Genomic DNA, 56,064 nt, shown 5'->3' with positions numbered 1-56,064 from the left:
AGCGGTCTTTCGGCGCGGTCTGCGACCAACTGTCGAAAGCGGCATCGGCGGCGCGCACGGCGGTGTCGACCTGGCCTTCGCTGGCTTCGTTGATCTGCACCAGCACCCGGCCCAGTGCAGGGTTGAATACCGGTTGCGCGGGACCTTCACCGGCCACCAGATGGCCATTGATCAGCAGTTTGGTTTGCATCGTATTTGTCCTCATGTTCGATCCGCGTGTGTTCCGTGGGGGCATGCAGGTCTGCCGACAGTTAATTGATGGGACGCAGCCTCTGTGGGCGTGAGCTTGCTCACGAAGGCTGACTTTAAGCCCCTACTTCTATTACGGAGTATCGGCTACTGCAGACGTACCGGCCTCTTCGTGAGCAAGCTCATTCCCACAGGACCGGCAGGGTGTCCTGAAAAGGGGTGTCATTTACTTAACCCCGCTACCAGCCGCGCTCTCACCGCCGCGGGTCAAGTAATACGCGCCCAGAATCGGCAGCATCGTCACGATCATCACCAGCATCGCGACGACGTTGGTCACCGGCACATCCCTAGGCCGACTGAGCTGGTTGAGCAGCCAGATCGGCAAGGTGCGTTCATGGCCTGCGGTAAAGGTGGTGACGATGATTTCGTCGAACGACAACGCGAATGCCAGCATCCCACCCGCCAGTAATGCCGAGCCGAGGTTGGGCATGATGATGTAGCGAAAGGTCTGCCAGCCGTCGGCTCCCAGGTCCATCGACGCCTCGATCAGAGTGTGGGACGTGCGGCGCAGGCGGGCGATGACGTTGTTGTAGACGATCACCACACAGAAGGTCGCGTGGCCGACGATGATGGTGAACATCCCCGGCTCGATCCCCAGCGTCTTGAACGCCGACAACAGCGCCAGCCCGGTGATGATGCCAGGCAGGGCGATGGGCAGAATCAGCATCAGCGAAATGCCGTCCTTGCCGAAGAAATCGCGCCGATACAAGGCTGCCGACGCCAGCGTACCGAGTACCAGCGCGATCAGCGTGGCGACACAGGCGATCTGCAGCGACAGCTTGATCGACTCCAGCACGTCAGGCCGCGCGAACGCCACGCTGAACCACTTCAAGGTGAAACCCTGAGGCGGAAAACTGAACGCCGCGTCTTCGGTGTTGAAGGCGTAGACAAAGATGATCAGGATCGGGAAGTGCAGGAACACCAGACCGCCCCAGGCCGCAAGCTTCAGGCCCCAGGACGCATGTTCGCCTTGTTTCGGGACAGGCTTAGAGCGCATCGAAAGCCCCCAGTCGTTTGACGATAGACAGGTAAATAGCGATCAGCACAATGGGCACCAGCGTGAACGCCGCGGCCATGGGCATGTTGCCGATGGCGCCTTGCTGGGCGTAGACCATGCTGCCGATGAAGTAGCCGGGCGGGCCGATCAGTTGCGGCACGATGAAGTCGCCCAGGGTCAATGAAAAGGTAAAGATCGAACCCGCTGCGATACCGGGTACCGACAGCGGCAGAATCACCTGCATGAACGTCTGCCGGGGCTTGGCGCCCAGGTCCGCCGAGGCTTGCAGCAACGACGGCGGCAGGCGCTCCAGCGAGGCCTGGATCGGCAGAATCATGAACGGCAGCCAGATGTAGACGAAGACCATGAAGCGCCCCAGATGCGACGTCGACAACGTGCTGCCGCCTACGCCGGGAATGCCCAGAATCAGCTGCAGCACCGGCGCCAGTCCCAGGTGCTGAACGAACCATTGCGCAACGCCGCCCTTGGCCAGCAGCAGCGTCCAGGCGTAGGCCTTGACGATGTAACTGGCCCACATCGGCATCATCACCGCGATATAGAAGAACGCCTTGGTCTTGCCGGTGGTGTAGCGCGCCATGTAGTAGGCGACGGGAAAGGCGACGATCGCGCTGGCGATGGACACCGCGATGGCCATGGTCAGGGTGCGTTGAATCACGTCGAAGTTCGACGGACTGAACAGCGCGCCGAAGTTGGCCAGGGTCAGGTCAGGGGTCACCGCCATGCTGAAATCGTCGAAGGTGTAGAACCCTTGCCACAGCAGGCCCAGCAGCGAGCCGAGATAGATCGCCCCGAACCACAGCAGCGGCGGGATCAGCAGCAGCGACAGGTAAAGATTGGGCCGCCGATAAAGCAGATTGGCGAAGCGGCGCAGAGGCGATTGCCGGTGCATCGGTGCGTAATGGGCGAGTGTCTGGCTCATCTCAATGGGCCTCGCTCGCGGCGCTTTCTGTTGCAACGTCATGTAATGGAATCATCGCCTCACGCGCCCAGCGTGCGCAGATGCGCTGGCCGGTCTGGTGCTGGGCGCTGGTGTCCAGCCATTGCGTATTGGCCTGGCTCACGCTGAGGGTCTGGCCGGTGTCCAGCTTCAGCTCGTAGCGAGTGGCGCTGCCTTGGTACTGGATGTCGTAGAGCAGGCCGCTGACTTCGATTTCGTGACTGGCCACCGGGCCTTCGGCGAAGCGGATGTGCTCGGGGCGAATGGAGAACGCCCTTGCATTGCCGCTCAACTGGTGCGCCAGTTCGCCACGCAGCACATTGGAGGTGCCGACGAATTCGGCAACGAAGCTGGTCGCAGGTTTCATGTACAGATTGCGTGGGGTATCAACCTGCTCGATGCGGCCCTTGTTGAATACCGCGACCCGATCCGACATCGACAGCGCTTCGGTCTGATCGTGGGTCACGAAGATGAAGGTGATGCCCAGTTGGCGCTGCAGCTTTTTCAACTCGCTCTGCATCTGTTCGCGCAGCTTGAGGTCGAGAGCGCCGAGAGGCTCGTCGAGCAGCAAGACGCGAGGGCGGTTGACCAATGCACGTGCCAAGGCCACGCGCTGGCGCTGCCCGCCGGACAACTGCACCGGCTTGCGATGGCCGTAGCCGCCCAGGGCCACCATGCTCAGGGCTTCTTCTGCGCGGGCCAGACGTTCGCTCTTGACCACGCCCTTGACCTTCAGACCATAAGCGACGTTGTCGCGTACGTTCATGTGCGGGAACAGAGCGTAGTCCTGAAACACAGTATTGACGTCGCGCTGGTACGGCGGCGTGCCCGCCGCTTCTTCGCCATGAATGCGAATCGAACCGGCGCTGGGTTGTTCGAAGCCTGCGATCAGACGCAGGCAGGTGGTCTTGCCCGAACCCGAGGGGCCGAGCATGGAAAAGAACTCGCCGTCCTTGATATCAATGGAGACCCGATCGACGGCCATCACTTCGCCGAAATGACGGGAAACGTGGGTGAACTGAACTGCAAGGGTCATGGATGAAACCTCAGTAGAAAGCGAACGCCGTCGCAGCGGGGCGCCGGGTGTATCAAATGCGTACATCTGAAGGATGATCATTCCCACGCAGAGCGTGGGGACGATCATGCAATGTCACCGCCGGCAAGCCAGACTGTTACAGAACGGAGGAATGCGTCCTCCTGTATGAGCGCGCTTGCCCGCGAATGCGGTCTGTCTGTGACATTGATGGTGCATGACTCACCGCCATCACGGGCAAGCGCGCTCCTACAGGTTATGCGGGGTGCCCGGGACTAACGCCCGCCCATGATCGCGATGTAATCCTGAGTCCACCGGCTGTACGGCACATACTTGCCGCCCTCGGCCTGCGGGGTTTTCCAGAAGGCGATCTTGTCGAACAGGTCGAAGCCGTTGGTGCCGCAACCCTCTGCGCCCAGCAGATCACTGGCCTTGCATGCCGCTGGCACCACTGGCAGGGAACCGAACCAGGCGGCGACGTCGCCCTGGACTTTTGGCTGCAGCGACCAGTCCATCCACTTGTAAGCGCAGTTCGGGTGCTTGGCGTCGGCATGCAGCATGGTGGTGTCGGCCCAGCCGGTAGCGCCTTCCTGCGGGATCGTCGAGGCGACTGGCTGTTTGTCGGCGACCAGGCCGTTGACCATATAGCCCCATGAACTCGACGCCGCCACGCCTTCGTTTTTCACATCGCTCATCTGCACCGTCGCGTCATGCCAGTAGCGGTGCACAAGCGGGTGTTGCGCGCGCAGCAGATCGAGCACGGCCTTGTACTGGGTTTCGGTCAGTTGATACGGGTCTTCGATTTTCAGTTCCGGCTTGGCGGTCTTCAGGTAAAGCGCAGCGTCGGCGATGTAGATCGGCCCGTCATAGGCCTGCACGCGGCCTTTGTTCGGCTTGCCATCCGGCAGGTCCTGCGGCTCGAACACCACGCTCCAACTCACCGGCGGAGTCTTGAACACGTTGGTGTTGTACATCAGCACGTTAGGGCCCCACTGGTAGGGCGTGCCATAGGTCTGCTTGTTGACGGTGTACCACGGGCCGTCCTTCAGCCGTGGATCGAGGCTCTTCCAGTTGGGAATCAGATCGGTGTTGATCGGCTGCACCCGCTTGCCTGCGACCAGTCGCAGCGAGGCGTCGCCTGACGCTGTCACCAGGTCGTAACCGCCCTTGGTCATCAGGCTGACCATCTCGTCGGAGGTCGCTGCAGTCTTGACATTGACCTTGCAACCGGTCTCCTTCTCGAAGCCAGTGACCCAATCATAAGCCTTGTCGCTTTCGCCCCGTTCGATGTAGCCCGGCCACGCCACGATATCCAGCTGGCCCTCGCCGTCGCCGACGGCCTTGAGCGTTTCGGCCGCCTGCACGGTGCCACTGGCGAACAACGCGGTGATTACGGCGCTCAGGAGCGCGGTCTTCTGCACTGACATGGGGTTCCCTCGTTATTGATGTTTTTGGGCAGGGGTGGAACCAGGTTGCGAGCCGCAAGCTGCAAGTGGCGGTCGTTCGTGCCATTTACTTGTCGCTGGAGGATCGCGTGGTGGAGCTGTTCTTATTGTTTTTCTCTTGAAGCTTGCAGCTTGAAACTCGTCGTTGTTTTTTTAAGCCGTGCTGCTACAGGAAAGTGATTTCGCTGTTAGCCCCAGAGCCTAGTGCCACATTCAGCTGTCGACAAATTCTAAATACCGAACGCAGCATTCGATTAAGCAGCAGTCGATTAAATGGACCCGGGTGAACGTGCTGTAGCCCGGCCCGGCGGCACCTGCGGCTATCCCCGTCTGCGCTGCAACATCTGGAGCAAACCTGCAAACCGGCTGCCCTCGGCTCACACACCGTAAATCGCTGCCCAGATGTATCTGGCCAGCCAACTCAAGATCGAGGGGGCTCAAGGCAGAACTGGAAGCGCATGTGCGCCAAGTGCAGTAATAAGAGCCCTCATATTTTCTTGTCGGCGTCCGGTTTGCGGGCAGTGGCGATCTCGCAAACGCCTCCGCTGGCAAGCCGGTCTGCTACAGGGCGATGTTCGCCGCAGAACGCTGGATTATCAGTACAACATTCCCCGTCGGAGTGGTGGCCTACCCTGGCCTCTACGGTTCGCGCAGTGCTTCAAATTCCCGCTGATCAAGCGAACGGCCCATTCGCAGATAATCTGTCAGATATTTCTGAAAAATCTGTGCGTTATCGCATTTTTTACGTCGGAAACAGTCCCCTTAATGGGTAAGTCACTAAGCTATACTCCGCTCGCGTTGGGCCGTCTTTCGGTCCGCTTCTTGAACCCGGTGTCGCCGGTGTTGAACTCTTGAGGGCTGACTGTGAAGAACTGGACGTTGCGTCAACGTATCTTGGCGAGCTTCGCTGTAATCATCGCCATCATGCTGCTGATGGTTGCCATGGCTTTCAATCGCCTGCTGGTCATCGAAAAGAGCGGTGATGAAGTTCGCCTCGACGCACTGCCGGCCATTTTTTACAGCAGCACCGTACGTGGCGCCTGGGTTGAAAGTTATGTGCGTACTCAGCAATTGCTCGCCGAAGGCGTCGGGCGCAGCCTGACCAACGCCGAGGAAGATCAGTACAAAGAATTCGAAGACAAGCTGCAGGCGCAGATCGACAATTATCAGAAGAGCATTTTCGAAGAGTCCGATCGCAAGGATTTCACCGAGTTTCTGCAACTCAGGGAACGGTACGGTCTGGTCCTCAACAGCATTTTGAGTGCGTATCAGGGCGATAACTTTGCCTTGGCTCAGCGCATTTTTGCCGAGCAGCTGACGCCACTGTGGTATGAAGCCCGAAAGGTGCTCAATGCTCTGAGCACCACGAACAAAGCCGTTGCCGATCATGCCGCCGACGACATCCTGGCGGCGGTTACCAGCGCCAAGATCACCTTGTTACTGTCGCTGATCATCGCCGTGCTGGCAGCCGCCGCCTGCGGGCTGCTGCTGATGCGCACGATCCTGGCACCGATGAATCGCATCGTGCGGATTCTCGAAACCATGCGCACCGGCGACCTGAGCAGCCGCCTGGCACTGGATCGCAACGACGAATTCGGCTCGGTTCAGACCGGCTTCAACGACATGGTCACCGAACTCGCGGCGCTGGTTTCCCAGGCGCAGCGTTCGTCGGTGCAGGTCACAACCTCGGTGACCGAGATTGCCGCCACGTCCAAACAGCAACAGGCCACTGCTACCGAGACCGCTGCCACTACCACCGAAATCGGCGCGACCTCGCGGGAGATCGCTGCCACTTCTCGTGATCTGGTGCGCACCATGACCGAGGTGACCTCCGCTGCAGACCAGGCTTCGGTGCTCGCCGGCTCCGGTCAGCAGGGCTTGGCGCGCATGGAAGAAACCATGCATTCGGTGATGGGCGCTGCCGATCTGGTCAACTCCAAACTGGCGATCCTCAATGAGAAAGCCGGCAACATCAATCAGGTGGTCGTGACCATCGTCAAGGTCGCCGATCAGACCAACCTGTTGTCGCTGAACGCCGCCATCGAGGCTGAAAAGGCCGGTGAATACGGTCGTGGTTTTGCCGTGGTCGCCACCGAAGTGCGTCGTCTGGCGGATCAGACTGCCGTGGCCACCTATGACATCGAGCAGATGGTTCGCGAGATCCAGTCCGCGGTGTCGGCCGGGGTGATGGGGATGGACAAGTTCTCCGAGGAAGTGCGTCGCGGCATGTTCGAGGTGACCCAGGTCGGCGAGCAGCTTTCGCAGATCATTCATCAGGTCCAGGCGCTGGCGCCGCGGGTGTTGATGGTCAACGAAGGCATGCAGGCTCAGGCCACCGGCGCCGAACAGATCAATCAGGCGCTGGTGCAGTTGGGTGATGCCAGCAGCCAGACCGTCGAATCCCTGCGTCAGGCCAGCTTTGCCATCGACGAGTTGAGCCAGGTGGCGGTGGGACTGCGCGGCGGCGTTTCGCGTTTCAAGGTCTGAGTCAGGCCCATGATCGAGCCCTCAGCCAAACGTCGTGCCGCCACGCTGCCGAACAAAAAGCTATTCCTGCTGTTTCGCATCGGGGCGGAGCGCTATGCGCTGGAGGCGACCGAGGTCGCCGAAGTGCTGCCTCGGCTGGTACTCAAACCCATCGCCCGCACCCCGCACTGGGTCGCTGGCGTGTTCGCCCACCGCGGTGTGGTGGTGCCGGTCATCGATCTGAGTGCGTTGACCTTCGGCGAACCTGCGCAGCCTCGCACCAGTACGCGTCTGGTGCTGGTGCATTACCGACCGGATGCCGAGCGCGCATCGCAGTGGCTGGGGCTCATTCTGGAGCAGGCCACCGACACCCTGCGATGCGCGGCGGACGAGTTCAAGGAATACGGCCTGGACAACCGCCAGGCGCCGTACCTGGGGCCGGTGCGCGAAGATGAGCTGGGTTTGCTGCAATGGATTCACGTGCAGGACCTGCTCAACGACGCGGTCCGCGAGCTTCTGTTCCCGGCGCAACCTTTGAGCCTTGGACAGTTTGAGGCAGCGCCATGAGCAAGGACGCGCGCTTCTTCGCCTTTCTCAAAAACCGTATCGGCCTCGACGTCGCATCGGTGGGCGAGGCGATCATCGAGCGCGCGGTGCGCCAGCGTTGCATGATCACCAAGGCGGCGGATCACGACGGCTACTGGCAGTTGTTGCAGAGTTTGGCCGAAGAACAGCAGGCGCTGATTGAAGCGGTGATCGTGCCCGAGACCTGGTTCTTCCGTTACCCGGAATCCTTCGTCACCCTCGGTAAACTCGCGACGGCGCGTCTGACGCAACTCAATGGCGCGCGGCCGCTGCGCATCCTCAGCCTGCCGTGCTCCACCGGTGAAGAGCCTTATTCGATTGCCATGGCGCTGTTTGACGCGGGCTTGCAAGCGCAGCAATTCAAGATAGAGGCGGTGGACATCAGCCCGCTGTCGCTGCAGCGCGCGCGTCGGGGGGTGTATGGCAAAAACTCGTTTCGTGGCGATCAGCTTGGCTTTCGCGAGCGCTATTTCAGCCAGGTCGAAGACGGCTATCGCCTGGAAGACCGGGTTCGCGAGCGTGTGGGGTTTCAGACGGGGAACCTGCTCGACCCGACCTTGCCCGTGGCGCAGTCGGCTTATGACTTCGTGTTCTGCCGCAACCTGCTGATCTATTTCGACGTCGACACCCAGCGGTGTGGTTTCGAAGCCCTCAAGCGCATGACCCACGACGACGGCGTGCTGTTCATCGGCCCGGCCGAGGGCAGTCTGTTGGGGCGCATGGGCATGGCGTCCATCGGCATTGCACAGTCGTTCGCCTTTCGTCATCGGGCAGTGCAGGAGGGTGCGTTCCCCGCGGTACTGCCAGCTCCACCCTCGCTTTCCCCATTGCCGGCTGTACCGCTGTCGGTCAGCGCCAGGCCTGCTGCTTCGCTTCGCCGGCCTGTCAGTGCGCCGGTTAAAAGCAACATGCGTTCGTTCGCCCCGATGCCGCCGATCATGCGCAGCCCGGCTCCGGCTGTCACCGCGACAGGCGAGGCCGCGACGCTGCTGGACAGCATTCGAAAACTGGCCAATGAAGGCAAAAGCGCCGAGGCCAAAATCGCCTGCGAGCAGTACCTGAAACGTTACGAGCCAGTGGCCTCGGTGTTCTACTGGCTGGGTCTGCTGAGCGAAGTCGGTGGCGACGTCCTGGGCGCTCAGGGCTCCTACCGCAAGGCGCTGTACTTGCAACCGCAGCACCCCGAAGCACTGGCCCAACTGGCGGCCTTGCTGGCTGCACAGGGCGACAGTGCTGGCGCTCGCCGCTTGCAGGAGCGTGCTGCCCGTGGTGTGAATAAAGAAGGACGTAATCGATGACCGGCGTACACAGTGAATTGGTCAGCAGCGACGCCCAGGCCATCGACGATTGCTGGAACCGTATCGGCATTCATGGCGACCGGTCCTGCCCGCTGCTGGTCGAGCACATCCATTGCCGCAACTGTTCGGTGTACTCGGCAGCAGCCACGCGATTGTTGGACCGCTATGCGTTGGCGCAGGAACAGCGCATGTCGATGCCCAGCGAAGAACTGGCCAGCGACGTCGAGACCCGCTCCATCGTGATTTTCCGCCTGGGCGAGGAATGGCTCGGCCTGCCAACCCGCTGTTTGGTCGAAGTTTCCCCGGTGCAGACCATTCATTCTTTGCCTCATCAGCGCTCCAGAGCGTTATTGGGTGTCGCCAACGTGCGCGGCGCGCTGGTGGCGTGCCTGTCGTTCGTCGAACTGCTGGGACTGGACAGTTCAATGGCGCCCGCTAACAGCGCGAGGGTCATGCCGCGCATGCTGATCGTTTCCGCCGAGGATGGCCCGGTGGTGGTGCCGGTCGATGAAGTCAACGGTATTCACGCCATCGAAGTGCGCCTGCTGGACGCCGCTTCAGCCCCGGCACAAAACACCAACGCGCGCTTCACCCGAGGCGTGGTGCAGTGGAAAAACCGCAGCCTGCGCCTGCTGGATGAAGAACAACTGTTGTCCGCAGTGAACCGGAGCCTGACATGACGCCCGATCAAATGCGCGACGCCTCGCTGTTTGAGTTGTTCACCCTGGAAGCCGAAGCGCAGACCCAGGTCTTGAGTGCCGGCCTGCTGGCCCTCGAACGCAACCCGACCCAGGCCGATCAGCTGGAAGCCTGCATGCGCGCCGCCCACTCGCTCAAGGGCGCGGCGCGGATCGTCGGGGTCAATGCCGGGGTGAGCGTTTCCCACGTCATGGAAGACTGTCTTGTCGAAGCGCAGGAAGGCCGGCTGCGCCTGCTGCCCGAACACATCGACGCGCTGCTGATGGGCACCGACATGCTCATGCGCATCGCCACGCCGGGGCCGAACAGCGTGACCCAGGGCGAGGTGGACGGTTACGTTGCGCTGATGAACGACCTCGTCAACCCCGGCGCGCGCCCGGCCGCTCGCGCGCCGAACCTTGCGCCGTCGATGGAAGACCTGCTGCTGGCCAACGCGCAATCGCTGGTGGAGTCGGTGCAGTCCGCCCACGCACCGCTGATCACCGATTCGCCTGCACCCGAGCAACCTGCGGCCGTCGATCCGCCGACACCGGCTCCTGCTCAGTCGGCCCCGCTCGCCGCTGAAACCGAAGATGACGCCTCGGCCATAACCGGGCGCCGGGTCGAGCGGCGTGGGACCGAAGGTGGCGAACGGGTGCTGCGCGTCACCGCCGAGCGTCTGAACAATCTGTTGGACCTGTCGAGTAAATCTCTGGTCGAGACACAGCGTCTGAAGCCTTATCTGACCGAGATGCAGCGGGTCAAACGCTCCCAGAGCGGGGCGAGCCGGGCGTTGGACAACCTTGAAGCCCTGCTCGACGCCAACGTCGACCCGGACGCGCAAAAGGCGTTGGAAGAAGCCCGCCGCCTGCTCAGTGAAGCGCAGCATCTGTTGATTCAGCAGACCTCGGATCTGGACGAGTTCGGCTGGCAGGCGAGTCAGCGTGCGCAACTGCTCTACGACACTGCACTGGCCTGCCGCATGCGCCCGTTCGCCGACGTGCTGGCTGGGCAGGCGCGGATGGTGCGGGACCTCGGACGATCACTGGGCAAACAGGTACGCCTGGAAATCGAAGGCGAGAAAACCCAGGTCGATCGCGACGTACTGGAAAAACTCGAGGCGCCGTTGACGCACTTGTTGCGCAATGCGGTGGATCACGGCATCGAATCGCCCGAACAACGCCTGGCCAGCGGCAAACCTGTCGAGGGCCTGATTCAGCTCAAGGCCTCACACCAGGCCGGGTTGCTGGTGGTGGAACTGGTCGACGACGGCGCCGGCGTTGACCTTGAGCGACTACGCCGTAGCATCATCGATCGCAAGCTCTCGCCGGAAGAAACTGCCGCGCAGTTGAGCGAGGAGGAACTGCTGAGCTTTCTGTTCCTACCCGGTTTCAGCATGCGCGACAAAGTCACTGAAGTGTCCGGTCGTGGCGTTGGACTGGATGTGGTGCAGCACATGGTCAGGCAGCTGCGTGGCGGCGTCGAACTGGATCAACGTGCGGGGCAGGGCAGCCGCTTCCATCTGCAAGTCCCGCTGACGCTGTCGGTGGTGCGCAGTCTGGTGGTGGAGGTGGGCGGTGAAGCCTATGCGTTCCCGCTGGCCCATATCGAGCGCATGCGTGACGTGCAAGTCGACGAGATCGTGCAACTGGAAGGCCGTCAGCATTTCTGGCACGAGGAGCGGCACGTCGGCCTGGTCGCGGCCAGCCAGTTGCTTAACCGCCCTCCCAGCCAGGGCGCCGCCGACGTGCTCAAAGTGGTGGTGATTCGCGAGCGCGACGCAGTGTATGGCGTGGCGGTGGAACGTTTCATTGGCGAGCGCACGCTGGTGGTGCTGCCCCTGGACCCGCGTCTGGGCAAGGTTCAGGATATTTCCGCCGGGGCGCTGCTGGACGATGGCTCAGCCGTGCTGATCATCGACGTCGAAGACATGCTGAGGTCGGTGGAAAAACTGCTCAACACCGGACGCCTGGAGCGGATCGACCGGCGTAATCGCCAGGCCGACACCCAGCTTCGCAAGCGCGTACTGGTGGTCGACGACTCGCTGACCGTCCGCGAGCTTGAACGAAAGTTGTTGCTCGGTCGGGGCTATGAGGTGACGGTGGCGGTGGACGGGATGGACGGCTGGAACGCATTGCGCTCCGAGGACTTCGATTTACTGATCACCGACATCGACATGCCGCGCATGGATGGCATCGAACTGGTGACGTTGGTGCGTCGTGACAGCCGGTTGCAGTCATTGCCCGTCATGGTGGTGTCCTATAAGGATCGCGAAGAAGATCGGCGCCGGGGACTTGATGCCGGTGCCGACTATTATCTGGCCAAGGCCAGTTTCCATGACGATGCGTTGCTCGACGCGGTGGTCGAATTGATAGGAGATGCGCCAGGATGAAGATCGCCATCGTCAACGACATGCCCATGGCTGTCGAAGCGCTGCGTCGTGCTCTGGCTTTCGAGCCTGCGCACCAGGTGGTGTGGGTGGCCGGTGACGGCGCCGAGGCCGTGCAGCGATGTGCCGAACTCACGCCGGACCTTATCTTGATGGATCTGATCATGCCGGTGATGGACGGCGTGGAGGCGACCCGACATATCATGGCGGCCACCCCGTGCGCCATCGTGATTGTGACCGTTGACCGCGAACAGAACGTCCACCGTGTGTTCGAGGCAATGGGCCATGGTGCGCTGGACGTCGTCGACACTCCGGCCATTGGTGCAGGCAACCCCAAAGAGGCTGCCGCGCCCTTGTTGCGCAAGATTCTTAATATAGGCTGGCTCATTGGCCAGCGTGACAGCCAGGAGCGCCCGACCCCGGCTCCGTTGGGCATGGCCTTGCAACGCAAGGGACTGGTCGCCATCGGTTCGTCCGCGGGCGGCCCGGCGGCGTTGGAAGTGCTGCTCAAGGGCCTGCCGAAGGATTTTCCGGCGGCCATCGTACTCGTGCAGCATGTCGATCAGGTGTTCGCTGCCGGTATGGCGCAATGGTTGAGCAGTTCTTCGGGGCTGCAGGTGCGGTTGGCTCGCGACGGTGAGCCGCCGGAACGCGGCACCGTCCTGCTGGCGGGCACCAATCACCATATTCGCCTGTTGAAAAACGGCACGCTGGCGTATACGGCGGAGCCTGTGAACGAGATATACAGGCCGTCCATCGACGTGTTCTTCGAGAGTGTGGCCAGCTATTGGAGCGGTGATGCAGTAGGCGTTCTGTTGACCGGTATGGGCCGTGATGGCGCTCAAGGGCTCAAGCTGATGCGTCAGCGGGGCTTTCTGACCATCGCTCAGGACCAGCAAAGCTCTGCCGTGTATGGCATGCCCAAAGCGGCCGCTGCCATCGATGCCGCCATCGAGATTCGCCCGCTGGACACGATCGCGCCGCGTTTGAAAGAGGCGTTTACACAATGACCTATCCAGGTGAATTCACAGCCCAGCTGTGATCAGGAGACCCTGAATGCAAGATTTGCGGCTGGACAAAATAAACGCCACGGACGAAAACGCTGCCATGGTGTTGCTGGTCGATGATCAGGCGATGATCGGCGAGGCAGTCCGGCGGGGGCTGGCAAACGAGGAAAACATCGACTTTCATTTCTGCGCCGACCCGCGTCAGGCCATCGCGCTGGCGATCAATATCAAGCCGACCGTGATCCTGCAGGATCTGGTCATGCCTGGTCTGGACGGTCTGACGCTGGTGCGTGAGTACCGCAACAATCCGGTGACCCGCGACATCCCGATCATCGTGCTGTCGACCAAGGAAGACCCGCTGATCAAGAGCGCGGCGTTCGCCGCCGGTGCCAACGATTACCTGGTCAAGCTGCCGGACAACATCGAACTGGTAGCGCGTATTCGCTACCACTCGCGTTCCTACATGACCCTGCTGCAGCGCGACGAGGCCTATCGCGCCCTGCGCGTCAGCCAGCAGCAATTGCTGGACACCAATCTGGTGCTGCAGCGGTTGATGAACTCCGACGGCCTGACCGGGCTGTCGAACCGTCGGCACTTCGATGAGTACCTGGAGCTTGAATGGCGCCGGGCGATTCGTGAGCAGACGCAGATGTCGCTGATGATGATCGACGTCGACTATTTCAAGGCCTACAACGACAACTTCGGTCACCTTGAGGGCGACGAAGCGCTGCGTGAGGTGGCCAAAGCCATACGCTCCAGTTGCAGCCGTCCTTCCGACCTGCCGGCGCGTTACGGCGGTGAAGAGTTCGCCCTGGTGTTGCCCAACACCTCGCCGGGCGGCGCAAGGCTGCTGGCAGAGAAATTGCGCCAGACCATCGCCGGCATGAACATTGCGCACATCGCGCCCAAGGAAGGCTCCAGCCTTACCGTCAGCATCGGTCTGGCAACCCTGGTGCCCGCGGTGGGCAGCCACAGCCGCCAGTTGATCCAGAGGGCGGACGAGGGGCTGTATGCCGCCAAGCACAATGGGCGCAATCAGGTGGTGGTGGGGTAATTCGGCTGGTGCGATCTGACCCCTGCCCAATGGGCTGCCATCCCCGTAGCGGCTCAGGTATACTCGTCGGCTTTGTAAATTTCGCCTGCGAGTGCTGCCCACCATGGAAATCAACCCGATCCTAAACAGCATCAAGGACCTGTCCGAGCGCTCCGAAGCCATTCGGGGGTATCTTTGACTACGATCACAAAAGTGATCGTCTGACCGAAGTCAACCGCGAACTCGAAGATCCTGCCGTCTGGAACAACCCGTCATATGCCCAGGAACTGGGCCGCGAGCGTTCGTTGCTGGCACAGATTGTCGAAACCCTCGACGAAATGAGCTCCGGTCTGGCCGATGCCAAAGACCTGCTGGACATGGCTGTCGAAGAAGATGACGAAGGCGCTGTCGCCGATGTCGTTACCGAAATCGACCGCCTGCGCGAGTCTCTGGAAAAGCTCGAATTCCGCCGCATGTTCAGCGGCGACATGGACGCCAACAACGCCTACCTCGACATCCAGGCCGGCTCCGGCGGCACCGAGGCTCAGGACTGGGCCAACATCCTGCTGCGCATGTACCTGCGCTGGGCCGACAAACGCGGTTTCGACGCCACCATCATGGAACTGTCCGCCGGTGAAGTCGCTGGTATCAAGGGCGCGACCGTGCACATCAAGGGCGAATACGCCTTTGGCTGGCTGCGTACCGAGATCGGCGTGCACCGTCTGGTGCGCAAGAGCCCGTTCGACTCCGGCAACCGCCGTCACACCTCGTTCTCGGCTGTGTTCGTGTCGCCGGAAATCGATGACAACATCGAAATCGACATCAACCCGGCAGACCTGCGTATCGACACCTATCGTTCATCCGGTGCCGGTGGTCAGCACGTCAACACCACTGATTCGGCGGTCCGTATCACTCACGTACCGACCAACACCGTGGTCAGCTGCCAGAACGAACGTTCCCAGCACGCGAACAAGGACACCGCCATGAAAATGCTGCGGGCCAGGTTATACGAGCAGGAAGTTCAGAAACGCAACGCGGCGTCCCAGGCGCTGGAAGACACCAAGTCCGATATCGGCTGGGGCCACCAGATTCGTTCGTACGTGCTCGATGCCTCGCGCATCAAGGACCTGCGTACCAGCGTCGAACGCAGCGACTGCGACAAGGTGCTCGACGGCGACCTCGACGAATACCTGATCGCCAGCCTCAAGCAGGGGCTGTAACGAGACACCACCGTTGCGGGCCTGCGCGATACAGCGTACGTGGCCCGCGATCCCTCGCCGCACACTACGGGTGGCCAGGGGCAACGAAACCGTGATGGAAAATCTAAAGACATGAGCGACCAACAACTCGACCCGCAAGCCCAGCAACAGGAAGAAAACACCCTGATCGCCCTGCGCAAGGAAAAGCTTGCTGCCGAGCGCGCCAAGGGCAACGCCTTCCCCAACGACTTCCGCCGCGAAAACTACTGCAACGACCTGCAGAAGCAGTACGCGGACAAGACCAAGGAAGAACTGGCTGAGGCGGCGATTCCGGTCAAGGTTGCAGGTCGCATCATGCTCAACCGTGGCTCGTTCATGGTGATCCAGGACATGACCGGTCGCATTCAGGTCTACGTCAACCGCAAGACCCTGTCCGAAGAAACCCTGGCCGCGGTCAAGACCTGGGACATGGGTGACATCATCGCCACCGAAGGTACTCTGGCCCGTTCCGGCAAGGGTGACCTGTACGTCGAGATGACCAGCGTGCGTCTGCTGACCAAGTCGCTGCGCCCTCTGCCAGACAAACACCACGGCCTGACCGACACCGAACAACGCTATCGTCAGCGCTACGTGGACCTGATCGTCAACGAAGACGTGCGCGACACCTTCCGCGTGCGTTCGCAGGTCATCGCCCACATTCGCAGTTTCCTGATGAAACGCGACTTCCTCGAAGTCGAAACGCCGATGCTGCAGACCATTCCTGGCGGCGCGGCGGCCAAGCCGTTCGAAACCCACCACAACGCCCTGGACCTGCCCATGTTCCTGCGTATCGCGCCGGAGCTGTACCTCAAGCGGCTGGTGGTCGGCGGGTTTGAAAAAGTCTTCGAGATCAACCGCAACTTCCGTAACGAAGGCGTCTCGACTCGTCATAACCCTGAATTCACCATGTTGGAGTTCTACCAGGCGTACGCCGACTACGAAGACAACATGGACCTGACCGAAGAGCTGTTCCGCGAACTGGCTCAGTTGGTGCTGGGCAGCACCGACGTGCCATACGGCGACAAGGTGTTCCACTTCGGCGAGCCGTTCGTGCGTCTGTCGGTGTTCGATTCGATCCTCAAGTACAACCCGGAGCTGACTCCCGACGACTTGAACGACATCGACAAGGCTCGCGCCATCGCCAGGAAAGCCGGTGCCAAGGTGTTGGGCTTCGAAGGTCTGGGCAAACTGCAGGTGATGATTTTCGAAGAACTGGTCGAGCATAAGCTGGAGCAGCCGCACTTCATCACTCAGTACCCGTTCGAAGTGTCGCCGCTGGCCCGTCGCAATGATGAAAATCCGAACGTCACCGACCGCTTCGAACTGTTCATCGGTGGTCGTGAAATCGCTAACGCCTACTCCGAGCTGAACGACGCGGAAGACCAGGCCGAGCGTTTCATGGCCCAGGTAGCCGACAAGGACGCAGGTGACGACGAAGCCATGCATTACGACGCCGACTTCGTTCGCGCCCTGGAATATGGGATGCCGCCGACAGCGGGCGAGGGCATCGGTATCGACCGTCTGGTGATGCTGCTGACCAACTCGCCGTCGATCCGCGACGTGATCCTGTTCCCGCACATGCGGCCGCAAGCCTAAGCGTTACCCAAAAAGCCGCCTGAGCAGGGCGGCTTTTTTTTGTCTGGTCAGTGGCTGCCCGGTTGGCTGAACTGATGCTATTTCGGGCAAGCGCTCCTACAAATATCCGCGATTGAGGAGCGTGCTTGCCCACGATAATGTCGGCGAAGACATCCGCATGTAAGCTGATATAACCCCGGATTCAAATGGTTCAAGAAAAGGAAACCCTGTCGTGACTCGCATGATCGCTCAAAAGGGAGCCGCCGGCCTGGCCACCGCCGTCGCAGAGAGTGTTCAGTACCAGGGCCGCAAGGCCAGTCGGCAGGGCAGCGAACAGCGTCGCCAGCAAATCCTCGATGCTGCCATGCGTATCCTCGTTCGCGACGGCGTGCGGGCGGTGCGGCATCGCGCGGTGGCGGCCGAAGCGCAGGTGCCGTTGTCGGCTACTACTTACTACTTCAAGGACATCGACGACCTGCTCACCGATGCCTTCGCGCAATACGTCGAACGCAGCGCCGCCTATATGGCCAAACGGTGGACCAACACCGAAGACCTGCTGCGCGAAATGGTCGCGCGCAACGACGGCAGTGTCGGGGCCCGTGCGCGGCTGGCCGACGAGATCGCGCGCATGACCATGGAATACGTGCGTCACCAGTTGCTGACGCGCCGCGATCAGCTGATTGCCGAGCATGCATTCCGTCTCGAAGCGCTGATCAACCCGCGTCTGGCGCCTCTGGTTACCGCGCACCAGCAAATTCTTTTGCAGGGAAGTGCCCAGTTTCTCGAGGTCATGGGCTCGACCCAACCGCAGGTGGATGCACAAGTGTTGACGGGGATTATCGGGCGGATGGAATATCAGGGGCTGCTTGAAGGACCGCGCCCCGACGCAGACAAGGAAATGCTCGCTATTCTTACTCGTCAAATGCATCTGGTGCTGGGCACTGCCAAGCCACTGGCTGAGAACGTTTGATTTCAGGAATCACCTTCAGGAGAAGCGATGAAAGTCTGGAGCGTCTTGCTCGCCTTGTCGTTCGCGTTGTTGAGCGGATGTCTGGTGACTTTCAAGGACCCGATTCCAACCAGCGACACCGCGCCGCCGAAACTGCTCGGCACCTGGACCAGCAAGAACGCCTGGGGCGAGCCGCTGGAACTGGAAATCAGCCGTGCGGGCGCATCTGACCAGTACAAGGCGGTCAGCTATCGCAAGGGTGATCGCAAGAACCGTGACGAGTACACCTTTACCGTGTCCCGGCATGGCAGCCGCTGGTACGTCTCGGCCGCGCTGCCGGAGAAGTACGGCGCCAATTACGTGATCGGCGGATTCGACCTGATCGACAACGAAAACGCCGCCGATGAGCTGGTGATCTACGACCTGGATCTTGAGCGCATGCAACAGCTGGTGGACCAAAAGACTTTCGAAGGGCAGCCGATTGAAACCGAGAAGGGCGACGGCGTGCTGATCACCACTTCCATGGACAAGGTGTTTGCCTATCTGGACGACACCGCCAATTCCGACGTCTTCCTCAAGGCGGCGCAATATCAGCGTATGACCAAATAGCGCAACGGATCAAACAAAGGGGTACTGGGTGGACGAATACCAGCAGACCATTCGCACGCTGTCCGACCGCATCGTGTTGGCGCAGACGCCGATCCGCGTACTCGACGCGGTGAAGTGGGACGACAGCATTCGCAAGAGTTTCCTTGCCGCCAAGGGCAAGCAACTGCCTGAAGTCGACCGCGCGTATTACGAGAATCGCCCGCTGGGTTTCGACTCCGGGGCGCTCAAGCTCGAGTTCCAGAACATCGAACGCGACATCACCCGGCAGCTTGGACAGTTCAACCCGGTCGGGCAGATCATGCGTCGCATGTGCAAGGAATACCGGATGGTCATCCGCATGCTCGAAGCGCGCGGCACACCGGACTTCGGACTGATCTCCCAGGAGCTCTACGGCGCGGCCTCCGATGCGTTTCACGCCGGTGACCCGACACTGGCCGACCTTGGCTTGATGCTCTCCGACTACTTGAACAACATCGCCGGTCGCGGCGACCTCAAGGATGAGCCCAAGACGCTGAACGCAAAGGACGCTGTCGCGATGCTGCAAAGCCGGTTGCATCGCACGTTCGGCGAGGCGGAAGGAACTATTCGCGTGTTCGAGTCCGACGGTATCGTCGCCGACGCGGCAGCGGGTGCCGATTACATCAAAATTCGCAGCGATGCGATGTTCAACGAGCGCGACGTACGTGCGCTGGAAGTTCACGAAGGGCTGGTGCATGTAGGCACGACGCTCAACGGGCTGAACCAGCCGATCTGCACCTTCCTCGCCAAAGGGCCGCCATCATCCACCATCACTCAGGAAGGCCTGGCGATACTGATGGAGGTGATCGGCTTTGCGTCCTACCCGAGCCGTCTGCGCAAACTCACCAACCGAACCCGCGCCATTCACATGGCCGAAGAGGGCGCGGATTTCCTCCAGGTCTTCGAGTTCTACCGCGAACAGGGCTTCGGCATGGCGGAAAGCTATGGCAACGCCAGTCGCGTTTTCCGTGGCTCGGTGCCTGATGGTCTGCCGTTCACCAAGGATTTGTCCTACCTCAAGGGCTTCATCATGGTTTACAACTACATCCAGCTGGCGGTGAGAAAGGGCAAGCTTGAGCAGGTGCCTTTACTGTTCTGCGGCAAGACCACGCTGGAAGACATGCGCACCTTGCGTCAGTTGGTGGATGAAGGTCTGGTGGTGCCGCCCAAATACCTGCCCGACCAGTTCCGCGACATGAACGCGCTGTCGGCATGGATGTGTTTCTCCAACTTCCTCAACCATCTGAGCCTGGACCGTATCGAGGCGGATTACTCAAATATCTTATAGACGCTGAGAGTTGTGGGAGGGTGCTTGCCCGCGATTGCGTCGCACCAGACATAACTGCGCTAACTGACACACCGCACACGCGGGCAAGCGCGCTCCTACAATTGAGGGCGCCTTACTGACAACAAAGGATTTCGCGCTTGAAGCTGCTCACCTCGCTGGCCTTCCTGCTTTGCCTCGCCGGCTGCAGCCAACTGCTGTTCTACCCCGAACGCGCCGTCCCGCTGACGCCGGAAAAAGCCCATCTGACCTATCGGGAAATCACCCTCACCGCAGCCGACGGCACCAAGCTCAATGGCTGGTTTTTACCTGTAAAAGAAGGCGTGCCGGTCAAGGGCACGGTGCTGCATCTGCACGGCAACGGCGGCAACATGGCCTGGCATCTGGGCGGCAGTTGGTGGCTGCCGGAGCAGGGCTATCAAGTGTTGCTGCTCGACTACCGCGGCTACGGCCGATCCGAGGGCGAGCCCAGCCTGCCAGCGATTTATCAGGACATCGATGCCGCATTCGACTGGTTGAATAAAGCCGCTGAAGTCCAGGGCAAGCCGCTGGTGGTGTTGGGACAAAGCATCGGTGGCGCGTTGGGCGTGCATTATCTCGCAGAGCATCCTCAGCAGCGCTCGCGGGTCAAGGCGCTGGTGCTCGATGGCGTGCCTGCCAGCTATCGCGAGGTGGCCCGTTACACCCTTGGCACCTCCTGGCTGACGTGGCCGTTCAAACGACCGTTGTCCTGGGTGATCCCGGACGCCGACAGTGCCATCAATGGCATCGCGCAGCTCAAGGGCACGCCGATGCTAATGTTTCAGAGCCTGGACGATTCCCAGGTGCCGCTGCACAACGGCATCAGCCTGTATCAGGCTGCGCCGCCGCCACGGGTCTTGCAACTGACCCGTGGCCCGCATGTGCAGACCTTCGCCGATCCGACCTGGCGGGAAGTGATGGTTCGTTATCTCGACGATCCATTGCACTTCAACGGTCTGCGGCGCCTGGCCGAAATCCCCAATTATCCCGATGCTGATACGAGCAGCCAAAACGCTGCGCCATCGCAAACCCAGCCCACAGAGACCCCGCAATGAGCGAAGAACGTAACCTCATCCCACAGATGCTGACTGGCATTGCCTGCATTTTCGGGACGGTGGGAGTCTTGTGGTATTACGGCTATCTGCACTTTGCCAGGCCAGAGGATGCGTTGGAGTTGAGTCAGTTCACGATGCTCAAGACCATACCCGGCCAGGACTACAAGGTCGCACTTGAGCCCGCGCCGCAGGTTGCGCAGTGCGTCGAAGGGGTAATGGTGTTGTTCGACACCGAGCAGAAGGGGCTGACCGGGGTGCTGGTCAATGAGCGCAAGCAGGCTGTGCGGTGCATGGGGCAGGAGACGCCTCGGCAGACCCGGTAACCAGATGTGGGTAGAGCGTTAACCGAACCCCACCCGCAAAAAAGCCCCGCCTGTTCGTCAACAGGCAGGGCTTTTCAATGTGTTGCTACAACCGGATTACTGTATCGAAGAACGCGGCGCGACCGGCTGGTTGTCGTTGGAAATGGTCACTTCTACACGACGATTCATCGCACGACCCGAAGCGCTGGAGTTATCAGCGACCGGATACTCCTTGCCATAACCCTGGGAAACGACGCGATCGGGGCTGACGCCCATTTTCACCAGCGCCAGACGCACGGAACCCGCGCGACGCTCGGACAGCGACTGGTTGTAGCTCGCCGAACCGGTGCTGTCGGTGTAGCCTTCTACAATCACCTTACGGTCAGGGTTTTCCTGAAGGAACTGCGCCAGCTTGTTCACATTGACCAGACCCGCAGACTTCAGCTCAGCTTTGTTCAGGTCGAACAGCACATCACCGAAGGTCACCAGCGTACCGCGTTCGGTCTGCTTGGCGTTCAGGCTGTTCTGCAGCGCCTTGATTTGCGCATCACGGGCATCCAGACGCGCTTGGGCACGTTGGGCCGCGGCGTTTTTCAGATCGTTTTCAGCGGTCTTCAGGTTGATGGTCTGCTTGGCCAACTCAACGCGCTGATTGGTCAGATACGCCAGTTGGTCGACTTTCTTCTGATCGTCATTGTCACGATAGGCAGCGTCCGCCTTGTTCAGCCAATCGCTGGCGTCCTTGGTTTCCAGCGCCGCCAGTTCGGTGGCTTTCGGGTTGCTTTGCAGCGCCGAAAAATTGGTACGGGCCTGTTCCAGGTTCACGTTCGGTTGCGAGGAGCAGGCAGCCAGACCAACGCTCAGGGCCAGCAGGGCAGGGATCAATACTTGTTTACGCATAATAGTTTCGTCCTTTAAATCAATGGCAATGCATGAAGTGCGAAGGGTTACTGGCTGACCGGCTGTGCCTGGCGCAGCCCTTCTTCACGCAGTTCATTGACGCCCTGACGAGCGTCCTGCACTGCTTTCTGTGCCTTCGCCGCCTGCGCCTTGCGCTCGGCTACACGAGCGTCCCATTCAGCTTGCTCTGCGTACTTGCGAGCTTCATCGTATTTCTTTTCCTGCATGGCAAGTTCGGCTTGCTTGAACTTGTCCTGAGCCGACTTCGTCTCTACCGCTGCGTACTCGGTACCGCCCGCGCTGACTGCAGCGTTCACGGCAGACTGAGTCACGGCGTATTGCTCGCTTGGCGGCTTGCCCGCGCAACCGGCGAGCAGGAGGCTGGTGCCCAGGGCCAGCGCGGCCAGTTTCAACCCGCGCGGGCCTTTGAACGTGGTGGTGGCAGTGCTGGTATTCATGATGGTCAACTCCATTCTGAAACTCCTGAAAACTAGTTTTTTCCATTTCAGTGCTGGCCCGGGCGGGGAATGACTCCGGGTCAATTCCTCTGCCACCTGTCGGCTTTTTTCTGTAATGGCTAACTGCTCGGACCTGCGCGTGTTTTGAATAGTTCAGACGTTTTTGCTCTTAAGTACGGGCCTTTTGTTGCGTCTTGTAACTCTGGCGCCCGGAAATTGGCGCAAAAAAAGACGCGCCGACCCCGAATTCACGGCGCGGCGCGGCACTTTGGGAATTCTGAAAACGACGTCGCTATCAATGCTGCGAGCTGTCCTGCTGCTCGGACAAATCCTGCAGATAACGGCGCGAGAGGGCGAGGAATCTTGGAGTCGGGCCTACATCTTCATACAGCGGATCACCTTCTTCGTCGGTGGCGACCACATGCTGGCCCTTGATGTACGGAAAGCTGGCTTCCAACTCTTCGAGAGCGGCGCCGATCAGCTCTCCGAGCAGTTCCTCTGCAGAGCGCTTGGGATACATTTCGGCGATTGCGGCCAATCGGGCCGCGGCTTCCACATCCAGGTGAACCGCATAGCCGGTCTTGGTCAAGCGGCCTTTGGCGGAGTCTTCCCAGTGTTCTGCGAGCTCACGGATTTTCATAGAGACCTCTTCAACGACCCGCATGATGGCGGGCACAGGCGAGTTTTCGAGCCCTTGTGGGACTCGCTGATGAGATTAGCTTGCTCCCGGCAGTTGTGAGGCAAAGGGTTGCTTATGAGCATGAATTTGTCGCTCTATACACATAGATAGAGGCAAAACTTACGAGGGCGTTCAGTTTCGGATCACCGAACTGACTCAGGACAGAACAACAAAACGCTGAAGGAGAAGGCTGAATGGCTGATATCGACGCACGATTGCGTGAGGACGTTCACCTGTTGGGTGAGCTGTTGGGCAACACCATTCGCAATCAGCACGGGGCTGATTTTCTCGAAAAGATCGAGCGTATCCGCAAGAGCGCCAAGGCCGGACGCAAGGGCTCGACCCAAAGCACCGAGCAACTGAGTTCCAACCTGGAAAGCCTGAGCGAAGACGAGCTGCTGCCGGTGGCGCGGGCCTTCAACCAGTTCCTCAACCTGGCCAACATCGCCGAGCAATATCAACTGATTCACAGACGCGACGATAGCAAGCCGCAGCCTTTCGAATCACGGGTGTTGCCCGAGCTGCTTGAGCGTTTGAAGCAATCGGGGCAGTCACCTGAAGCCCTGGCGCGGCAACTGGGCAAGCTTGAAATCGAATTGGTGCTGACCGCGCATCCTACTGAAGTGGCGCGCCGCACCCTGATCCAGAAATACGACGCCATCGCCGCGCAACTGGCTGCGCTCGATCATCGCGACCTGAACCGCCACGAGCGTGAGCAGATCACCGAGCGGTTGCAGCGCCTGATCGCCGAGGCGTGGCACACCGAGGAGATTCGTCGCATTCGCCCCACGCCGGTGGATGAGGCGAAGTGGGGCTTCGCGGTCATCGAAAACTCACTGTGGCAGGCGATCCCCAACTACCTGCGCAAGGCCGATCATGCGCTGCATACCGCCACCGGCCTGCACTTGCCACTTGAGGCCGCGCCGATTCGCTTTGCTTCGTGGATGGGTGGGGACCGCGACGGAAACCCCAACGTCACCGCCGCCGTCACCCGCGAAGTGCTGTTGCTGGCGCGCTGGATGGCAGCTGACCTTTACCTGCGCGATGTCGACCAGCTGGCCGCAGAGCTGTCGATGCAGCAGGCCAGCCCTGCGCTGCTGGCGGTGGCTGGCGACAGCGCCGAGCCCTATCGCCACGTGTTGAAAAAACTGCGCGAGCGCCTGCGAGCCACGCGCAATTGGGCCCACGCCTCGCTGAGCGTCACGCAACCTGCGCCGGAAGACGTGCTGAACAGTAACCGCGAATTACTGGAACCCTTGCAGCTGTGTTTCCAGTCTTTGCATGAGTGCGGCATGGGTGTGATCGCCGACGGCCCGCTGCTCGACTGCCTGCGTCGTGCCGTCACCTTCGGCCTGTTCCTGGTCAAGCTCGATGTGCGTCAGGATTCCACCCGCCACAGCGCAGCGATGACCGAGATCACCGATTATCTGGGGCTTGGGCGCTACAACGAGTGGGATGAAGAAGCGCGCATCGAGTTTCTGTTGCGTGAGCTGAGCAATAAACGTCCGCTCTTGCCCTCGCATTTCAAACCAGCTGCCGACACCGCCGAAGTATTGGCGACCTGTCGTGAAGTAGCCTCTGCGCCGGCGGCCTCGCTGGGTTCCTACGTGATCTCCATGGCGGGCGCGGCATCCGACGTGCTGGCGGTGCAACTGCTACTCAAAGAGGCCGGATTGCAACGGCCGATGCGCGTCGTGCCGCTGTTCGAGACCCTCGCCGACCTGGATAACGCTGGACCGGTGATCGAACACTTGCTCAGCCTTCCTGGCTATCGCCTGCGTTTGCACGGCCCGCAGGAAGTCATGATCGGTTACTCCGACTCGGCCAAGGACGCCGGCACCACGGCGGCGGCCTGGGCGCAGTATCGGGCTCAGGAAAAACTGGTAGAGATCTGCCGCGCCCAGCAAGTCGAACTCCTGTTGTTCCACGGTCGCGGCGGCACCGTCGGGCGCGGCGGCGGACCTGCTCACGCAGCGATTCTGTCGCAGCCACCGGGGTCGGTTGCCGGACGTTTCCGCACCACCGAACAGGGCGAAATGATCCGCTTCAAGTTCGGTCTGCCAGACATCGCCGAGCAAAACCTCAACCTCTATCTGGCTGCTGTATTGGAGGCGACCCTGCAACCGCCACCGCTGCCTCAACCTGCCTGGCGGCAACTGATGGATGAGCTGGCGGCCGATGGCGTGAACGCCTACCGCACGGTGGTTCGCGACAACCCCGAGTTCGTCGAATACTTCCGCCAAGCCACGCCAGAGCAGGAGTTGGGTCGGTTGCCGCTGGGCAGTCGCCCGGCCAAGCGCCGTGAAGGTGGCATCGAAAGCCTGCGGGCGATTCCGTGGATCTTCGCCTGGACCCAGACACGCCTGATGCTGCCTGCCTGGCTTGGCTGGGAAGACGCGCTGAACAAGGCCCTCGAACGCGGGCAGGGTGAGCTTCTGGGGCAGATGCGCGAACAATGGCCATTCTTCCGCACGCGCATCGACATGCTGGAGATGGTTTTGGCCAAAGCCGACAGCGATATCGCGCAGCTCTACGACGAACGTCTGGTAGAACCGGACCTGCTGCATTTAGGTGCACATTTGCGCGACCTATTGTCGCAGGCGTGCCGGGTGGTGCTTGGCCTGACCGGCCAGTCGCAGCTGCTGGCCCATAGTCCCGAGACGCTGGAGTTCATCAGCCTGCGCAATACTTACCTCGACCCCCTTCATCTATTGCAGGCCGAATTGCTGGCCCGGTCCCGCAGCCAGGAGGCCAGTCTGGATAGTCCTTTGGTACAGGCGCTGCTGGTGTCTGTCGCAGGCATTGCCGCCGGTTTGCGCAACACCGGCTGACGAGACTTTTCACCCGCGGGTGAGGGCAAAAGCCTTCATCCCGCGGTGCGCGCCTGATCGGCACTGATACACATCCCTGGAGTTGCGCCGGGTCATACCAGAGTATTGATCCTGGGCAAGCTGCGGGTTTTTCGCGGGTTGCTGCGACTTTCGGCGTCTTGTGCGGCATGAATCGGCTGTGTATCTTGATCAGCCTTTGGCCGTTGGGTCAGTAAATCTTTTTAGGTGATTGGCCCCATTTAGGCGAATCCGACGAAATCTCTATAAAAATTGAGGAGCACAACAATGCGCGTGATTCTGCTGGGAGCTCCCGGAGCCGGTAAAGGTACTCAGGCTACGTTCATCACCCAAAAATTCGGCATTCCGCAAATCTCCACCGGCGACATGCTGCGCGCAGCGGTCAAGGCTGGCACCGAGCTGGGTTTGAAAGCCAAAAGCGTCATGGACAGCGGCGGTCTGGTTTCCGATGACTTGATCATCGACCTGATCAAGGATCGCCTGTCGCAGCCGGACTGCGCAAACGGCTGCCTGTTCGACGGTTTTCCACGCACCATTCCTCAGGCTGAAGCCTTGAAGGATGCAGGCTTGTCGATCGATTACGTGGTCGAGATCAAGGTTGACGACGAAGAGATCGTCAAGCGCATTTCCGGCCGTCGTGTGCATGAAGGTTCGGGACGCGTTTATCACACCATCTTCAACCCGCCGAAAGTCGACGGTGTGGACGATGTCACCGGCGAGCCGCTGGTGCAGCGTAAAGACGACGTTGAAGCAACCGTGCGTCATCGCCTGTCGGTATACCACTCCCAGACCAAGCCGCTGGTGCAATTTTACGAGAAGCTGCAAGCCGAAGACGGCAAGCCGAAGTTCCGCAGTATCGAAGGCGTCGGCTCCGTGGAAGACATCACCGCCAAGGTGAACGCAGCACTGGCCTGATCTTCTCGGCGCAGTGAACAACGGCCCGCTTGCGGGTCGTTGTTGTTTATAATGCGGCACTTTTCAGTACAACCCTCACTCGCCTTTCGCACAACCGTGGAAACCCCGATGACAACCTTGCTGGCCCTGGACACCGCCACTGAAGCCTGCTCAGTCGCCTTGCTGCACGACGGCAAAGTACTGACTCACTATGAGGTGATCCCGCGTCTGCACGCGCAAAAGCTCCTGCCGATGATCAAGGATCTGCTGGCCGAGGCGGGCATCGAGCTGTCGGCGCTGGATGCCATCGCATTCGGTCGCGGCCCGGGTGCGTTCACTGGGGTGCGTATCGCTATCGGTGTAGTACAGGGCTTGGCGTTCGGTCTGGATCGGCCGGTATTGCCGGTGTCCAATCTAGCGGTACTGGCTCAGCGCGCCTTTCGTGAACACGGGGTTACGCAAGTGGCGGCCGCCATCGATGCGCGCATGGACGAGGTGTACTGGGGTTGCTATTGCGAGACCGCAGGCGAAATGCGACTGGTGGGCGCAGAGGCCGTGATGCCGCCGGAAAACGCCGCATTGCCGGATGATGCTTCGGGCCAGTGGTTCGGTGCCGGTACGGGTTGGGGCTACGCGGATCGCATCGCGGTCAGCCTGTCCGGCCAGGATGCCACGATGCTGCCCCACGCTCAGGATCTGTTGACCTTGGGCACCTTCGCCTGGCACCGGGGCGAGGCGATCGCTGCCGATGATGCACAACCGGTGTATCTGCGGGACAAAGTGGCCACCCCGAAAGCGCGTTGATCCGCATGCGGCACAAAACCTGAGCAGCGCGGCTTACCGGCGGTGGCGATATCAACGACGTTACCGCTGGCAAACGGAACGTCCCCGACCGTGCCGCTACAGGGCATAACTGGAAAGTGTCCCGGCCCGCACGCTTCATTTGCGACCCAGGTCACAGCATTTACTACCGTTCGGCGACAAATAAACATTTTCTGCCCGGTGGCTTCAAACATTTGGCAATAACTGTGGTCTAGTTATCGTTCGCGAGATTGCCAGGAGAGCATTCGCGAGATTAAATTGCCACTATAAGACGCCGAGTAAGCATCGATGCGGATCAACGGTCCTTCACCACGCTCGTACCCAATCACGCGTAAGCCACGCAAAGGCTCTGCGACGATTGATGACGCCTTCGAAGAGGTGATCGATGACGTCGTCGAGGTCGTTCCGCAAACAGCTCGCCGTCAGACCGGCAGCACGGCCAACGTGCCAGCTCGCCAGCAGGACATCATCTTCCCGCGCGCCATGAGCAGCCGGGTTGCCCACGCCCTGAGCAGCTATCTGACAACTTCCACGTTCGTCGATTGGGATCTGGAAGTCTCAGGCCTTGATCTGCACGTTTGAATATTCCCGACCCGCCTTACTACATCGGTTGTCCGTCCTGGAGTGAAAACGCCTGGAGGCAGTCGCTGTACCCGCAAGATGCCCGCCCGGGCGACATGCTCGAGTTGTATACCCAAGTGTTTAATGCCGTGGAAGGCAACACTACGTTCTACGCCCGCCCCAAGGACACGACCGTACAGCGTTGGGCGCAGGTCATGCCCGAGCATTTCCGTTTTACCGCCAAGTTTCCCGGCGACATCAGTCACGCCGGTGACTTGCGCGAACATCTGACCGCCGCTGAAGACTTTCTGCAATTACTCGCTCCGCTGGGCGCCCGTGTTCAGCCGCTGTGGCTACAACTGCCCGCAAGTTTCACACCCAACCGGGTTGGCGAGCTGGCCACTTTCATCGACGCGCTGGAAGGTCGGGCGCTGGCGGTCGAGGTGCGCAACATGGGGTTCTTCGACAAGGGCGAGGGCGAGCGGATCCTCAATCGTTTGCTGCTGGACCGCGGTGTCGAGCGCATCTGCCTGGATTCCAGACCTTTGTTCAGCTGCACGTCCAGGGATCCTGCGGTTTTGCTCGCGCAATCGAAGAAGCCGAAAGTCCCGGTGCGTCCGGCAGCGCTCACGGACTTTCCTCAGGTGCGCTTCATCGGCCGCCCGGAGTTGGAGGCTAATGACCGTTTCATCGAGCAGTGGGCGCAAAAAGTCGCTGGCTGGATTGAGGAAGGGCGCACCCCTTACGTTTTTCTGCACACCCCGGACAATATTCAAGCCCCCGACCTTGCGCGACGTTTCCACCAACGACTGATGACATTGCTGCCGGGATTGCCCAAATTGCCAGCGCCTGAGCGTGGGCCAGAAGTGGAGCAACTCGGCCTGTTGTAAGGTCGATTACGAGGACGCCTCTGTCCTTACTGCGGAAACCTTGGCCCAATGCGCGGTTCGACCCTGTTCTTTTTATTGCTGCTGATCTGCGCGGGCCTCGCCATCTCGGTATGGCGCGGCTGGCTGCCGGTAGCTGATCGCTGGAACCCATGGGCGCCGCTGGACGTTCGTGAACAACCGAATCTGCTGACCCCGTTCAAGCTCTGGCGCCTGCAGAATGACCCTGCGTTGTGCGACCAGGCGCTGCACACCTCGACACTGCGTTACGCCCATCAGGCCGACAGCGACGCAGACGCCAAATGCCCATTGAGCAACACGTTGCGTATCCAGGGTGGCGATGTCGCGCTCAGCAGCAGTTTTCTCTCCAGTTGCCCCTTGGCGGTCGCCTACGCGCTGTTTGATATCCACGGCCTGCAACCCGCTGCGCAAGAGGTGTTCGGGCAGAAGGTCACGCAAATCGATCACCTTGGCAGTTTTGCCTGCCGCAACGTCTACAACCGCAGCGAAGGACGCCTGAGTCAGCATGCCTCGGCCAATGCACTGGATATCGCAGGGTTTCGTCTGGCAGACGGACGCCGGATTTCGGTGCTCACAAATTGGAAGGATGAAGGCGATAACGGGAAGTTTCTGAGGCTGGTCAGGGATGGCGCGTGTAAGCAGTTCAATACTGTGCTTGGCCCGGATTACAACGCAGCGCACCGCAACCATTTTCACGTGGACATGGGGCATTGGCGGGTGTGTCGCTGACAGGGCAGTGAGCCCGACCTGTAGGGGCGTGCTTGCCCGCGATGCGTCGCGTCAGACATAAATATGTCACAGACCCACCCCCATAAAACTGGGTCCACCAACAGAGCTGTTACGCGGCCATACGCAAATTCTGCAACACGATCGGCCGCGCCCAGCCAATGTCGAACTCCAGGTGGCGCTGTTGTTCGGTCATGTCTTCGGCGCTGTAAGGCATGGCAGGTTTGTCGGCCAGGTCCCACTCGAAGTCGGCAATCGGCAGGAACAAAGGGCGAGGTTGAGGGCCAGGGCCCGGATCGACGCTGTCGTCGTAAGGATTGAGCACGGTCGGGCGTACCCAGTTGCTGTCGAATTCCAGATTGCGCTGCTGCTCGATCAGTTCGCTGGCGCTGTAAGGCGTGGCAGGCTTGTCGGCCAGATCCCATTCGAATTCGGCGATAGGCAGGAACAGCGGTTCCGGCGGGACGATTTCCTTGTCTTCGACCGGGCATTGACGCTGTTCGACGATCTTGCCCAGGGTCTTGGCCCCCGCGATGGGCTCGCCGGTCACGCTGTCCGTCGCAACCGCAACGGGATGCTCAGGCGTGTCGCTGGCGTTGTCGTCTGCGTGCTGGGCCATTGCACGGGCAAATGCATCCTGCCAGAGCTGCGTGACGCCGCTCAGGGTTTGGCTATTGAGTACGCTGTAATCGCCTGCGTACGATAAATAACCTATCGAGGATGTTTGCTGAATGTCTGACATAAGCGCTCAGTACATGCCGTGGGTCTGGCAAAATGCCGAATACTTTCGTTATCGGCAGATGTTGCCAATCATTAAGAAAATTAGAACGCGTGGACACAATGAGTGAGGAGCAAGCGGGCAGCCGCATTCGGGTCGAAACCCTGACTTCCGATGGTCGGGAAAAAGCCGCGCGGTGGGCCGAGCGTCTGGACTTGCCGCTAGAGGATCCCGAGGCCGATTTCGCCCTGCAAGTGAGCGATGAAGGCCTGCAATTGCAGCAGTTGGGCGACGATGTGCCGGGGCCTGTGCGGGTGGATTTCGTTGAAGGCAAAGCGGCGCATCGGCGTCTGTTCGGCGGCGGCAGCGGGCAGATGATCGCCAAGGCGGTGGGCGTTCAGCCCGGCGTTCGTCCCCGCGTGCTGGACGCAACGGCGGGGTTGGGCAAGGACGCGTTCGTGCTGGCGAGTCTGGGTTGCGAGATGAGTCTGATCGAACGTCAGCCGATCATCGCGGCGCTGCTCGAAGACGGGTTGGCGCGCGGTGCTCAGGATCTGGACGTAGGTGGGATCATTGGTCAGATGCGCCTGATGACCGGCAATTCCATCGAACTATTGCGCAGCTGGGAAGGCGATCCGCCGCAGGTGATCTACCTTGATCCGATGTTCCCCCATCGTGAGAAAACCGCGTTGGTGAAGAAGGAAATGCGCCTGTTCCGGCCATTGGTGGGCGACGACACGGACGCCCCGGCGCTGCTCGAAGCCGCACTGGCGCTGGCCACCCACCGGGTGGTGGTCAAGCGCCCCCGCAAGGCGCCGTGCATCGAAGGCGCGAAGCCGGGCTATGCGCTGGATGGCAAGTCCAGTCGGTATGACATCTATCCAAAAAAGGCTTTGAAGCCGTAGCGGCCTCCGGTCGGGTGCCGATCAGGTTGGCTGCTTCGGTCGCTGCGCCGGGATGAAACAGCAAGTCCGATCACAGCGCGCCGAACACCTTCTTCGCCAGGCTTGTCGCCGCCGCCGCGGGGTTGGCGCGAATGCTTTCTTCCTGTTTGGCGATCATCTCAAACAGGCCGTCGAGGGCTTTCTGTGTTACGTAACCTTCGACGTTCGAGTCTTTCGCATCTACCACACCCAGGGTTGCGGCTTGCCCGGCGAAGGCGTTGTACTTCTGCGCCAGCCCGACCTTGTCGGTAGCCTGTTTGACGATCGGCAGGAATTTGGCGCGGATCTGCTCGCGGCTACTCTTGTCCAAGTATTGCGTGGCCGAGTCCTTACCGCCGCTGAGAATGCCCTTGGCGTCAGACACGCTCATCTTCCTCACCGCATCCACCAGCAGCGCCTGCGCCTGGGGCACGGCCGCTTCCGCTGCCTGGTTCATGCTGGCTTCCAGCTGGTCCACCTGCGCGCCCATGCCGAACTGCTTCATCTTGCTCGCCACTTTGCCAAGTTTGCCCGGCAGCTCGATGCGCACGTCCTTGTTGTTGCTGAAGCCACCGGGCACGCCCAGTTGCTTGACGGCGATCTGCGCGCCCTGGGTCAGCGCGTCCTTGAGGCCACCGGTCGCGTCCGATTGCGACAGATCACCCAGGGACAATGCGAAGGCACTGGCCGACAGCAGCAGTGCGGCACACAAGCCCGTGATCGAGAGGGAGCGAAGCAGCATGGGGTAACGTCCTTTTTTGGAAATAAGGAAAAGTCGGGTGAAAACGCTTTATGTGGCCGGATTCAGACGAATCTTGATCGGCGGTTTTTCTTCCAGTGTCAGGTCGACGGTGTAGCGTTCGGTGCTGATCAGCACCAGCTTGCCATCCACTTCGATGCGCGCACTGACGGTGTAGGTGTGGCCCTGTTTGACCTGCTTCTGATCATAGGTCAGATGAAATGGCAGCGGGGCCTGGCCCTTGATCGGTCCGCTCTCGCTGGCGAGGGTCTGCGCCGGGGCGTCGGCCAGCGACACATCCTGCAGTGTGACCTTCAACGTTGCGGTAGGCGGCAGGGCCATGCGCTGCACGTAAAAGACCTCGCCGTCGACGGTGCCGGGCAGATTGTCCGGAGCATCGGCACAGGCGGCCAGAAGGGTGGCCATCAGGGTCAGCAGAAGGTGTTTCATCAAGTGGTTCTCCTTGTCGTGTTGAGGCACCGAGATCAGACACTCGGCCCAGCATCTAGGACCTCTTCACTGCGATGCAGTGCCACTTGACGAATCGACAAACGAATTTCCGCCGGCAATACCCGCTTGGCCGCACCTTCGGCCAGCTCGCCCAATAACGCGTGATAGCCCAGCTTGCCGCCGTCGTCCTTGCGCAACACGTCCTGGTCCAGCAGCGTCTGAATGAAGTGGCGGAACAGGCTCTTGTCGAAGAATTCCGGGGCGTTCAGGCCGTGCAGGATGGACAGGCGCTGGGCCATGATCGTGCTCAGATCCTCCAGCTCCTCGGCGGTCAGGGTGTGCTGGCCGCTGTTGAGCAACAGCGAAATCGCCATGTAGAAGCGTTGCAGGGTCTGCGCGATGGCCCGTGACAACAGCGTCAGCAACACGAAGTGCCGCGAGCTTGGTGCGGGGCGCAGGTAGACATCGTTCTCGAAGCGCAGCAGCCCCTGTTCGACGAACGCTGCCAGCCATTGATCGATCACGGCATCCAGCTCGTCCAGGGACCAGCGAATGAACAATTCCGATTGCAGATACGGGTACAGCGCACGGGCGTAACGCAGCACCTGTTCGCGGCTCATGCGTGAAGAACTCTGGAAGAAACTCGCCAGCAGCGACGGCAAGGCGAGGATATGCAGCACGTTGTTGCGGTAATAGGTCATCAGGACGGCGTTCTGTTCGTCCAGATAGAGGATCTTGCCCAGCGCATCTTTCTGCTCGGAAAGCAGATCCATGCCTTTGACATGCTCGATCAACGCCTGACCATCGCCTTCCGGCAGAGTGGTATGCGGCGAGTACGGCACGCTGCGCAGCAGGGTCAGGTAGAGGTCCAGCACCCGCGCCAGAGCCTGATCGTCGAGCGCGTGTTTGTTGGTGGACAGCAGCGCAAGCGCCACCAGATTCACCGGATTGACCGCGGCGGCTTCGTTAAGATGCCGGGCCACACGCTCACCCAGCCGATGGGTGGTCTCGTTAAGCCAGGCCGGCTTGAACACCGGGCCGAGATCCTGGGTACGCCAATTCGGTTGTTCGTGATCGAGGAAGTCGGCCAGCTTGATCGGCTCGCCGAAGTTGACCGAAACCTGGCCGAAACGCTGTTTGAGCGCACCGATGACTTTGAAGATGTCGAAGATCGATTCTTTCTTTTTCGCCGCCCCGCGCAATTCACCCAGGTAGGTGCGGCCTTCCAGTACGCGCTCGTAACCGATGTAGACCGGCACGAAAATGATCGGCGTGCGCGAGTTGCGCAGGTAACTGCGCATCGTGATCGCCAGCATCCCCGTCTTGGGCTGCAACATGCGTCCGGTGCGCGAGCGCCCGCCCTCGACGAAGTATTCCACCGGGAAACCCTTGGTGAACAAGGTGTGCAGGTACTCGTTGAAAACCGCGGTGTACAGCGGATTGCCCTTGAAGGTGCGACGCATGAAGAACGCGCCGCCGCGGCGCAGCAGACTACCGATCACCGGCATGTTGAGGTTGATACCCGCGGCGATGTGCGGCGGCGTCAGGCCATTGCGGAACAACAGATACGACAGCAGCAGGTAATCGATGTGGCTGCGATGGCAGGGTACATAAATGATCTCGTTGCCCTGTGCGACGTTCTGCACGCCCTCCAGATGGCTGACCTTGATGCCGTCGTAGATCTTGTTCCAGAACCAGCTCAGCACCACTTCCAGAAAGCGGATGGCGGTGTAGGTGTAGTCCGAAGCGATTTCGTTGCCGTAATGCAGGGCCTTTTCCCGTGCCTTGGCCTCGGGAATCTTCTCTCGGGCGGCTTCGTCGAGAATCGCCTGTTTGACCAGCGGATCGGCGATCAGGCCCTTCACCAGATTGCGTCGGTGTGACAGGTCCGGTCCGATAGTGGCGGTCTTCAGGTTGCGGAAATGTACGCGCAGCAGGCGTTGAGCCATGCGCACCGTGCGCTCGTAGCCTTTGTTCTCGTCGACCAGTTCACGCAGATGAATCGGGGCGGAGAACTGCACGCGGGTCTTGCGTCCGAGAATCAGAATCGTGATGAAACGCCGCAGACGCCCGGTGACCGCCCAGCTGTCCGCAAACAGCAGCTTCCACGGGCTGTCTTCCTTGTCCGGCGACTGTCCCCAGAACACGCTGACCGGGATGATCTGCGCATCCTCGGTGGCATTGCGGGTCACTGCGCCCACCAGCCTTTCCAGTGTGGGCGGCGCACCGCGTTTGTCCTGCCGTCCCAGCCAGTCAGGTGCCGGCGTCAGGTAGAAGAACGCCGCAGGCTCTGTCAGATTGCCCACCGCAACCGCCAGGACAGGACGCGGCAGACCGGCTTTGCGGCACTCGGTATCAAGCACGGCCAGGTCGCTCAGCGACGGGCTTTGCAGCGCGTAGAACACCGGGCGGCTGCGGTCGAGATTGAGGGTGAAGGACGACTGATTGATCGTTTCCGAACGCACCCACAGATACAGCAGGCGACGCACGGTGCCAAAGACGAGACGACGAAACGGGGAGCGGGTCATACGAATTCTGCGTAAAGGGGCCAGGCCCACGAGGCGGCCAGTTTGCCGTATATGGCGGGGATGGGCAAAGTGGGGAGTTAATTCTCTATTCAGAAATTATCCGCCGTGGTGGCGGCATAGTTGTCGGCGACTGCTTGATAGCAGCAGTATCAGACTAACGCGGCTTTGCCGGGAGGCTGACTTCATCGATTGCAAGCAGGGCCCAATCCAGAGGCAATACGACACTCCGGCGTTCTGAATACACTCACTTACGATTTCAAAAAACAGGAAAGCTGTATAAGCAATCACCTGTCATTTCCGACAGTAGACAAACTTTCGGGCCGGGATAAGCTGGTTTAAAGAGGCTGGGTAATATGTGAGGGATGCACATGAAAATCTTGAAGCAGTTCATGCTCTTTACCGCTCTGATATCTGGTATATGCGTCGCGGATGTTCGCCCCGCTTTTTCAACTTTCGCTAGTTCAGGGTTTAATACGCAACTCGCCTTGGTCGATACAGGTCAGCTTGGTGGGGGCGGTGCAGCAACATTGGATATGAGGCGGGTCCATTTCCATAAGTACCCAGTTAGTGTGGATAAACCGACATCAATGCAGCTTTGCCACAGACCCTGGTTCATTTAGCCTGAGTATGTTGGCATGGGAGAATTCGAGTGCCGAGTTAACCGCTTGGCAGCAAAAAGAAATCGTTATGAAAGTCTGGCCTCAAAATACCAACAATCTTTCAATCAAAGCCTTTTTCTATTTTTTGACGAATACGCGTGCACCCGGATTCGTCGGTGCACAGAATATCCAGAGGGATTTTTTTGAACAAACTCTCAGGATCATCCCTATCGTCAGGGTGACCCCCAATGTAATTACGGGCAATGTTTTCAGTTATCAACAGGAGGACCAGGCGCTATAGCGTGATGAATGTTCCGTTCGAAGGTTAGTAAGTAGGGGACATGCCTGCCGACAATGCTCGATGTCAGAAGAATCTGACATCGAGCATTGTCGGCAGGTGATCGCTACAAGCGCTGACTCACGAAGTACGCCAGGTAATCTCTTCCTCACCATCGGCGCTGATGCGAATCCAGCGATCGGCGTCTTCCTCGCTTTCTTCCTCGACCCACGTCCCGGGCGCGCAGCGCACTTCCACATTCAGGGCAGCAAAGGCGGCGCGGGCGCAGGCGATGTCGTCGTCCCAAGGCGTCTTGTCGCTGTCCAGGCACAGGCTGTTCCATTTGCCAACGGCCTTGGGAATCCAGGTCACCGGGATGTCGCCGGCCTTGCATTTCCAGGTCTGGCCTTTCTGGACCCATTCGCTGCATGGGCCGACGTCGGCGGTGAGCCAGGTGGTGATTGCCTTGTGGTCAACGTCGGCGTCTTTCAGGTAAATCTCGATATCGGGTTGGCGCATGGATGCCTCTGGGTTGTTCTGGAAAATCCATTCGCGGATTCATTCGGTCATTCTGACTTGGCAGGCAGGCCGTCACTGCAGAACGAAATAATCGTAGCGCATGGACACGGTTACCTCGAACGGCTCGGGTTGGTCGATGACATTGGCCCGCCGCTCGGCACTGGCGCGCCAGCCGTGGGGCGTCATGGCCAGCAGGTTGGCCCGGGCCTGACCATCCACCAGAGTCAGCTTGAAGCGAAGGGTTTCGCTATGTTGCAGACTCATGCCTTCGGGGACCAGCGCCAGATGCTTGTCATCGGCATAGTCGCGGACTTCGTCGTACAGGCGTTGCCGCAACTCCATCAGATGCTCGTTGGTCGGTCCTACACGCATCAGGCCACCGCCCGACGACAACAGGCGTTTGGCCTCGTCCCAGTCCAGTGGGCTGAAGACGCTGGCGATGAACTGCATGCTCGCGTCCGGCAGAGGTACGCGGGCCATGCTGGCGATCAACCAGGTCAGTTTCGGGTCGCGTTTGCAGGCGCGCTTGACCGCTTCGCGGGAGATATCCAGCGCATAGCCATCTGCGCCCTCCAGGGCATCGGCAATCTGAGCGGTGTAGTAACCCTCGCCGCAGCCGATGTCCAGCCAGTGAGCGGGTGCACGTTCGGCGGCCAGCTCGGCCAGACGTTTTGCCACCGGCGCATAATGCCCGGCATTGAGAAAATCCCGGCGCGCCTCGACCATCGCCTGATTGTCGCCGGGGTCGCGGCTGTTCTTGTGCTGCACCGGCAGCAGGTTCAGATACCCCTGGCGGGCGCGGTCGAAGCGGTGGCCGACCAGGCACACCACGCCGTTGTCCGCTGCATCGAGCGGGGCTGAGCAGATCGGGCAGGTCAGCATCAGCCGAGCAACTTGACCAGCGTTTGGTAGTAGATCTCGGTCAGCACGTCGAGGTCGCTGGCCAGAATTCGCTCGTTGACCTGATGGATCGTGGCGTTGACCGGCCCCAGTTCGACCACCTGCGTACCGAGGGTGGCAATGAATCGCCCATCCGATGTGCCGCCGCTGGTGGATGCCTTGGTTTCGCGGCCGGTAACGCTCTTGATGCTGGCCGACACCGCATCGAGCAACGCGCCCGGCTCGGTGAGGAACGGCAGGCCCGACAGCGCCCATTCCACGTGCCAGTCCAGACCGTGTTTGTCGAGAATGTCGGCGACGCGCTTCTGCAGGTCCTCGACGGTGGATTCGGTGGAGAAACGGAAGTTGAACACCGCGGTCAGTTCGCCAGGAACGACGTTGGTGGCGCCAGTGCCTGAGTTCAGGTTGGAGATCTGGAAGCTGGTAGGCGGAAAGAACGCGTTGCCTTCATCCCAGTGCTCGGCGGCCAGTTCGGTCAGTGCAGGCGCCGCCAGGTGAATCGGATTTTTCGCCAGGTGCGGGTAAGCGACGTGACCCTGCACGCCCTTGACGGTGAGGGTAGCGCCCAGAGAGCCGCGACGGCCGTTCTTGACCACGTCACCCACCAGCGTGGTGCTCGATGGCTCGCCGACGATGCACCAGTCCAGACGCTCTTTGCGCGCCGCCAGGCGCTCGACCACAGCCTTGGTGCCGTGATGGGCAGGCCCTTCCTCGTCGCTGGTGATCAGATACGCGACCTTGCCCTTGTGATTCGGGTAGTCGGCGACGAAGCGCTCGGTGGCGATGATCATCGACGCCAGGCTGCCTTTCATGTCCGCCGCCCCACGGCCGCAGAGCATGCCGTTTTCATCGATCAATGCATCGAAAGGATCGTTCTGCCAGGCCTTCACCGGACCGGTCGGCACCACATCGGTGTGACCGGCGAAGCACAGCACCGGGCCATCCTGGGTACCGTGGGTGGCCCAGAAATTGTCGACGTCTTCGATACGCATCGCCTCCAGCGCGAAACCGGTATCGCCCAGGCGTTTCATCATCACGGCCTGACAATCGGCGTCGAGCGGCGTGACAGACGGCCGACGGATCAAGTCGCAGGCGAGTTGCAGAGTAGGCGAGAGGTCGGCTGGGGCTTTCATGAAAGATCCGAGGAATTGAATGTAGTAACCCTATAGGAGCGCCCTTGCCCGCGATTGCGGCGTGCCCGTCAGCTAAGTCAAACTTGACACACCCTGTTCGCGGGCAAGCGCGCTCCTACAAAACGGCAGACATCTTAAAGCAAAACGGCGACCCGAAGGCCGCCGTTTTGAGCAGCGCTCAATTGTTTCAGGCCGTGGTGGGTTCCTCCACTGGCTTGGGTTTAGGCAGCGACGAAAGAAACGCCATGATCAATGCGGCAAGATACGGAAGCGACTGCACCACCAGCATGAGCACCCAGAACCGCACATCGTTGCTCGGCAGGCCTTGCACCAGGCAGATACCCAGCGCCGCGCCCCACAGCAGCAACATGATGAACAGCTCTTCGCGGGCCTCGGAGATCGCCACCAACAGGCCATGGCTGTCGGCGTTTTTCGGCGTACGGAAGAACGGAATGCTGGTGGTGAAGAAACCGTACAACACCGCTTTGGCGATGGTGTGCGACAACGCCAGCCCGGCCAGCGCGGCATAGAACGCATCCGTGAGGTTCACGCCCACGGCGCGACGGTAAAGGAAAATGATCTTACCGACCTTGAAGAAGAACAGCGCCAACGGCGGAATCGCGAAAATCAGCAGCGGCGGATCGACCCGATTGGGCACAATGATCATCGCCGCAGACCACAACAAGGCGCCCACGGTGAAGAAAATGTTCATGCCATCGGCCACCCACGGCAGCCAGCCCGCGAGGAAGTGATAGCGCTGGCCGCGCGTCAGCTCGGTGTCCTTACCTCGCAGCAGGCTTGCGGCGTGACGCTTGATGATCTGAATCGCGCCATAGGCCCAGCGGAAACGCTGCTTCTTGAAGTCGATGAAGGTGTCCGGCATCAGGCCCTTGCCATAACTGTTGTGGGCATAGGCGGCGGAATAGCCTTTTTCGAACACCCGCAAGCCCAGCTCGGCGTCCTCACAGATACACCAGTCGGCCCAGCCCAATTCTTCGAGGACCGAGCGGCGCGTCATGGTCATGGTGCCGTGCTGAATGATCGCGTCGCGGTCGTTGCGGGTGACCATGCCGATATGAAAGAAGCCTTTGTATTCCGAATAGCAGAGTTTTTTGAACGCGCTTTCATGCTGGTCGCGATAGTCCTGCGGCGACTGCACCACAGCGATCTTTGGATCGGCGAAGTGCGGGACCATGTGCTTGAGCCAGTTGCGGTCGACGCAGTAATCCGAATCGATCACCGCGATGACTTCGGCGTCCGCGGCGGTGTGCGGAATCAGGTAGTTCAGCGCGCCACCCTTGAAACCCGCCAGGGGAGCGACGTGGAAGAACTTGAAGCGCTCACCGAGCATCTCGCAATGGGCCTTGACCGGCTCCCACACGGCCGGGTCCTTGGTGTTGTTGTCGATCAGCAGCACCTCGAAATCCGGGTAATCCAGTGCGGCCAGCGCATTGAGGGTCTGTTTCACCATCTCCGGCGGTTCGTTGTAGCAGGGTACGTGCACCGAGACTTTTGGTCGGTAGGCGGTATCCGCATCGACAGGCAGGAATTCGCGACGCCGTTTGTGCGTCCAGACCGCCTCGGCCAGTTCATGAGCCTCTGTGAGCAGTACGATGAACACCCCGAAAGCGCCGAGTGCCAGCAAGAACCCTACAAGCACGCTGAACCAGGTGCTGTATTGCTGGCTGTAGTCGTAGCCGATCCACACCAGCACCGAGCCGCACAGGAATGCGATGAAGGTCAGGAACGTACGACCGCGCTGACGCAGGGCCGAGCCGTCGATCAGCAGCAGCGCCAGCGCGAGCATGGCAAGCACCGCCGAACCAATGGCCAGTACGCGCCATTGCGGGATCGCGACCACGGGGCCCTCGAAGTTGAATTTCTGCTGGCGAGCCGCATTGTAGACCCCCCAATACGCGCCGACCGAGCCTTCATCGCTGGCCTTCCACGGCTGGTCGAACGCTTCGATCACGAAGTAGTTGAAGCCCTGGCGGTTGAGTTTGTTGACCAGGGTGCGCAGGTAAATCGCCTGATCGGCCTGGGTCGCATCAGCGCCGCCGCGCATGTGGCCGTGACTCGGCCAGCCGACTTCAGACAGCAGCAAAGACTTTTTCGGGAACAGGTGTTTGAGCTCCCGCGCACGGTCGAAAACGTACTGCCCGGCCTTGTCCACAGGAATGTATTCCCAGTAGGGCAGAATGTGCGCCGCGATCAGATCGACGTGTTTGGCCAGCTCCGGGTATTTCTTCCAGATGTGCCATTGCTCAGAGGTGGTCACCGGCACTTTCACCGCCGCGCGCACGCGGTCCAGAATGGCCATCAGCTCCTTGGGCGTGATCTCTTCGCGGTACAACGCCTCGTTACCGACCACCACACGCACCACGCTGCGGGTGCTATTGGCCAGTTCGATGGCTGTATTGATTTCCCGCTCGTTGCGTTCCTGGTCCGGGCTGATCCAGATCCCGAGAGTCACGCGCAAGCCGAACTCCTCAGCCAGTTTCGGAATGTCCTGAAGGCTGCCATCCACCGAATAGATACGGATATTGTCAGTGGATTTACTCATCAGCTCCAGGTCCTGACGCATTTCATCGTCGGACGGGTACACGCCTTTCTGTGGGTTCTGACCCAGGCGGAAAGGGGAATAGGAGAATCCAGAGATATGTTCGGGCCAGTTGGGAGTGGTCACCGGGCGGTTGATCAACGCCCAGAAGCCAGTGAACAGCGCGGCGATCGCCACAACGACAACCAGATTGAGACCAAATTTACGCGATGGCATGGCTACTTCAGGTTCCTAGACGGGAACGGGGGGAGCTGACAGACGTCAGCCAGCACGAGCTTGGGCAACCGTTAAGGGATGTAGTTCTATTCGTGGAGGAATGTAATCCGTTTCTCTGTCGTGCGTAGGATCCGCGTCTGTAGCAGCGCGCTAGCCTGCGATTGCAACCCGTCAGGCACGGCTGCAGCGTCTGGATAAATGCAATCGCGGGCAAGCGCTCCTACAGGCTGAGCAAGCCGATATCTCTTTTCAGACCAAACACCCCCAACAGGCAGCTGTCCCAATTCCAAGCACGGCCTATAATGCGCGCCGGTTTTTTGGGGTATTGGTCATGAGCACAGAAGATCCGCGGTTTGCTGGCGTCGCCCGTCTGTACGGCATCGAAGGCCTGGAGCGCCTGCGCGCGGCCCATGTGGCGGTGGTGGGCATCGGCGGCGTCGGTTCGTGGGCGGCGGAAGCCATGGCCCGCTGCGGTGTGGGCGAGATTTCCCTGTTTGACCTGGACGACGTCTGCGCCAGCAACAGCAACCGCCAGTTGCATGCCCTGACCAGCACCGTCGGTCGTGCGAAAGTCGAAGTCATGGCCGAGCGCCTGCGCGAGATCAACCCGGATTGCGTAGTGCACGCCGTGGCCGATTTCGTGACCCGCGAGACCATGGCCGAATACATCACGCCGAACATCGACTGCGTGCTCGACTGCATCGACAGCGTCAACGCCAAGGCTGCGCTGATTGCCTGGTGCAAACGACGCAAGATCCAGATCATCACCACCGGCGGCGCGGGCGGGCAGATCGATCCGACATTGATTCAGGTCTGTGATCTGAACCGCACCTTCAACGATCCGTTGGCCTCAAAAGTACGCTCGACCCTGCGCCGCGATTACGGGTTTTCCCGCACCGTGACCCGTCACTACAGCGTGCCTTGCGTGTTCTCGACCGAGCAACTGCGCTACCCCAAGCCGGATGGCAGCATCTGTCTGCAGAAAAGCTTTGTCGGTGATGGCGTGAAGCTGGACTGCGCCGGTGGTTTCGGCGCGGTGATGATGGTCACGGCGACCTTCGGCATGGTCGCAGCCACCAAGGCGGTGGAAAAAATCGTGGCAGGCGTGCGGCGCCCGGCAGAGCGGATCAAGGCGAAGGAAGCGGCTCAGCCGGCCAGCTGACGCATCTTCTGCAACACGGCATTCAGCCCATTGCTGCGTGACGGGGAGAGCTGACGGCTTAGACCCAACTGATTGAACCAGTCGCTCAGATCGACCTGCTGCAATTCGGACGCCGACAAACCATTGACCCGCGTCAGCAGCAGCGCCACCAACCCGCGAATCAAACGGGCATCACTGGCAGCACGAAACTGCCAGTGTCCCTCGACCACATCCGCCAGCAACCAGACCTTGCTCTCGCAGCCGTGCACCAGATGCTGGTCGGTTTTTTCATCGTCGGCCAGCACAGGCAGTCGTTCGCCCCATTGCATCAGCAGGCGCGCGCGTTGCTCCCAGCTCAGCGACGCGCTGAAGGTGTCGAGCGCGGTTTGTGCCTCTTGAGGCAAGCTCATCGCAGCAGCTCCAGCGCCTGATCCAGCGCATTGAAGAGTCGCTCGAGATCTGTGGAATCGTTGTACAGTGCCAACGACACCCGGATCGCACCCGACAGCCCCAAGCTACTGATCAACGGGATAGCGCAGTGATGACCCGCCCGCACAGCGATGCCTTGCTCAGTCAGCAAATGCGCCAGATCGGCGTTGTGCACATCCTCGACCACAAAACTCGCCAGCGCCACCTGCGGATCGCCCACCAGTCGCACGCCTTCGCGCAGCAGCAACCCCGCGCACAGCAGTTCGTGCAGACGGGCCTCATGCTCGGCAGCGGCGACATGGTTGATGTCGTTCAGATAGTCGAGGGTCGCGCCCAGACCGATAACTCCGGAAACAGGCGGCGTCCCGGCCTCGAAACCCAATGGCGCAGGGCGGAAGGTCGCATCCTGATAGCCCGCTTGAAGCACCATTTCCCCGCCGAACTGCCAGTGGTGCAGTTGCGCCAGCGCTTCGTGGCGACCAAATAACACACCGACGCCATCCGGGCCATAGAGCTTGTGGCTGGAAAATACATAGAAGTCGCAGCCCAGCGCCTGTACATCATGGCGACCATGGACGATGCCCTGCGCGGCGTCGATGACCGTCAGCGCACCTCGCGCTCTGGCCAAAGCCACCAGTTGCGCGACAGGTTGCCAGGTGCCCAGCACGTTGGACAATTGGCTGACTGCCAGCAAGCGCGTACGCGACGTGATCAAAGCGGCAGCCGCTTCATCGTCGATCACACCCTGAGCCGTCAGCGGCAGCACCACCAGCTTCAGATCATGACGTCTGGCCAATTGCTGCCAAGGCAACAGATTGGCGTGGTGCTCCAAGGCGCTGATAACGATTTCGTCACCAGCCCGAAACAGATGCTCCAGCCCATAGGCGAGCAGATTGAACGCCGAGGTGGCGCCGTGGGTGAAGACGATTTGCCCGGATGAACCGGCATTCAGCCATTCGCCAGCCTTGCGGCGGGAGTCCTCGAAGGCCTGAGTGGCCTTCGCACCGGGAAGATGCTGCGCGCGATGCACGTTCGCTGCGCCATTGGCGTAGTAATGCGCCATCGCGTCGATCAGGGCTTGAGGTTTCTGTGCGGTGGCGGCGCTGTCCAGATAGGTCTGGCCTTCCCGTTCAAGGGCATCGAGTGCGGGGAAGTCAGCGCGCCAAGGGGAAATGAGGGACATGACATTCAGACTCTCTAATGAGACTGGAGCCCGACGAGGGCTCCAATCCTTGCACAGCGCGATCAGTTGTGAGCGTGCAGCGCTTCGTTCAGCTCGATGGCCGACTTGTGGGATTTGCACTCCACGGCGCCGGTTTGCGAGTTGCGACGGAACAGCAGGTCAGGCTGACCGGCCAGATCACGGGCCTTGAGCACCTTGACCAGCTCGTTCTTGTCATCCAGCAGCGCCACTTTGGTGCCCGCGGTGATGTACAGACCGGCTTCCACGGTGTTTCGGTCGCCGAGCGGGAAACCAACACCGGCGTTGGCGCCGATCAGGCAGCCCTCGCCGACCTTGATCACGATGTTGCCACCCCCGGACAGCGTGCCCATGGTCGAGCAACCGCCGCCCAGGTCCGAGCCCTTGCCGACGAACACGCCAGCCGACACACGACCTTCGATCATGCCCGGCCCTTCGGTGCCGCCGTTGAAGTTGACGAAGCCTTCGTGCATGACGGTGGTGCCTTCGCCGATGTAGGCACCCAGACGTACGCGCGCAGTGTCAGCGATGCGCACGCCAGCCGGCACGACGTAGTCGGTCATTTTCGGGAACTTGTCCACCGAGAACACTTCCAGCAGATGACCCTTGAGACGGGCTTCCAGCTGGCGCTCACCCAGTTCGGCGAGATCGATCGCGCCCTGGCTGGTCCAGGCGACGTTCGGCAGCAGCGGGAATACGCCTGCCAAGCTCAGGCCGTGCGGCTTGACAAGGCGATGGGACAGCAGGTGCAGCTTCAGGTACGCCTCAGGCGTGGAAGTCAAAGTAGCGTCTTCGGCCAGAATGGTGGCGACCAGCGGCTTGTGGCTCTCGGCCAGGCGGGTCAGCAGCGCGGCCTGCGCGGCGTCTACCGATTTGAGCGCGTCGGCCAGTTTCGAAGCCAGATCGGTGTTGAACGTGATCGCCTGATTGCCTCCGGTATAACCCAGGACAGACGTGACAGCGTCAACGATTTCAGCCGGCGGGTTGAGCAGGGGCAGGGCGTAGAAAACTTCCAGCCAGGTGCCTTGACGATTTTGGGTGCCGACGCCGAAGGCCAGGCTGAACAGGGAAGTGGACATGCAAATACCTCTTTAAAGGGCTATCTCAATCAGGCGATAGCTGCTGCGTACAGTTCGGGTTTGAAGCCAATCAGGGTCTTGCCGCCAAGATCCAGCACAGGGCGCTTGATCATCGACGGCTGGGCGAGCATCAGCTCGATCGCCTTGTCCTGGTCGAGATCGGCTTTTTGCACCTCGTCCAGTTTGCGAAAGGTCGTGCCAGCGCGATTCAACACTGTCTGCCAGCCGTGCTCGATACACCACTGGGTCAGGTGTTCGCGGTCGATGCCCAGCGTCTTGTAGTCGTGGAAATCGTAGTTCACCGATTTTTCGTCCAGCCACGTGCGGGCCTTTTTCATGGTGTCGCAGGCTTTGATACCGTAAAGGACGTAAGGCATTGATATATATGGGGTGTTCGGGTCTCCCCAAAACTCCCCCAATTCTCCTCCAAAACAATTGCGCAGGATTATGCGACATCGATCCATTCGGCGCCACGACTGTCACGGTACAGATCGGTCATTCTTGCCGAGCGGTGACCAAGCAGCATTTGTGGGTCCCGCCCTTCTGCTGCGTGAAGCCTGGCCGCAAGAGACCGCATTTCGTGGAAGGTGGGCGGTGTCTTGCCCAAATCCAAACCCAATCGAGCTGCGGCTCTTTTACGCGCCGATGAAAACTCCTTGCTGATCGTGTCGAGCATTATCGGGGAACCGGCTTTTGCCCGGCTTACCGTGCGAGAATGATGCACCAGGTGCTGTGACAGTACGCGGTCACGGCACTGCTTGATCACTGCGCCGAGTTCGAGGCCTAGCGATGCAAGTCGGATGCTGGTGCTGATCCTCAAGCGTGCCTTGGTTTTCGACTGGACCACATGCAGGTATCCGTCATGTTCGTCCTTGAATACCATGCTCGCGATATCCTCCCGGCGCTGCCCAGTCAGCACAGCCAGCTCCATGGCGCGCTTGAGCCATGGTTGTTTCGCCTCCTTGTAAATTTCCTTCCACAAATCGAGCGTCAACCGTTCTCGCTTGATCGTAACCCTCGCGGCCTTAGTCACTTCGACCGGGTTCACATCTGTCCAGCCAGCCGCCATAGCCTCCATGAACACATCCCGCAGCAACGATCGCATGGCGCGCGCCATCTGCGCCTTTCCTTCTTTGGCTAGGCCTCCGAGATAATTCGCGATCACCATCGTCGATACATCGCGTATGTCGGTCTTTCCGAATTCGGCATCGAGCCTGGTCAGTCGCATCAGGGCCGTTCGCACGCTCGATGCTGCCAGGCCGCGCTCTTTGTAGATCAGTCGGTACTCTTCGATCCATCCGCCGAAAGGCCGCGCCGCTGGTTGCTTCGTCTCGATTATCCGTTCCGTCAACGTCGGGCGCACGGTGTCTGCGAAATTGGCAGCCATAGCCTCGCGTATCGCCGCTTCCTTGTCCTTGCCCAGCCCAAAGACACGACCGCTCACGGGATCACGGTATGTAAAGTAGGTGACCCCGCTCCGACTGTCCTTCTTCTTGTAGAGGTTGGGCGGAAGGTCTTTGGAGCCTGGATTACGCGGCCTTGGTGCCATGGCGTGCTTTCTCTATTCGACTGATAAGGCTGCCGCCCGCGATTCGCTCGGCTGGCTTTTCTGGTTCGCTGTAATAGGCATCGGCTTCAACATAGTAGCTGCGCCCGTGCTTCACAGGAGCTGGCGCGATACGACCTTCTCGCGCCCATCTGCGCAGCGTGTTCTGGGTAGGCGGTGTGCGAAACTGATCAGCAGCCCATTCTTCGAGCGTCATCTTGGGCATGTTCACCTCAGTCCTGACTCATCAGATTTTGTGTATGCAGCGAGCCTGACGCGTCAGGCACCTTTGCTTGGGAGGGGAGGTTTCGATTCGATAAAAGCGCTACCTTCGACCAGTCCACCAACGTGACGCATGTAATCCACCTCGACCTTCGCACTCTCGACGATGACCTTGGCCACGTTGCTGACCGCGTCGGCTTTCTTGACGGCCTTTTCCAGGTCTTCACCCTCGGCCTCGGCCAAGTTTTCCAGCGCGACGAACAGGTGATCGCGCAGATCGGAGAGCTTATTTTTCATTGCGGCGTTTCCTCTTGATGGTTTTGCGGATCTCGTTCTGCAGGTGCAGGATGTCCAGCACCTCATCGGGGAGGCCGCGATAGTTGAAGTTGGTGCGCAAATGGATCTCGGCCAAGGTGCTGAGCGTCAGGTTTTCCAGCGCTACGTTTCGCGGGTTGCCGTCCTTCGCCCATACCTGCATTCCTTCCGGCACCGGCCCGTGCTCCTGCTCCCACGTGTGGATGTGCAGCGGTTTCCACACGTCCGGCTGGGCGATCTTGATCATCGTGTAACGGCCTTTCTTGTGCGTGGAACCTACTGGGCGTGGCTGTGTACCTGGCTTTACACCTCGCCGCTCGCACAGTGCGAGGAAGCTCCTGCGGGATGCAGCGCTGCGGTGTTCGTGGGTCTTGCTGATCCCCATGCCTCCGGCTCGCTGACAAATCGCTTGGAGCGTGCGCCCTGGCAGCAGGGCAAGCATGAATTCGTTGCTCCGGTCCTTGTAAAACTGGCGAACCAGCGCATCCTCGGCCGGGGTCCACCGTTTCACGTCCTTGCGAGACCTGCTACTCACGATCGGTGCTCGCGCCGGACTCGGCGACCGTGCGCAGCTTCAAGGCAATGCCGCAGCTGCTTGCTAGCGCAGTGAGCTGGCCAACAGTCGTTTCCGGCTCCTTCAGCGCCTGACCAAAGCGGATCAGCCGATCACCGAGGCTATCGAATTCGGAGCGCAGATGAAGCTGCGCACCTTGAGGAAGGATGGTCATAGCTGAATCCTCTCGACATGCTGGCGCGGGGCTGGCGCGCTCGCTGGCGCTGGTGATTCCCTATTGTGATCCTGCGTCACATTTGGCTGGCGCTTGAGCTGGGTGTCGGGCAAGCAACTGATCCCGGTGCCCGCGATGATCCAGCACGTCACCTGGCGGTGCGTATCGTGCTGAACGTCAATCACCTGCTGGGGCTGGTCTGCGCGCGCGAGGCTGGCCAAGGTCGCCAGCAGGATCAAGATCAGTCCGCGCATGGCTCAGTCTCCTGCTCGGCATTTCCCTGGTAAGCGCGCATCGCGCGATCAATCTCGGCGTCGAGCTCGGCCTCGATCAGCAGGTTCTGGTGCCGATCGCGCAGCGCAAGATCCTGACGCGGAGTGTCGAACGCAACGTCGCGCAGCCAGCGGTACCGGGCGGCATCCAAAGCCATCGCAGCACGATGCTCAATGCCAAGACCGGACTCAGGAATAATCTCCGGAATAATTTGGTGTTCGCTTTGTTGTTGGTTGACGTTTTCGTCTGTTTCGGAAATCTGGTTGACACGGTCTTTGTCAACCGAAGCGAGCAGACTCCTCGCTTCGTTAACCCCTATATCCCCTGTAGCGATCAGTTGGCCGAAGACGTTTCGCGCAGCCTTCAATTGGTCCTGCAGGTCTTCGTCGCTGGCGCCGGCAATGACCGCAATGCCGGTGCCGATGGCAACAGGCGCACCCAAGGACACATGCTGCAAGAGCGGGGCGAGCGTTTCGCCTTCCTTTGCGCGCAGCACCAGGGTAATGCGATTAATTGGTTGCATGGGCCACCTCGACACGTGGGTTTTCGATCTTGCGAGTGCGGATCTCGGAACGGTCGACCGCGACGTCTTTCGGCGCTGATACACCGATGCGGACCTGGCCCTGCTGGACGCCGCACACCGTGATGGTGATGTCGTCGCCGATACGGATGGTTTCGCCGATTTTTCGGGTGAGGATGAGCATGGAATTTCCTTATTTCAGGCCGAACGAATCCCGGCCGCGTTGTTGGCTTTCGCAAAAATCAGTTTCTGGTTAAGTGCTCAGCGATCGCTGATCCACTGGACTACGCCCGGCAGAAGGCGCACGCCGCTGGATCAGGCGTTACGCGATCAGAACGCCGTCGTTACGGTCGATGTTTTCGTGACCTTCAGGATTCGGGTTTGCGACAGCGGCGAAGCTGATCAGGCCCAGCGCGAACGCCTTCGTAACCAATGCTGCGCGCCGATTCACGCCCAGCTTCGTCGTCAATGACAACAGGCGCTTTTTGACAGCATCTTCAGTTATCCCAAGCGACCGTGCGGCCTCTTTGCCTGTCGCACCGCCAGCAACAGCCAGCAAGCATTCAAGCTCGCGGGGAGCTGCGCCCCGGCCAAGGAGGCCGACGAGTCCGTGAGCGGTGATCGAGGTTGCTGCGTTCATTCGGTTGAGCTCCGTGCTGGTTTCGATGGAGCAAATATGATTCAACTCATATTTCAAGTCAAGGGGTATGGTCATATTTTTATGCCGCTCAAATTCCAGGCACAAAAAAACCGGCGCTAGGCCGGTCTTTCTCGTCGACGATCCGCGATAGCTACAAAGTCACCGAGTAGAAAAATACTCTACCGAGCACTTTGATTTTCGCCTCTATCGCTTCCTTCAGCGTGTACTCCTCATCAGCATGATCCTCACGGTTGTAGCTGCGCAGCCGCACGCCATGGCCCGGAAGCCTAAACAATATCTTCACCCGGAGCTGTCCGTCGTGGGCAATTGCATACATTCTTCCATCTTCAATGTCGAGGATAGTCGTATTGATAGCGACAGTGCTGCCAGAAGGCATGACAGGCTCCATAGAGTTGCCTTTGACTTCGACGCAGTAGGCAACGCTCGCTGATATGCCCAGGCCCGTGAGAATCTCCGATCCAATCCGTGCTTTTTTGGTCGTGGAAACTGAAATCCCCGCAGGCAAAGCCAGTCCAGAATTGAGCACTTCGCCGGGGGCATCGAAGTTTTCCTCGATAAACCATAGGTAAACCTCAGACTCATCGAACGGCGTAGCCATATCCAAGCGATTTCGAGGTCCGCCCTTAAGCCCGTAGGTAATCGGCGCACGGGAGAGCGAGTGATTCTCGACCATCTCCCCGATTCCTGCCTCGAGCCACATCGGGCTTACGCCGCATGCGTTGGCTATAGAAACTGTGTGAGATGATCCTTGAGAGCGACCCCTTTCCAAGTTCGAAATCGATGTTTGATCGATCCCCACCATGCGTGCGAGTTCGATCTGGGTGAGTCCAGCCTGCTTGCGAGCAGCTTTTAAGCGTTCACTGTAGTTCATATCCATATCTTCATGCGTATACCCCTAGTATTGCAAATGAGTGTCGTCATGAGATAGCCTAGGGGAAATCTCATAAAAGGTCTGGATTATGAACCCCGTCGTCATAAGACTCATAAAGCATTTTGGAACTCAGGTTGCTGTTGCCCTGGCGGTGGGTGTCGACCAGACCACCGTATCTGGATGGCTCCGGGGAAAGCACGCCATTTCATTTGAAAGCGCCGTCCGAATACAGCTTGCGACATCCGGAGCGTTTCGAGCAGTCGAGTTATGTCCAGCCATCTCACAGCTGTCTCCAGCCTTGAACGCAAATCTACGCCCAAACCCAGCCGCTGATCAGTCCGCTGACGATGCTGGCATTTTGTCCAGTGCCCGAGACGTATAGCCATGACTTCAAGTTCGCCATCAGTCTTGCAGGGTCCAGAAAGACAAGTCCTGGTTGTTTTGACGGACCATCGCTGTCGAGCGCTGCGTGGCACTCAAATTCCGCATGCGAAAACTATTTTTCCGCGCATGCGCGGGTTGAATGACGCGAATCATGCGGCATACATGACATGTTGTGCGTCGTTCATGCCAAAACACCACTTTTTTGAGTTAACAAAAAATTTTATTCCTTAGAGGGCGCAGTGCCTGAGCACTGTTACGTATGAACGACATTTTTTGGAGATCACATATGCGCCCTCAGACGCTAATTCCACCAACCCGTCCAGGGTAGGTAGGTGCTGCCCCGTGGCCGGGGTTGCATATCAATTTTTGTGTTGCGCGATCTGAAGGCTCAAATCGCAGGCACAAAAAAGCCCAGCCTTTGCTGAGCGATTAAGTCGCCACCCTGTTGACGCAGGGTGCAGGGGTTCACTTTGCTTCAGGAAAATCAAAATGAAATCTGAAAATACCACCGGTATCGCATCGACGCAACAACTTGTGACCGTAGAGACCGATTTCGGCAACACGCCAATCGACAATCGCGGGGTCATGATTTTCAACGTTGCCGCCGGCACCAACATTGAAGATGCGCTCCAGACCGCCAAGACGTTGTCATCGGGCTTGGGCCAGATCTGCGATCACATCCACGACAGCCTCAACCTTGGCGAGCTTGCCTATTGCGACGGCGTGAAAACCCTGGCGTTCATCGCAGAAGCGGTCACCGCACTTGTTTGGTCGGTTCAGCGGGGCATGAAGCCAAAGGCCGAAGGGGAGATCCGCCAATGAGCTCTCCAATGTGGAATCATCTACTGATTGACGTTGAGCGGGAGTATCCGGCCGCATCCGCGCCAGGCGCGAAGCTCACGCCGGATCAAGTTGAAGGATTGCAGGCGGTCGAGAACGCCGACGAATCTTTCGGCATCGCCATCGGACACGGCCTTGCTGCTGTCGGCGAATTGCTGGCGCATGCAGCCTCCCACAAGGAGCTCACTGACGAGCTGGCGCTCAGCACCGGCTGGCTGGTGAATTCGCTCGCGCTCTCGACCCTGACGATGGCTGAAACCGGCGCCGCTGCTACCTACAAGCTTGCGAACATCCCGAATCAAGGGGGTGGCAAGTGAACAAGCCACTCCCAACGATGCAAGAACTGGCAGCTGAGGCAGAGTTTCAGCTCATGACTGCCACTGATCAACTCAACTGGCTCACAGCTCTCGTGTGCGCCATCCATCTTGATCACACCCACGGTCGCGGCAAGTACGCGGCGCACCTGGCGCAAGTCGCCGCCTTTCTGAGCGACACGGGCTTCAGCGGTGTGCATAGCGCCATCTCCGAATTCAAAGAACTGAGCGAATCCGCGCCACAAAACGCGCAGGTTGCAATTCGTGGCGCAGCTGGCGATGGCAAGACTCTTGGTCAGCGAATCCTAGCCGCCCGCGAGCAAGCAGGTCTGACGCAGCCGGAACTCGCAAAGCTAGTGGGTATTGAACAGGCGTCTATCAGTCAACTTGAGCTCGGAAGGACCAAACGCACCAGCTACCTGGCTGAAATTGCTCGGGCTTGTAGCGTGGGCACAGATTGGCTCGCCTTTGGTTCGGAGGGTGGGCAATGAATCTGATCACCATCCACAACACCGAATTGCCCGTCGTTGAGTACCGCGGTCAGCGTGTCGTCACGTACGCAATGATCGACCAGATCCACGATCGGCCCGAAGGTACGGCGAAAAGGAATCTCGCGGAGAACCGTCATCGGTTCATCGAAGGTCAGGACTACCACGTTGTGCCCAAATCTGAGGCCAACGGATTTCGTACTTTTGGAATTGATGTTCCTAACAGGGGGCTTACCGTTCTCACAGAGCACGGCTATCTAATGATCGTGAAGTCGCTGACTGACGACCTTGCTTGGGATGTTCAGCGCCAGCTTGTTAACCGCTATTTCCGCCCCCAAGCGTTTGCAGTTCCTCAGACTCGCGCCGAGGCGATGCGCCTTGCCGCTGACCTTGAGGAGCAGAACACAGTGCTGGCGCTGGAAAACCAGCAGCAGGCCAAGAAGATCGAGGCGCTTGAGCACCTCTTTATGCCAGGCGAGACGCCTACGCAATTCGCCAAACGCCTCAACGGCGTCAACTCGCAGCAAATAAACGCGTTTCTCATGGAGTTGAAGTGGATCTTCAACGCGGAGAGGAAGCCCGACAGCTCGCCTAAATATCGCGTCTATGCCATCGCCCGCGACAGGCACTGGCTGACTGAGAAACCGGTGACGGTAGCGGGAGAGGGCATCAAATCCTTCATCCGGTACGCGCCGGTGATGCTGGAGGAAGGCACGGTGAAGCTGTTCGACCTGTACATGGCGGAAAAGCTGCCCATGAAACAGACCTGGGACGGTCGTTTCTTTTACGAAAAATTCAATCCGGAGAAGCCCCTGTGAGCAAACCACTCAATCATCAAGAACTCATGGGGCTAATCGCCAAGGCCGCTATCGATTTCCAGTTGGCAGAGATCAAGCGGAACTCGTTGAAACGTGAGCTTAGCGATATGTACGCCACTTATTTCCAGGCCCATGGTCGGCCGGGCAATGGTGAGCGTACCCGGTTCGATTTCGAAGACCCGGCCTATCAGGGCGTGGTGCGCTTTACCGAGGGCGCGTACGGGCGGTGGTACGACCAGCGTGCGCTGACCACCAAGCTGAAGCGTCGCCTGCGCACGCTGGTTGAGCGTCTGGAGCGTGTGCAATGAGCAACATCATCAAATTTCCTCCGCAGAACTTGGCCGAGCCCATCGACGTGGATCAGTTCAAGAAGCATTCAGACGCGTCTTTGCTGCTGTTCTGTTTTGAAATGGTCGGGTCTGTTTCTGAGTCCATTGAAGCGGGCGAGGAGATCAAGTTTCAAGGTGAAGCCTACATGGAGCTTGTGCAGGCCTTCTGGGCACTGCAAACCCTGTTCGAACGCAGGACTGGGGCGTGTGCCAGTGAGGTTTCGGCTGAGCACTGGATGCAGATGCGCAAGCACGCGCTTGAGGGCGGGCCTGAGCCGGTCTTGAGGATTCCACGCGTAGCAGCTGGCTGCGCACCGTACCCACCGGAAGTCTTTAACGGCCTGAGCGATATCGACCTGGGCCGCGCAGGGCTGTTGTATGCCCGCCGGGTGAACGAAGCCATCGCCAACGACTCACCGCATGCCCTGGATATTGAGGAGGCGCGCGTCAGCTCGATCGACACCATGACGGTGATTCGTGAACTGGTCTTGCGATTGACGGGGGAACCCGTCGGCGGTGCTTGCCGCCCTGCGGGGGAGACTTTGCAATGACAGCCACGAACCTAACCCATCCTGCAGGTATGCGTCCTGTAGCTCAGGTGATCGTCGGCCCTTGGCCGAGCTACGCCCAGTTCAAGAACCTGCCTGAGCGCGCTCGCTGGGTGCTCTACGGTTCAGCAAAAGCGTACCGCGATGCGCTGGAGTTGCAGGGCTTGGCTATGACCGAGAGCTATGACGCGTTCATCAAGCGCGTGACACAGGAGCTCGACATCTGATGGCCCGTGCAAGAAACATCAAGCCAGGTCTCATGGAAAACGAGACCTTGGCCGAACTAAGCCACGGACATCGGCTGTTGTTTATCTATCTCTGGATGCTGGCCGACCGCGAGGGGCGAATTGAGGATCGTCCAAAGCGAATCAAGGGCCAGGCATTCCCTTACGACGGGGAAATGGACATCGACGGCATGCTGCATGACCTTGCCAAGGCCGGGTTCATACACCGCTATGACAGTGCCGGGGTTAGTGCAATACAGGTGCTGAACTTTGCCAAGCACCAGACTCCGCACATCCGAGAAAAGGCCAGCACACTGCCTTCCCCGGAACTTGAACCAGCCGAGGGCGTTGCAAGCACTGACCAAGGCAGTGCAGAGCACCAGCCTAGTCAGTGTCATGGCATCGCCAAGATCGCCGGATTCTCTGATTCTCTGATTCCTGATTCTCTGATTGGGGACGAAGATCAAAAGCCTCTTGGCGATTCTGGCGAATCACCGGCAGACGATGACGGCGATCAACCTGGCAATCAGCATGACGACGAGCAACCGGCTCAACCGGCGAAAGCTTACTCGGATGACTTCGAAGCGTTCTGGCGTGAATACCCACGTCGTCACCGAGCATCACCGAAGCCCGATGCCTGGAAGAACTGGAGAGCTCGAATCAAGGCCGGAGTGCCCGCGCAGGACTTGATCACCGCTGCCATCAACTACCAGATTGAGCAGGAAGCGCTCGGCAAGGTGGGGACCGAATACGTGAAGCAGCCCGCCACGTTTCTCGGCAAGGGCGAGCACTGGATTCCCTACCTCACCGAACAGCCACCACCAACGCCTCCGTCTGCGTCGCGTAGTGCCGTGCTGACCGTTCCAACGCATACGCAGGAGATGTACCCCGATGACCGTTTCTAAATTCAGCCCTGCGCCACTGCTCGCCGAAAGCCGCATGCACTCTTGCGGCGTGGCGGGGCACAACCAGTACCAGCGCAGCCTTGTCGAGCAGTTCGATGGTTCGTGGAAATTCAGCATGTGTCCTGCTTGCCGTTGGCAGGCCCTGAACAACACGCCCAAGGAGAGCGAGGAATATCGCGTAGCTCTCGCCGAAGACATGGCTGAAGACCTAAACGCGGCCTTGTTGGCGACGGGCATCACGCCTCGGTTCCGCGCATGCAGCTTCGACAGCTACCTCACCGGCGAAGACCCAGCCAAGCAGCGCGTGCTCAGCATCTGCCGCAAGTACGCCGAGGGGTTCGACAAGCATTCCAAGGATGGGCGCGCGTTGATGCTGATGGGGGAGATCGGTTGCGGCAAGACACACTTGGCCTGCGCGATCCTCCAGCACGTTGTACGCCATGAGGGCAAAACCGGTCTGATCGTTACCGCCGAGTCGATCACCCAGGCCGTGACCGACAGTTTCCGCAGCAATGCCGGACCTTCGAAGTCAGAGCTGATCGCGGAGCTGGCAAGCGTCGATCTGCTGGTCATCGATGAGGTGGGGTTTCACACGCCAAAGCCGGGCAAGGATTTCACGCCCAGTCTGTTGCATGAGGTGATCGACGCCCGTTATCAGCGTGTTTTGCCCACCATCGTG

61 protein-coding genes and 2 pseudogenes (1 of these 63 cut by a window edge) are annotated in these 56,064 nt (G+C 59.9%); 33 read left to right on the top strand and 30 right to left on the bottom strand.

Annotated features, from left to right (window positions below):
* The 5 genes from CE491_RS19300 to ydcS all read right to left on the bottom strand — a co-directional run.
* Nucleotides 1-190 carry the beginning of a gamma-aminobutyraldehyde dehydrogenase gene (locus CE491_RS19300; protein WP_110949930.1) on the bottom strand. The gene continues 1,235 nt to the left of window position 1, outside the view, so 190 of the gene's 1,425 nt are visible here — the first part of the coding sequence; the start codon lies at nt 188-190; its stop codon lies beyond the left edge, outside the window.
* A gap of 225 nt (nt 191-415) precedes the next feature.
* Nucleotides 416-1,246: an ABC transporter permease gene (locus tag CE491_RS19295; protein ID WP_110949929.1), complete on the bottom strand. Its 831-nt coding sequence runs from the start codon at nt 1,244-1,246 to the stop codon at nt 416-418.
* Nucleotides 1,236-2,156, bottom strand: coding sequence for an ABC transporter permease (locus CE491_RS19290; RefSeq protein WP_110950023.1), 921 nt, complete (start codon nt 2,154-2,156; stop codon nt 1,236-1,238). Before CE491_RS19290 ends, CE491_RS19295 begins: the two co-directional genes overlap by 11 nt.
* 31 nt (nt 2,157-2,187) lie before the next feature.
* Complete coding sequence (locus CE491_RS19285) at nt 2,188-3,240, bottom strand: ABC transporter ATP-binding protein (protein WP_110949928.1); 1,053 nt, start codon at nt 3,238-3,240, stop codon at nt 2,188-2,190.
* 272 nt (nt 3,241-3,512) lie between these two features.
* Nucleotides 3,513-4,664 carry a putative ABC transporter substrate-binding protein YdcS gene (ydcS, locus tag CE491_RS19280; RefSeq protein ID WP_110949927.1) on the bottom strand — a complete coding sequence of 384 codons (1,152 nt, stop codon included), beginning with the start codon at nt 4,662-4,664 and terminating at the stop codon, nt 3,513-3,515.
* 882 nt (nt 4,665-5,546) lie between these two features.
* On the opposite strand from ydcS, the gene CE491_RS19275 reads away from it, so the two are divergent.
* From CE491_RS19275 to CE491_RS19210, 15 genes and pseudogenes are all read left to right on the top strand, one after another.
* Nucleotides 5,547-7,169 (top strand): methyl-accepting chemotaxis protein, encoded by a 1,623-nt coding sequence (locus tag CE491_RS19275; RefSeq protein WP_110949926.1) that lies wholly within the window; start codon nt 5,547-5,549, stop codon nt 7,167-7,169.
* Nucleotides 7,170-7,178: 9 nt separating this feature from the next.
* Nucleotides 7,179-7,715 (top strand): chemotaxis protein CheW, encoded by a 537-nt coding sequence (locus CE491_RS19270; protein ID WP_110949925.1) that lies wholly within the window; start codon nt 7,179-7,181, stop codon nt 7,713-7,715.
* A complete protein-coding gene (locus CE491_RS19265; RefSeq protein WP_110949924.1) occupies nt 7,712-9,031 on the top strand; it encodes a CheR family methyltransferase in 1,320 nt (439 codons plus the stop codon). The genes CE491_RS19270 and CE491_RS19265 overlap by 4 nt, the downstream gene beginning before the upstream one ends.
* A complete protein-coding gene (locus tag CE491_RS19260) occupies nt 9,028-9,711 on the top strand; it encodes a chemotaxis protein CheW (RefSeq protein ID WP_110949923.1) in 684 nt (227 codons plus the stop codon). Before CE491_RS19265 ends, CE491_RS19260 begins: the two co-directional genes overlap by 4 nt.
* Nucleotides 9,708-10,083, top strand: a pseudogene (locus CE491_RS31275) (Hpt domain-containing protein); the annotation flags it as partial. The gene CE491_RS19260 and the pseudogene CE491_RS31275, both read left to right, overlap by 4 nt.
* A gap of 161 nt (nt 10,084-10,244) precedes the next feature.
* Nucleotides 10,245-12,101 (top strand): annotated as a pseudogene (locus CE491_RS19255) (response regulator); the annotation flags it as partial.
* On the top strand, nt 12,098-13,108 hold the full coding sequence (cheB, locus tag CE491_RS19250; protein ID WP_110949921.1) for a chemotaxis response regulator protein-glutamate methylesterase: 1,011 nt from the start codon (nt 12,098-12,100) through the stop codon (nt 13,106-13,108). The pseudogene CE491_RS19255 and the gene cheB, both read left to right, overlap by 4 nt.
* 46 nt (nt 13,109-13,154) lie before the next feature.
* On the top strand, nt 13,155-14,159 hold the full coding sequence (locus tag CE491_RS19245; protein ID WP_110949920.1) for a response regulator: 1,005 nt from the start codon (nt 13,155-13,157) through the stop codon (nt 14,157-14,159).
* A gap of 103 nt (nt 14,160-14,262) precedes the next feature.
* A protein-coding gene (prfB, locus tag CE491_RS19240; RefSeq protein WP_110950022.1) for a peptide chain release factor 2 occupies nt 14,263-15,358 on the top strand; the annotation gives its coding sequence in 2 pieces (ribosomal slippage) (nt 14,263-14,334 and nt 14,336-15,358; 1,095 coding nt in all).
* A 111-nt stretch (nt 15,359-15,469) separates the two neighbouring features.
* Complete coding sequence (lysS, locus tag CE491_RS19235) at nt 15,470-16,972, top strand: lysine--tRNA ligase (RefSeq protein ID WP_110949919.1); 1,503 nt, start codon at nt 15,470-15,472, stop codon at nt 16,970-16,972.
* 220 nt (nt 16,973-17,192) lie between these two features.
* On the top strand, nt 17,193-17,921 hold the full coding sequence (locus CE491_RS19230; RefSeq protein WP_110949918.1) for a TetR/AcrR family transcriptional regulator: 729 nt from the start codon (nt 17,193-17,195) through the stop codon (nt 17,919-17,921).
* A 27-nt stretch (nt 17,922-17,948) separates the two neighbouring features.
* On the top strand, nt 17,949-18,509 hold the full coding sequence (locus CE491_RS19225) for a hypothetical protein (protein ID WP_110949917.1): 561 nt from the start codon (nt 17,949-17,951) through the stop codon (nt 18,507-18,509).
* Between the two features lie 28 nt (nt 18,510-18,537).
* Entirely contained in the window at nt 18,538-19,815 is a 1,278-nt protein-coding gene (locus CE491_RS19220) for a flavohemoglobin expression-modulating QEGLA motif protein (RefSeq protein ID WP_110949916.1), read from the top strand.
* A 137-nt stretch (nt 19,816-19,952) separates the two neighbouring features.
* Entirely contained in the window at nt 19,953-20,888 is a 936-nt protein-coding gene (locus CE491_RS19215) for an alpha/beta hydrolase (protein WP_110949915.1), read from the top strand.
* Complete coding sequence (locus CE491_RS19210) at nt 20,885-21,211, top strand: hypothetical protein (protein WP_110949914.1); 327 nt, start codon at nt 20,885-20,887, stop codon at nt 21,209-21,211. The genes CE491_RS19215 and CE491_RS19210 overlap by 4 nt, the downstream gene beginning before the upstream one ends.
* 96 nt (nt 21,212-21,307) lie before the next feature.
* Here CE491_RS19210 and CE491_RS19205 read toward each other — a convergent pair whose 3' ends face one another.
* The 3 genes from CE491_RS19205 to CE491_RS19195 form a co-directional block, all read right to left on the bottom strand.
* Nucleotides 21,308-22,090 carry an OmpA family protein gene (locus CE491_RS19205; RefSeq protein ID WP_110949913.1) on the bottom strand — a complete coding sequence of 261 codons (783 nt, stop codon included), beginning with the start codon at nt 22,088-22,090 and terminating at the stop codon, nt 21,308-21,310.
* Between the two features lie 47 nt (nt 22,091-22,137).
* Entirely contained in the window at nt 22,138-22,563 is a 426-nt protein-coding gene (locus tag CE491_RS19200; RefSeq protein ID WP_199885176.1) for a DUF4398 domain-containing protein, read from the bottom strand.
* Nucleotides 22,564-22,843: 280 nt separating this feature from the next.
* A complete protein-coding gene (locus tag CE491_RS19195; RefSeq protein ID WP_110949912.1) occupies nt 22,844-23,188 on the bottom strand; it encodes a pilin assembly protein in 345 nt (114 codons plus the stop codon).
* 233 nt (nt 23,189-23,421) lie between these two features.
* Here CE491_RS19195 and ppc point away from each other — a divergent pair, with 233 nt between their 5' ends.
* The 6 genes from ppc to CE491_RS19165 all read left to right on the top strand — a co-directional run bounded on the left by ppc (nt 23,422) and on the right by CE491_RS19165 (nt 29,990).
* Nucleotides 23,422-26,058, top strand: a complete 2,637-nt coding sequence (gene ppc / locus CE491_RS19190; RefSeq protein ID WP_110949911.1) for a phosphoenolpyruvate carboxylase — start codon at nt 23,422-23,424, stop codon at nt 26,056-26,058.
* Between the two features lie 285 nt (nt 26,059-26,343).
* Nucleotides 26,344-26,991, top strand: a complete 648-nt coding sequence (gene adk, locus CE491_RS19185) for an adenylate kinase (RefSeq protein WP_110949910.1) — start codon at nt 26,344-26,346, stop codon at nt 26,989-26,991.
* 108 nt (nt 26,992-27,099) lie between these two features.
* Nucleotides 27,100-27,774: a tRNA (adenosine(37)-N6)-threonylcarbamoyltransferase complex dimerization subunit type 1 TsaB gene (gene tsaB, locus CE491_RS19180; RefSeq protein ID WP_110949909.1), complete on the top strand. Its 675-nt coding sequence runs from the start codon at nt 27,100-27,102 to the stop codon at nt 27,772-27,774.
* 306 nt (nt 27,775-28,080) lie between these two features.
* Nucleotides 28,081-28,374: a hypothetical protein gene (locus tag CE491_RS19175; RefSeq protein WP_110949908.1), complete on the top strand. Its 294-nt coding sequence runs from the start codon at nt 28,081-28,083 to the stop codon at nt 28,372-28,374.
* A 2-nt stretch (nt 28,375-28,376) separates the two neighbouring features.
* Nucleotides 28,377-29,243: a DUF72 domain-containing protein gene (locus CE491_RS19170; protein WP_110950020.1), complete on the top strand. Its 867-nt coding sequence runs from the start codon at nt 28,377-28,379 to the stop codon at nt 29,241-29,243.
* Between the two features lie 48 nt (nt 29,244-29,291).
* Nucleotides 29,292-29,990, top strand: a complete 699-nt coding sequence (locus tag CE491_RS19165; protein WP_110949907.1) for an extensin-like domain-containing protein — start codon at nt 29,292-29,294, stop codon at nt 29,988-29,990.
* A 109-nt stretch (nt 29,991-30,099) separates the two neighbouring features.
* Here CE491_RS19165 and CE491_RS19160 read toward each other — a convergent pair whose 3' ends face one another.
* Complete coding sequence (locus CE491_RS19160; RefSeq protein ID WP_110949906.1) at nt 30,100-30,729, bottom strand: energy transducer TonB; 630 nt, start codon at nt 30,727-30,729, stop codon at nt 30,100-30,102.
* A gap of 98 nt (nt 30,730-30,827) precedes the next feature.
* Here CE491_RS19160 and CE491_RS19155 point away from each other — a divergent pair, with 98 nt between their 5' ends.
* Nucleotides 30,828-31,610, top strand: a complete 783-nt coding sequence (locus CE491_RS19155) for a class I SAM-dependent methyltransferase (RefSeq protein WP_110949905.1) — start codon at nt 30,828-30,830, stop codon at nt 31,608-31,610.
* A gap of 70 nt (nt 31,611-31,680) precedes the next feature.
* Here CE491_RS19155 and CE491_RS19150 read toward each other — a convergent pair whose 3' ends face one another.
* The 7 genes from CE491_RS19150 to CE491_RS19115 form a co-directional block, all read right to left on the bottom strand.
* Entirely contained in the window at nt 31,681-32,370 is a 690-nt protein-coding gene (locus CE491_RS19150) for a DUF4197 domain-containing protein (protein ID WP_110949904.1), read from the bottom strand.
* 48 nt (nt 32,371-32,418) lie between these two features.
* Nucleotides 32,419-32,817: a YbaY family lipoprotein gene (locus CE491_RS19145; RefSeq protein WP_110949903.1), complete on the bottom strand. Its 399-nt coding sequence runs from the start codon at nt 32,815-32,817 to the stop codon at nt 32,419-32,421.
* 35 nt (nt 32,818-32,852) lie between these two features.
* Nucleotides 32,853-35,345 (bottom strand): glycerol-3-phosphate 1-O-acyltransferase PlsB, encoded by a 2,493-nt coding sequence (gene plsB / locus CE491_RS19140; protein ID WP_110949902.1) that lies wholly within the window; start codon nt 35,343-35,345, stop codon nt 32,853-32,855.
* 1,017 nt (nt 35,346-36,362) lie between these two features.
* Nucleotides 36,363-36,740 carry a hypothetical protein gene (locus CE491_RS19130; RefSeq protein WP_110949900.1) on the bottom strand — a complete coding sequence of 126 codons (378 nt, stop codon included), beginning with the start codon at nt 36,738-36,740 and terminating at the stop codon, nt 36,363-36,365.
* A 72-nt stretch (nt 36,741-36,812) separates the two neighbouring features.
* The gene (locus tag CE491_RS19125; RefSeq protein WP_110949899.1) at nt 36,813-37,622 is read right to left on the bottom strand and encodes a putative RNA methyltransferase; all 810 of its coding nucleotides are present in this window, start codon (nt 37,620-37,622) and stop codon (nt 36,813-36,815) included.
* Nucleotides 37,622-38,773: a succinyl-diaminopimelate desuccinylase gene (gene dapE / locus CE491_RS19120; RefSeq protein WP_110949898.1), complete on the bottom strand. Its 1,152-nt coding sequence runs from the start codon at nt 38,771-38,773 to the stop codon at nt 37,622-37,624. Before dapE ends, CE491_RS19125 begins: the two co-directional genes overlap by 1 nt.
* A gap of 187 nt (nt 38,774-38,960) precedes the next feature.
* Nucleotides 38,961-41,549, bottom strand: coding sequence for a glycosyltransferase family 2 protein (locus CE491_RS19115; protein WP_110949897.1), 2,589 nt, complete (start codon nt 41,547-41,549; stop codon nt 38,961-38,963).
* 331 nt (nt 41,550-41,880) lie between these two features.
* On the opposite strand from CE491_RS19115, the gene tcdA reads away from it, so the two are divergent.
* Nucleotides 41,881-42,711, top strand: a complete 831-nt coding sequence (gene tcdA / locus CE491_RS19110; protein WP_110949896.1) for a tRNA cyclic N6-threonylcarbamoyladenosine(37) synthase TcdA — start codon at nt 41,881-41,883, stop codon at nt 42,709-42,711.
* On the opposite strand, the gene CE491_RS19105 is transcribed toward tcdA, so the two are convergent.
* From CE491_RS19105 to CE491_RS19040, 14 genes are all read right to left on the bottom strand, one after another.
* A complete protein-coding gene (locus CE491_RS19105) occupies nt 42,696-43,100 on the bottom strand; it encodes a SufE family protein (protein WP_110949895.1) in 405 nt (134 codons plus the stop codon). The two genes, tcdA and CE491_RS19105, sit on opposite strands and share 16 nt — an antisense overlap.
* On the bottom strand, nt 43,097-44,302 hold the full coding sequence (locus CE491_RS19100) for an aminotransferase class V-fold PLP-dependent enzyme (protein ID WP_110949894.1): 1,206 nt from the start codon (nt 44,300-44,302) through the stop codon (nt 43,097-43,099). Before CE491_RS19100 ends, CE491_RS19105 begins: the two co-directional genes overlap by 4 nt.
* Before the next feature lie 62 nt (nt 44,303-44,364).
* Nucleotides 44,365-45,399, bottom strand: a complete 1,035-nt coding sequence (gene dapD, locus CE491_RS19095; protein WP_110949893.1) for a 2,3,4,5-tetrahydropyridine-2,6-dicarboxylate N-succinyltransferase — start codon at nt 45,397-45,399, stop codon at nt 44,365-44,367.
* A 29-nt stretch (nt 45,400-45,428) separates the two neighbouring features.
* A complete protein-coding gene (locus CE491_RS19090) occupies nt 45,429-45,776 on the bottom strand; it encodes an ArsC family reductase (RefSeq protein WP_110949892.1) in 348 nt (115 codons plus the stop codon).
* A 68-nt stretch (nt 45,777-45,844) separates the two neighbouring features.
* Nucleotides 45,845-46,948 (bottom strand): phage integrase Arm DNA-binding domain-containing protein, encoded by a 1,104-nt coding sequence (locus CE491_RS19085; RefSeq protein ID WP_110949891.1) that lies wholly within the window; start codon nt 46,946-46,948, stop codon nt 45,845-45,847.
* Nucleotides 46,929-47,171, bottom strand: a complete 243-nt coding sequence (locus tag CE491_RS19080) for an excisionase (RefSeq protein ID WP_110949890.1) — start codon at nt 47,169-47,171, stop codon at nt 46,929-46,931. The genes CE491_RS19085 and CE491_RS19080 overlap by 20 nt, the downstream gene beginning before the upstream one ends.
* Nucleotides 47,172-47,224: 53 nt before the next feature.
* Nucleotides 47,225-47,464: a hypothetical protein gene (locus CE491_RS19075; RefSeq protein ID WP_110949889.1), complete on the bottom strand. Its 240-nt coding sequence runs from the start codon at nt 47,462-47,464 to the stop codon at nt 47,225-47,227.
* On the bottom strand, nt 47,454-48,017 hold the full coding sequence (locus CE491_RS19070) for an HNH endonuclease signature motif containing protein (RefSeq protein WP_234407631.1): 564 nt from the start codon (nt 48,015-48,017) through the stop codon (nt 47,454-47,456). The genes CE491_RS19075 and CE491_RS19070 overlap by 11 nt, the downstream gene beginning before the upstream one ends.
* Nucleotides 48,010-48,210, bottom strand: coding sequence for a hypothetical protein (locus CE491_RS19065; RefSeq protein WP_110949888.1), 201 nt, complete (start codon nt 48,208-48,210; stop codon nt 48,010-48,012). The genes CE491_RS19070 and CE491_RS19065 overlap by 8 nt, the downstream gene beginning before the upstream one ends.
* Complete coding sequence (locus CE491_RS19060; RefSeq protein ID WP_110949887.1) at nt 48,207-48,464, bottom strand: hypothetical protein; 258 nt, start codon at nt 48,462-48,464, stop codon at nt 48,207-48,209. The genes CE491_RS19065 and CE491_RS19060 overlap by 4 nt, the downstream gene beginning before the upstream one ends.
* Nucleotides 48,452-49,006, bottom strand: coding sequence for a hypothetical protein (locus tag CE491_RS30825; RefSeq protein ID WP_234407630.1), 555 nt, complete (start codon nt 49,004-49,006; stop codon nt 48,452-48,454). Before CE491_RS30825 ends, CE491_RS19060 begins: the two co-directional genes overlap by 13 nt.
* Nucleotides 48,993-49,187 (bottom strand): carbon storage regulator CsrA, encoded by a 195-nt coding sequence (csrA, locus tag CE491_RS19050; protein WP_110949886.1) that lies wholly within the window; start codon nt 49,185-49,187, stop codon nt 48,993-48,995. Before csrA ends, CE491_RS30825 begins: the two co-directional genes overlap by 14 nt.
* A gap of 138 nt (nt 49,188-49,325) precedes the next feature.
* Nucleotides 49,326-49,718, bottom strand: a complete 393-nt coding sequence (locus tag CE491_RS19045) for a response regulator transcription factor (protein WP_234407629.1) — start codon at nt 49,716-49,718, stop codon at nt 49,326-49,328.
* Between the two features lie 76 nt (nt 49,719-49,794).
* Nucleotides 49,795-50,535 (bottom strand): XRE family transcriptional regulator, encoded by a 741-nt coding sequence (locus tag CE491_RS19040; protein ID WP_199885175.1) that lies wholly within the window; start codon nt 50,533-50,535, stop codon nt 49,795-49,797.
* 88 nt (nt 50,536-50,623) lie between these two features.
* On the opposite strand from CE491_RS19040, the gene CE491_RS19035 reads away from it, so the two are divergent.
* The 10 genes from CE491_RS19035 to CE491_RS18985 form a co-directional block, all read left to right on the top strand.
* Complete coding sequence (locus CE491_RS19035) at nt 50,624-50,917, top strand: Cro/CI family transcriptional regulator (protein ID WP_110949883.1); 294 nt, start codon at nt 50,624-50,626, stop codon at nt 50,915-50,917.
* Between the two features lie 491 nt (nt 50,918-51,408).
* Nucleotides 51,409-51,741: a hypothetical protein gene (locus CE491_RS19030; RefSeq protein WP_110949882.1), complete on the top strand. Its 333-nt coding sequence runs from the start codon at nt 51,409-51,411 to the stop codon at nt 51,739-51,741.
* Between the two features lie 8 nt (nt 51,742-51,749).
* Complete coding sequence (locus tag CE491_RS19025) at nt 51,750-52,076, top strand: hypothetical protein (protein WP_110949881.1); 327 nt, start codon at nt 51,750-51,752, stop codon at nt 52,074-52,076.
* Nucleotides 52,073-52,564 (top strand): helix-turn-helix domain-containing protein, encoded by a 492-nt coding sequence (locus tag CE491_RS30820; RefSeq protein WP_234407628.1) that lies wholly within the window; start codon nt 52,073-52,075, stop codon nt 52,562-52,564. Before CE491_RS19025 ends, CE491_RS30820 begins: the two co-directional genes overlap by 4 nt.
* Complete coding sequence (locus tag CE491_RS19010; RefSeq protein ID WP_110949880.1) at nt 52,561-53,379, top strand: ORF6N domain-containing protein; 819 nt, start codon at nt 52,561-52,563, stop codon at nt 53,377-53,379. The genes CE491_RS30820 and CE491_RS19010 overlap by 4 nt, the downstream gene beginning before the upstream one ends.
* A complete protein-coding gene (locus CE491_RS19005; protein WP_110949879.1) occupies nt 53,376-53,687 on the top strand; it encodes a hypothetical protein in 312 nt (103 codons plus the stop codon). Before CE491_RS19010 ends, CE491_RS19005 begins: the two co-directional genes overlap by 4 nt.
* Nucleotides 53,684-54,259, top strand: coding sequence for a hypothetical protein (locus CE491_RS19000; RefSeq protein WP_110949878.1), 576 nt, complete (start codon nt 53,684-53,686; stop codon nt 54,257-54,259). Before CE491_RS19005 ends, CE491_RS19000 begins: the two co-directional genes overlap by 4 nt.
* The gene (locus tag CE491_RS18995; protein WP_110949877.1) at nt 54,256-54,483 is read left to right on the top strand and encodes a hypothetical protein; all 228 of its coding nucleotides are present in this window, start codon (nt 54,256-54,258) and stop codon (nt 54,481-54,483) included. The genes CE491_RS19000 and CE491_RS18995 overlap by 4 nt, the downstream gene beginning before the upstream one ends.
* Entirely contained in the window at nt 54,483-55,385 is a 903-nt protein-coding gene (locus tag CE491_RS18990) for a phage replication protein (protein ID WP_110949876.1), read from the top strand. Before CE491_RS18995 ends, CE491_RS18990 begins: the two co-directional genes overlap by 1 nt.
* The coding region (locus CE491_RS18985; RefSeq protein ID WP_110950017.1) for an ATP-binding protein at nt 55,372-56,064 on the top strand (693 nt) is incomplete at its 3' end. The genes CE491_RS18990 and CE491_RS18985, both read left to right, overlap by 14 nt.

Source organism: Pseudomonas bohemica, from assembly GCF_002934685.1.
Taxonomy (GTDB): domain Bacteria; phylum Pseudomonadota; class Gammaproteobacteria; order Pseudomonadales; family Pseudomonadaceae; genus Aquipseudomonas; species Aquipseudomonas bohemica.
Note: the sequence above shows the minus strand (reverse complement) of the source record. Positions and strands in the feature narration are given on the sequence as shown.

Coding starts and splice junctions, on each gene's coding strand:
- CE491_RS19160 (WP_110949906.1), bottom strand. CDS start 30,729: ATGTCAGACATTCAGCAAACATCCTCGATAGGTTATTTATCGTACGCA.
- CE491_RS19265 (WP_110949924.1), top strand. CDS start 7,712: ATGAGCAAGGACGCGCGCTTCTTCGCCTTTCTCAAAAACCGTATCGGC.
- CE491_RS19225 (WP_110949917.1), top strand. CDS start 17,949: ATGAAAGTCTGGAGCGTCTTGCTCGCCTTGTCGTTCGCGTTGTTGAGC.
- cheB (WP_110949921.1), top strand. CDS start 12,098: ATGAAGATCGCCATCGTCAACGACATGCCCATGGCTGTCGAAGCGCTG.
- CE491_RS19270 (WP_110949925.1), top strand. CDS start 7,179: ATGATCGAGCCCTCAGCCAAACGTCGTGCCGCCACGCTGCCGAACAAA.
- CE491_RS19075 (WP_110949889.1), bottom strand. CDS start 47,464: ATGAAAAATAAGCTCTCCGATCTGCGCGATCACCTGTTCGTCGCGCTG.
- tcdA (WP_110949896.1), top strand. CDS start 41,881: ATGAGCACAGAAGATCCGCGGTTTGCTGGCGTCGCCCGTCTGTACGGC.
- CE491_RS19100 (WP_110949894.1), bottom strand. CDS start 44,302: ATGTCCCTCATTTCCCCTTGGCGCGCTGACTTCCCCGCACTCGATGCC.
- CE491_RS19125 (WP_110949899.1), bottom strand. CDS start 37,622: ATGCTGACCTGCCCGATCTGCTCAGCCCCGCTCGATGCAGCGGACAAC.
- CE491_RS19040 (WP_199885175.1), bottom strand. CDS start 50,535: ATGAACTACAGTGAACGCTTAAAAGCTGCTCGCAAGCAGGCTGGACTC.
- CE491_RS19175 (WP_110949908.1), top strand. CDS start 28,081: ATGCGGATCAACGGTCCTTCACCACGCTCGTACCCAATCACGCGTAAG.
- CE491_RS19000 (WP_110949878.1), top strand. CDS start 53,684: ATGAGCAACATCATCAAATTTCCTCCGCAGAACTTGGCCGAGCCCATC.
- ydcS (WP_110949927.1), bottom strand. CDS start 4,664: ATGTCAGTGCAGAAGACCGCGCTCCTGAGCGCCGTAATCACCGCGTTG.
- CE491_RS19195 (WP_110949912.1), bottom strand. CDS start 23,188: ATGAAAATCCGTGAGCTCGCAGAACACTGGGAAGACTCCGCCAAAGGC.
- ppc (WP_110949911.1), top strand. CDS start 23,422: ATGGCTGATATCGACGCACGATTGCGTGAGGACGTTCACCTGTTGGGT.
- CE491_RS19035 (WP_110949883.1), top strand. CDS start 50,624: ATGAACCCCGTCGTCATAAGACTCATAAAGCATTTTGGAACTCAGGTT.
- CE491_RS19105 (WP_110949895.1), bottom strand. CDS start 43,100: ATGAGCTTGCCTCAAGAGGCACAAACCGCGCTCGACACCTTCAGCGCG.
- CE491_RS19165 (WP_110949907.1), top strand. CDS start 29,292: ATGCGCGGTTCGACCCTGTTCTTTTTATTGCTGCTGATCTGCGCGGGC.
- CE491_RS19115 (WP_110949897.1), bottom strand. CDS start 41,549: ATGCCATCGCGTAAATTTGGTCTCAATCTGGTTGTCGTTGTGGCGATC.
- CE491_RS19045 (WP_234407629.1), bottom strand. CDS start 49,718: ATGACCATACCCCTTGACTTGAAATATGAGTTGAATCATATTTGCTCC.
- adk (WP_110949910.1), top strand. CDS start 26,344: ATGCGCGTGATTCTGCTGGGAGCTCCCGGAGCCGGTAAAGGTACTCAG.
- CE491_RS30825 (WP_234407630.1), bottom strand. CDS start 49,006: ATGCAACCAATTAATCGCATTACCCTGGTGCTGCGCGCAAAGGAAGGC.
- CE491_RS19260 (WP_110949923.1), top strand. CDS start 9,028: ATGACCGGCGTACACAGTGAATTGGTCAGCAGCGACGCCCAGGCCATC.
- CE491_RS19090 (WP_110949892.1), bottom strand. CDS start 45,776: ATGCCTTACGTCCTTTACGGTATCAAAGCCTGCGACACCATGAAAAAG.
- dapD (WP_110949893.1), bottom strand. CDS start 45,399: ATGTCCACTTCCCTGTTCAGCCTGGCCTTCGGCGTCGGCACCCAAAAT.
- CE491_RS19210 (WP_110949914.1), top strand. CDS start 20,885: ATGAGCGAAGAACGTAACCTCATCCCACAGATGCTGACTGGCATTGCC.
- CE491_RS19130 (WP_110949900.1), bottom strand. CDS start 36,740: ATGCGCCAACCCGATATCGAGATTTACCTGAAAGACGCCGACGTTGAC.
- CE491_RS19025 (WP_110949881.1), top strand. CDS start 51,750: ATGTGGAATCATCTACTGATTGACGTTGAGCGGGAGTATCCGGCCGCA.
- CE491_RS19150 (WP_110949904.1), bottom strand. CDS start 32,370: ATGCTGCTTCGCTCCCTCTCGATCACGGGCTTGTGTGCCGCACTGCTG.
- CE491_RS19060 (WP_110949887.1), bottom strand. CDS start 48,464: ATGCGCGGACTGATCTTGATCCTGCTGGCGACCTTGGCCAGCCTCGCG.
- CE491_RS19285 (WP_110949928.1), bottom strand. CDS start 3,240: ATGACCCTTGCAGTTCAGTTCACCCACGTTTCCCGTCATTTCGGCGAA.
- CE491_RS19295 (WP_110949929.1), bottom strand. CDS start 1,246: ATGCGCTCTAAGCCTGTCCCGAAACAAGGCGAACATGCGTCCTGGGGC.
- CE491_RS19230 (WP_110949918.1), top strand. CDS start 17,193: ATGATCGCTCAAAAGGGAGCCGCCGGCCTGGCCACCGCCGTCGCAGAG.
- CE491_RS19010 (WP_110949880.1), top strand. CDS start 52,561: ATGAATCTGATCACCATCCACAACACCGAATTGCCCGTCGTTGAGTAC.
- plsB (WP_110949902.1), bottom strand. CDS start 35,345: ATGACCCGCTCCCCGTTTCGTCGTCTCGTCTTTGGCACCGTGCGTCGC.
- CE491_RS18995 (WP_110949877.1), top strand. CDS start 54,256: ATGACAGCCACGAACCTAACCCATCCTGCAGGTATGCGTCCTGTAGCT.
- tsaB (WP_110949909.1), top strand. CDS start 27,100: ATGACAACCTTGCTGGCCCTGGACACCGCCACTGAAGCCTGCTCAGTC.
- lysS (WP_110949919.1), top strand. CDS start 15,470: ATGAGCGACCAACAACTCGACCCGCAAGCCCAGCAACAGGAAGAAAAC.
- csrA (WP_110949886.1), bottom strand. CDS start 49,187: ATGCTCATCCTCACCCGAAAAATCGGCGAAACCATCCGTATCGGCGAC.
- CE491_RS19290 (WP_110950023.1), bottom strand. CDS start 2,156: ATGCACCGGCAATCGCCTCTGCGCCGCTTCGCCAATCTGCTTTATCGG.
- CE491_RS19145 (WP_110949903.1), bottom strand. CDS start 32,817: ATGAAACACCTTCTGCTGACCCTGATGGCCACCCTTCTGGCCGCCTGT.
- CE491_RS19065 (WP_110949888.1), bottom strand. CDS start 48,210: ATGACCATCCTTCCTCAAGGTGCGCAGCTTCATCTGCGCTCCGAATTC.
- CE491_RS19080 (WP_110949890.1), bottom strand. CDS start 47,171: ATGCCCAAGATGACGCTCGAAGAATGGGCTGCTGATCAGTTTCGCACA.
- dapE (WP_110949898.1), bottom strand. CDS start 38,773: ATGAAAGCCCCAGCCGACCTCTCGCCTACTCTGCAACTCGCCTGCGAC.
- CE491_RS19205 (WP_110949913.1), bottom strand. CDS start 22,090: ATGCGTAAACAAGTATTGATCCCTGCCCTGCTGGCCCTGAGCGTTGGT.
- CE491_RS19085 (WP_110949891.1), bottom strand. CDS start 46,948: ATGGCACCAAGGCCGCGTAATCCAGGCTCCAAAGACCTTCCGCCCAAC.
- CE491_RS19200 (WP_199885176.1), bottom strand. CDS start 22,563: ATGGAGTTGACCATCATGAATACCAGCACTGCCACCACCACGTTCAAA.
- CE491_RS18990 (WP_110949876.1), top strand. CDS start 54,483: ATGGCCCGTGCAAGAAACATCAAGCCAGGTCTCATGGAAAACGAGACC.
- CE491_RS19245 (WP_110949920.1), top strand. CDS start 13,155: ATGCAAGATTTGCGGCTGGACAAAATAAACGCCACGGACGAAAACGCT.
- CE491_RS19030 (WP_110949882.1), top strand. CDS start 51,409: ATGAAATCTGAAAATACCACCGGTATCGCATCGACGCAACAACTTGTG.
- CE491_RS19155 (WP_110949905.1), top strand. CDS start 30,828: ATGAGTGAGGAGCAAGCGGGCAGCCGCATTCGGGTCGAAACCCTGACT.